The organism is Zhongshania sp., from assembly GCF_041584495.1.
Lineage (GTDB): Bacteria > Pseudomonadota > Gammaproteobacteria > Pseudomonadales > Spongiibacteraceae > Spongiibacter.
Window position 1 is genome coordinate 1 of record NZ_JBFHDY010000002.1, and the last position, 57,671, is coordinate 57,671.

The 57,671-nt window shown below is 50.4% G+C and carries 51 protein-coding genes and 1 tRNA gene (1 of these 52 running past the window's edge); 22 read left to right on the forward strand and 30 right to left on the reverse strand.

Annotated features, from left to right (window positions below; all coding sequences use genetic code 11):
- Positions 1-664, forward strand: a 664-nt coding sequence (locus tag ABYP33_RS00440) for an FAD-binding oxidoreductase (RefSeq protein ID WP_373087015.1), incomplete at its 5' end; no start/stop codon positions are given.
- A gap of 6 nt (positions 665-670) precedes the next feature.
- Here the strand turns inward: ABYP33_RS00440 and ABYP33_RS00445 are convergent.
- The 4 genes from ABYP33_RS00445 to ABYP33_RS00460 form a co-directional block, all read right to left on the reverse strand.
- A complete protein-coding gene (locus tag ABYP33_RS00445; RefSeq protein WP_373087017.1) occupies positions 671-1,120 on the reverse strand; it encodes a gamma-glutamylcyclotransferase family protein in 450 nt (149 codons plus the stop codon).
- Between the two features lie 75 nt (positions 1,121-1,195).
- A complete protein-coding gene (locus ABYP33_RS00450) occupies positions 1,196-3,358 on the reverse strand; it encodes a 3-hydroxyacyl-CoA dehydrogenase NAD-binding domain-containing protein (RefSeq protein WP_373087019.1) in 2,163 nt (720 codons plus the stop codon).
- A gap of 78 nt (positions 3,359-3,436) precedes the next feature.
- Entirely contained in the window at positions 3,437-4,636 is a 1,200-nt protein-coding gene (locus ABYP33_RS00455; RefSeq protein ID WP_373087021.1) for an acetyl-CoA C-acetyltransferase, read from the reverse strand.
- A gap of 167 nt (positions 4,637-4,803) precedes the next feature.
- Complete coding sequence (locus tag ABYP33_RS00460) at positions 4,804-5,859, reverse strand: AraC family transcriptional regulator (RefSeq protein ID WP_373087023.1); 1,056 nt, start codon at positions 5,857-5,859, stop codon at positions 4,804-4,806.
- Between the two features lie 121 nt (positions 5,860-5,980).
- Between ABYP33_RS00460 and ABYP33_RS00465 the strand changes: the two genes are divergently transcribed.
- Positions 5,981-6,604: a hypothetical protein gene (locus ABYP33_RS00465; RefSeq protein ID WP_373087026.1), complete on the forward strand. Its 624-nt coding sequence runs from the start codon at positions 5,981-5,983 to the stop codon at positions 6,602-6,604.
- A 17-nt stretch (positions 6,605-6,621) separates the two neighbouring features.
- Here ABYP33_RS00465 and ABYP33_RS00470 read toward each other — a convergent pair whose 3' ends face one another.
- Both ABYP33_RS00470 and ABYP33_RS00475 read right to left on the reverse strand, forming a co-directional pair.
- A complete protein-coding gene (locus ABYP33_RS00470; RefSeq protein WP_373087028.1) occupies positions 6,622-8,010 on the reverse strand; it encodes an ATP-binding protein in 1,389 nt (462 codons plus the stop codon).
- Entirely contained in the window at positions 7,997-8,674 is a 678-nt protein-coding gene (locus tag ABYP33_RS00475; RefSeq protein ID WP_373087031.1) for a winged helix-turn-helix domain-containing protein, read from the reverse strand. The genes ABYP33_RS00470 and ABYP33_RS00475 overlap by 14 nt, the downstream gene beginning before the upstream one ends.
- Before the next feature lie 173 nt (positions 8,675-8,847).
- Here ABYP33_RS00475 and ABYP33_RS00480 point away from each other — a divergent pair, with 173 nt between their 5' ends.
- Positions 8,848-9,336 carry a hypothetical protein gene (locus ABYP33_RS00480; RefSeq protein WP_373087033.1) on the forward strand — a complete coding sequence of 163 codons (489 nt, stop codon included), beginning with the start codon at positions 8,848-8,850 and terminating at the stop codon, positions 9,334-9,336.
- A 58-nt stretch (positions 9,337-9,394) separates the two neighbouring features.
- Positions 9,395-9,898 (forward strand): RDD family protein, encoded by a 504-nt coding sequence (locus ABYP33_RS00485; RefSeq protein WP_373087035.1) that lies wholly within the window; start codon positions 9,395-9,397, stop codon positions 9,896-9,898.
- Here ABYP33_RS00485 and lptG read toward each other — a convergent pair.
- Both lptG and lptF read right to left on the reverse strand, forming a co-directional pair.
- Complete coding sequence (gene lptG / locus ABYP33_RS00490; RefSeq protein ID WP_373087037.1) at positions 9,882-10,943, reverse strand: LPS export ABC transporter permease LptG; 1,062 nt, start codon at positions 10,941-10,943, stop codon at positions 9,882-9,884. The two genes, ABYP33_RS00485 and lptG, sit on opposite strands and share 17 nt — an antisense overlap.
- Positions 10,936-12,048, reverse strand: a complete 1,113-nt coding sequence (gene lptF, locus ABYP33_RS00495; RefSeq protein ID WP_373087039.1) for an LPS export ABC transporter permease LptF — start codon at positions 12,046-12,048, stop codon at positions 10,936-10,938. The genes lptG and lptF overlap by 8 nt, the downstream gene beginning before the upstream one ends.
- A gap of 212 nt (positions 12,049-12,260) precedes the next feature.
- Between lptF and ABYP33_RS00500 the strand changes: the two genes are divergently transcribed.
- The 5 genes from ABYP33_RS00500 (at position 12,261) to ABYP33_RS00520 (ending at position 18,075) form a co-directional block, all read left to right on the forward strand.
- Entirely contained in the window at positions 12,261-13,739 is a 1,479-nt protein-coding gene (locus ABYP33_RS00500; RefSeq protein ID WP_373087042.1) for a leucyl aminopeptidase, read from the forward strand.
- A gap of 3 nt (positions 13,740-13,742) precedes the next feature.
- Positions 13,743-14,165, forward strand: a complete 423-nt coding sequence (locus tag ABYP33_RS00505) for a DNA polymerase III subunit chi (RefSeq protein WP_373087045.1) — start codon at positions 13,743-13,745, stop codon at positions 14,163-14,165.
- A gap of 11 nt (positions 14,166-14,176) precedes the next feature.
- Positions 14,177-14,554, forward strand: coding sequence for a hypothetical protein (locus ABYP33_RS00510; RefSeq protein WP_373087048.1), 378 nt, complete (start codon positions 14,177-14,179; stop codon positions 14,552-14,554).
- Between the two features lie 156 nt (positions 14,555-14,710).
- On the forward strand, positions 14,711-17,578 hold the full coding sequence (locus tag ABYP33_RS00515) for a valine--tRNA ligase (RefSeq protein WP_373087050.1): 2,868 nt from the start codon (positions 14,711-14,713) through the stop codon (positions 17,576-17,578).
- 287 nt (positions 17,579-17,865) lie between these two features.
- Positions 17,866-18,075, forward strand: a complete 210-nt coding sequence (locus ABYP33_RS00520) for a cold-shock protein (protein ID WP_373087052.1) — start codon at positions 17,866-17,868, stop codon at positions 18,073-18,075.
- 8 nt (positions 18,076-18,083) lie between these two features.
- Here the strand turns inward: ABYP33_RS00520 and ABYP33_RS00525 are convergent, their stop codons facing one another.
- Positions 18,084-20,717: a PAS domain-containing sensor histidine kinase gene (locus tag ABYP33_RS00525; protein ID WP_373087054.1), complete on the reverse strand. Its 2,634-nt coding sequence runs from the start codon at positions 20,715-20,717 to the stop codon at positions 18,084-18,086.
- 436 nt (positions 20,718-21,153) lie between these two features.
- On the opposite strand from ABYP33_RS00525, the gene ABYP33_RS00530 reads away from it, so the two are divergent.
- Complete coding sequence (locus tag ABYP33_RS00530) at positions 21,154-21,411, forward strand: cold-shock protein (RefSeq protein ID WP_373087185.1); 258 nt, start codon at positions 21,154-21,156, stop codon at positions 21,409-21,411.
- Positions 21,412-21,488: 77 nt separating this feature from the next.
- Here ABYP33_RS00530 and ABYP33_RS00535 read toward each other — a convergent pair whose 3' ends face one another.
- Positions 21,489-21,710 (reverse strand): SlyX family protein, encoded by a 222-nt coding sequence (locus ABYP33_RS00535; protein WP_373087056.1) that lies wholly within the window; start codon positions 21,708-21,710, stop codon positions 21,489-21,491.
- A 91-nt stretch (positions 21,711-21,801) separates the two neighbouring features.
- Here ABYP33_RS00535 and ABYP33_RS00540 point away from each other — a divergent pair, with 91 nt between their 5' ends.
- The gene (locus tag ABYP33_RS00540; protein WP_373087058.1) at positions 21,802-22,149 is read left to right on the forward strand and encodes a translation initiation factor Sui1; all 348 of its coding nucleotides are present in this window, start codon (positions 21,802-21,804) and stop codon (positions 22,147-22,149) included.
- A 23-nt stretch (positions 22,150-22,172) separates the two neighbouring features.
- Here ABYP33_RS00540 and ABYP33_RS00545 read toward each other — a convergent pair whose 3' ends face one another.
- On the reverse strand, positions 22,173-23,543 hold the full coding sequence (locus ABYP33_RS00545) for a sigma-54 interaction domain-containing protein (RefSeq protein ID WP_373087061.1): 1,371 nt from the start codon (positions 23,541-23,543) through the stop codon (positions 22,173-22,175).
- A 174-nt stretch (positions 23,544-23,717) separates the two neighbouring features.
- Between ABYP33_RS00545 and gpt the strand changes: the two genes are divergently transcribed.
- Together gpt and ABYP33_RS00555 are read left to right on the forward strand one after the other, a co-directional pair.
- The gene (gene gpt / locus ABYP33_RS00550) at positions 23,718-24,182 is read left to right on the forward strand and encodes a xanthine phosphoribosyltransferase (RefSeq protein ID WP_373087063.1); all 465 of its coding nucleotides are present in this window, start codon (positions 23,718-23,720) and stop codon (positions 24,180-24,182) included.
- A 75-nt stretch (positions 24,183-24,257) separates the two neighbouring features.
- Positions 24,258-24,334: transfer RNA gene (locus ABYP33_RS00555), tRNA-Arg, on the forward strand.
- 244 nt (positions 24,335-24,578) lie between these two features.
- On the opposite strand, the gene ABYP33_RS00560 is transcribed toward ABYP33_RS00555, so the two are convergent.
- Genes ABYP33_RS00560 through ABYP33_RS00570 form a run of 3 tightly spaced genes read right to left on the reverse strand, consistent with a single transcriptional unit; the run spans position 24,579 to position 28,692 of the window.
- A complete protein-coding gene (locus tag ABYP33_RS00560) occupies positions 24,579-26,147 on the reverse strand; it encodes an ATP-binding protein (RefSeq protein WP_373087065.1) in 1,569 nt (522 codons plus the stop codon).
- Between the two features lie 20 nt (positions 26,148-26,167).
- On the reverse strand, positions 26,168-26,686 hold the full coding sequence (locus ABYP33_RS00565) for a YfiR family protein (RefSeq protein WP_373087067.1): 519 nt from the start codon (positions 26,684-26,686) through the stop codon (positions 26,168-26,170).
- 41 nt (positions 26,687-26,727) lie between these two features.
- A complete protein-coding gene (locus ABYP33_RS00570; protein WP_373087069.1) occupies positions 26,728-28,692 on the reverse strand; it encodes a TonB-dependent receptor plug domain-containing protein in 1,965 nt (654 codons plus the stop codon).
- A 237-nt stretch (positions 28,693-28,929) separates the two neighbouring features.
- Between ABYP33_RS00570 and ABYP33_RS00575 the strand changes: the two genes are divergently transcribed.
- Positions 28,930-29,949, forward strand: a complete 1,020-nt coding sequence (locus ABYP33_RS00575) for an AraC family transcriptional regulator (RefSeq protein ID WP_373087071.1) — start codon at positions 28,930-28,932, stop codon at positions 29,947-29,949.
- A 15-nt stretch (positions 29,950-29,964) separates the two neighbouring features.
- Here the strand turns inward: ABYP33_RS00575 and ABYP33_RS00580 are convergent, their stop codons facing one another.
- The 5 genes from ABYP33_RS00580 to ABYP33_RS00600 form a co-directional block, all read right to left on the reverse strand.
- Positions 29,965-31,494, reverse strand: coding sequence for an acetyl-CoA acetyltransferase (locus tag ABYP33_RS00580; protein ID WP_373087073.1), 1,530 nt, complete (start codon positions 31,492-31,494; stop codon positions 29,965-29,967).
- A gap of 104 nt (positions 31,495-31,598) precedes the next feature.
- A complete protein-coding gene (locus ABYP33_RS00585) occupies positions 31,599-32,378 on the reverse strand; it encodes an SDR family NAD(P)-dependent oxidoreductase (RefSeq protein ID WP_373087075.1) in 780 nt (259 codons plus the stop codon).
- A 16-nt stretch (positions 32,379-32,394) separates the two neighbouring features.
- On the reverse strand, positions 32,395-33,423 hold the full coding sequence (locus ABYP33_RS00590; protein ID WP_373087077.1) for a phosphotransferase family protein: 1,029 nt from the start codon (positions 33,421-33,423) through the stop codon (positions 32,395-32,397).
- Between the two features lie 9 nt (positions 33,424-33,432).
- Complete coding sequence (locus ABYP33_RS00595; RefSeq protein WP_373087079.1) at positions 33,433-34,656, reverse strand: acyl-CoA dehydrogenase family protein; 1,224 nt, start codon at positions 34,654-34,656, stop codon at positions 33,433-33,435.
- A 35-nt stretch (positions 34,657-34,691) separates the two neighbouring features.
- Positions 34,692-35,369, reverse strand: coding sequence for a histidine phosphatase family protein (locus tag ABYP33_RS00600; RefSeq protein ID WP_373087081.1), 678 nt, complete (start codon positions 35,367-35,369; stop codon positions 34,692-34,694).
- 110 nt (positions 35,370-35,479) lie between these two features.
- Here ABYP33_RS00600 and ABYP33_RS00605 point away from each other — a divergent pair, with 110 nt between their 5' ends.
- Entirely contained in the window at positions 35,480-36,373 is an 894-nt protein-coding gene (locus ABYP33_RS00605; RefSeq protein WP_373087083.1) for a LysR family transcriptional regulator, read from the forward strand.
- Positions 36,374-36,424: 51 nt separating this feature from the next.
- On the opposite strand, the gene ABYP33_RS00610 is transcribed toward ABYP33_RS00605, so the two are convergent.
- Entirely contained in the window at positions 36,425-37,348 is a 924-nt protein-coding gene (locus tag ABYP33_RS00610) for an AraC family transcriptional regulator ligand-binding domain-containing protein (RefSeq protein ID WP_373087085.1), read from the reverse strand.
- A 491-nt stretch (positions 37,349-37,839) separates the two neighbouring features.
- Between ABYP33_RS00610 and ABYP33_RS00615 the strand changes: the two genes are divergently transcribed.
- Both ABYP33_RS00615 and secD read left to right on the forward strand, forming a co-directional pair.
- Positions 37,840-38,238, forward strand: a complete 399-nt coding sequence (locus tag ABYP33_RS00615; protein ID WP_373087087.1) for a hypothetical protein — start codon at positions 37,840-37,842, stop codon at positions 38,236-38,238.
- Between the two features lie 122 nt (positions 38,239-38,360).
- Positions 38,361-40,889 (forward strand): protein translocase subunit SecD, encoded by a 2,529-nt coding sequence (gene secD, locus ABYP33_RS00620; RefSeq protein ID WP_373087089.1) that lies wholly within the window; start codon positions 38,361-38,363, stop codon positions 40,887-40,889.
- Between the two features lie 143 nt (positions 40,890-41,032).
- On the opposite strand, the gene ABYP33_RS00625 is transcribed toward secD, so the two are convergent.
- Positions 41,033-43,180: a 3-hydroxyacyl-CoA dehydrogenase NAD-binding domain-containing protein gene (locus ABYP33_RS00625; RefSeq protein ID WP_373087091.1), complete on the reverse strand. Its 2,148-nt coding sequence runs from the start codon at positions 43,178-43,180 to the stop codon at positions 41,033-41,035.
- Between the two features lie 108 nt (positions 43,181-43,288).
- Positions 43,289-44,497 carry an acetyl-CoA C-acetyltransferase gene (locus ABYP33_RS00630; RefSeq protein WP_373087093.1) on the reverse strand — a complete coding sequence of 403 codons (1,209 nt, stop codon included), beginning with the start codon at positions 44,495-44,497 and terminating at the stop codon, positions 43,289-43,291.
- A 352-nt stretch (positions 44,498-44,849) separates the two neighbouring features.
- On the opposite strand from ABYP33_RS00630, the gene ABYP33_RS00635 reads away from it, so the two are divergent.
- The gene (locus ABYP33_RS00635) at positions 44,850-46,415 is read left to right on the forward strand and encodes a long-chain-fatty-acid--CoA ligase (RefSeq protein WP_373087095.1); all 1,566 of its coding nucleotides are present in this window, start codon (positions 44,850-44,852) and stop codon (positions 46,413-46,415) included.
- Positions 46,416-46,529: 114 nt separating this feature from the next.
- Here the strand turns inward: ABYP33_RS00635 and ABYP33_RS00640 are convergent, their stop codons facing one another.
- From ABYP33_RS00640 to ABYP33_RS00650, 3 genes are all read right to left on the reverse strand, one after another.
- Complete coding sequence (locus ABYP33_RS00640) at positions 46,530-47,450, reverse strand: alpha/beta hydrolase (RefSeq protein WP_373087097.1); 921 nt, start codon at positions 47,448-47,450, stop codon at positions 46,530-46,532.
- Between the two features lie 70 nt (positions 47,451-47,520).
- Positions 47,521-47,982, reverse strand: coding sequence for a hypothetical protein (locus ABYP33_RS00645; RefSeq protein ID WP_373087099.1), 462 nt, complete (start codon positions 47,980-47,982; stop codon positions 47,521-47,523).
- A 128-nt stretch (positions 47,983-48,110) separates the two neighbouring features.
- A complete protein-coding gene (locus tag ABYP33_RS00650; RefSeq protein ID WP_373087101.1) occupies positions 48,111-48,446 on the reverse strand; it encodes an EthD family reductase in 336 nt (111 codons plus the stop codon).
- Positions 48,447-48,649: 203 nt separating this feature from the next.
- Between ABYP33_RS00650 and ABYP33_RS00655 the strand changes: the two genes are divergently transcribed.
- The 3 genes from ABYP33_RS00655 to ABYP33_RS00665 all read left to right on the forward strand — a co-directional run bounded on the left by ABYP33_RS00655 (position 48,650) and on the right by ABYP33_RS00665 (position 52,558).
- Positions 48,650-49,192 (forward strand): DUF2058 domain-containing protein, encoded by a 543-nt coding sequence (locus tag ABYP33_RS00655; RefSeq protein ID WP_373087103.1) that lies wholly within the window; start codon positions 48,650-48,652, stop codon positions 49,190-49,192.
- A gap of 143 nt (positions 49,193-49,335) precedes the next feature.
- Complete coding sequence (gene recQ, locus ABYP33_RS00660; protein ID WP_373087105.1) at positions 49,336-51,483, forward strand: DNA helicase RecQ; 2,148 nt, start codon at positions 49,336-49,338, stop codon at positions 51,481-51,483.
- Between the two features lie 121 nt (positions 51,484-51,604).
- Positions 51,605-52,558 carry a GAF domain-containing protein gene (locus ABYP33_RS00665; RefSeq protein WP_373087107.1) on the forward strand — a complete coding sequence of 318 codons (954 nt, stop codon included), beginning with the start codon at positions 51,605-51,607 and terminating at the stop codon, positions 52,556-52,558.
- A 64-nt stretch (positions 52,559-52,622) separates the two neighbouring features.
- Here the strand turns inward: ABYP33_RS00665 and ABYP33_RS00670 are convergent, their stop codons facing one another.
- Complete coding sequence (locus ABYP33_RS00670; RefSeq protein WP_373087110.1) at positions 52,623-53,336, reverse strand: YebC/PmpR family DNA-binding transcriptional regulator; 714 nt, start codon at positions 53,334-53,336, stop codon at positions 52,623-52,625.
- An 82-nt stretch (positions 53,337-53,418) separates the two neighbouring features.
- Positions 53,419-53,838 carry a DUF3010 family protein gene (locus ABYP33_RS00675; RefSeq protein WP_373087112.1) on the reverse strand — a complete coding sequence of 140 codons (420 nt, stop codon included), beginning with the start codon at positions 53,836-53,838 and terminating at the stop codon, positions 53,419-53,421.
- A gap of 719 nt (positions 53,839-54,557) precedes the next feature.
- Between ABYP33_RS00675 and ABYP33_RS00680 the strand changes: the two genes are divergently transcribed.
- A complete protein-coding gene (locus ABYP33_RS00680; protein ID WP_373087114.1) occupies positions 54,558-55,478 on the forward strand; it encodes a glutaminase in 921 nt (306 codons plus the stop codon).
- A 48-nt stretch (positions 55,479-55,526) separates the two neighbouring features.
- Here the strand turns inward: ABYP33_RS00680 and efp are convergent, their stop codons facing one another.
- The 3 genes from efp to ABYP33_RS00695 all read right to left on the reverse strand — a co-directional run.
- Positions 55,527-56,099, reverse strand: coding sequence for an elongation factor P (gene efp, locus ABYP33_RS00685; protein WP_373087116.1), 573 nt, complete (start codon positions 56,097-56,099; stop codon positions 55,527-55,529).
- A gap of 50 nt (positions 56,100-56,149) precedes the next feature.
- On the reverse strand, positions 56,150-57,280 hold the full coding sequence (gene earP, locus ABYP33_RS00690) for an elongation factor P maturation arginine rhamnosyltransferase EarP (protein ID WP_373087118.1): 1,131 nt from the start codon (positions 57,278-57,280) through the stop codon (positions 56,150-56,152).
- Positions 57,281-57,366: 86 nt separating this feature from the next.
- Positions 57,367-57,671, reverse strand: the 3' end of a protein-coding gene (locus ABYP33_RS00695; protein ID WP_373087120.1) for an SCO family protein. Its footprint extends 322 nt past the window's final position; the window shows 305 of its 627 coding nt (coding positions 323-627); its start codon lies beyond the right edge, outside the window; its stop codon occupies positions 57,367-57,369.

The window sequence follows — 57,671 nt, forward strand, 5'->3', positions numbered from 1 at the left end:
CGAAAAAATGCAGCTAAATCCAAAAATACTGCGTCTTCGCCTGCACTGCCGTTTGCGTTGGCGGGCTGGGCAATATATTACCCTCTGGCTAAACGACAACACCGCCCGCTGCTATTCTATTGCCAGTGTTGCCAGCCTCGAAGATTTCATTGAACTCCATATTCGAATATATCCAAATGGCGCAGTGAGCCCGCAGTTATTGAATACCGAGAGCGGCGACGAGCTTTTGATTCAAGGCCCTTACGGCGAATGTGTATACGACAACCAGCAAAGCCACCAAAGCATATTATTGATTGCCGCAGGCACCGGGCTTGCCCCCTTGTTCGGCGTTGCTAAGGATGCATTAAATCACGACCATCAAAGCCCTATTCACTTGCTGTTCGCCGTACAGCAGGCCAGCGATTACTACATGCTCAATGCCTTACAACAGCTGCAGGCAGACCATCCTCAGTTCAGTTATTCACTCGCCAGTGCCGATGGCCCACTGCATGAGACTTGGCTGCAACAATTACAGAAAAATTTTACCGAGCTGCGCGGCCGCCGGGTTTATATTTGCGGCGGCAATGACTTTGTAAGCCAAGCCAAACGGCAATGCTTTATGCAGGGTGCGACGAGACGGGATATCATTTGCGAGGAATTTATCAATTTTAGCGCGGCAAGCTAATGGCCTTCATTCGAAACTCGGTAAGTGTTGGAAGCCGAGATAGGCGCTCTCAAACTTTGCTTTCCCTACATTTAGGAAATGCTCAAAACTCCACGGCCAATCGGCTACTAAATGTTGGTAGTCTGCTCGAAAGACATAGGTTTGCGCCCTAATTTGGCGCCCATCCAACAGCGCTACAACAAGCTCGCAACGCTGATAGTAATCCCCTTCGAATACATCTAAACGGCGTTGGGCCTCATCGGAGATATTGCGATAAAGCTGGCCCTGAGTTTCCGCCCCGGCCTCAGCAATCAGCGCGGGATAGTCTTCACCCAGCACGGCGTAGCGGCGGTAATTCCCCAGTAGCGCCGACTCTGACAATGGCTTTACACCACTTACTTTCGCCATAATATCCGCGCACATTAAACTTCCGTAGGTGAAAACATTGACCATGGTCGCCTCGACTTGATTTAGCAAAATGCCACGCAAATCTTAAGCAAAAGCCCCATCAAAACCAATAACAACTCGGATTAACGGGGCATCTCAGCGTACCTACAGGAAAAGCTTGTTGTCGTTGGCACGGTCTAATAACAATTTGGGAACCGCAAAATCACTGCCGTATTTCGCCTCCAACTCTTGCGCCCGTGTTACAAACTCGCGCAATCCGTAGGCATTAATCGCCTGGAAGACGCCACCGGTTTGCGCGGGGAAGCCAATTCCCATTATTGAGCCGATATTGCCGTCGCCGACATTCTCAATAACGCTCTCTTCCATTGCCCGCACTGCTTCTAGCGACTGGCAAAAAGTAAGGCGGGCCTTGATATCCTCGTAGGGGATTTCTTTATAGCCATTTGGCGCAAACGCGTCTTTTAAGCCCGGCCATAAATGTTTTTGACCGCCCTCAGGGTAGGCGTAATAACCACCGCCATGCACCTTGCCGCGCCGACCGAAATCATTAACCATTCGGTCTAACACTCGTGAAACAGCATTGTCTTCCCAAACCTTACCTTGGGCCTCAACATCGGCTTTTGCTTGTTTACCGTTCTTATATGCTGATTCCTGGCTAATTTCGTCTATGGCACCTAGTGGCCCAATCGGTGAGCCATTGTCACGGGCCGCAGACTCAATTAATACCGGGTTAATTCCCTCCTCCAGCATGATACCGCCCTGAGAGATGGTCGTAGCGATAACACGAGTTGTGAAGAAGCCTGCCGCGTCGTTTACCACAATCGGTGTTTTACCCAGCTGCTGCGCCAAATCAAAGGCCTTGGCCAGCGCCTCATCTGAGGTGAGCTTGCCGCGAATAATTTCTACCAGCGGCATTTTTTCGGCCGGCGAAAAGAAATGCATGCCGATAAAGTTCGCAGGCCGCACACTGGCCTCCGCGAGTTTACTAATCGGTAAAGCCGAGGTGTTAGTCGCAAACACACTGCTGGATTCAATCACCGCTTCGGTATCTTTCGTCACTGCTGCTTTTACTTTGCGGTCCTCAAAAACGGCTTCAATAACCATATCGCAGTCACTGAGGTCGGCGTAATCGGCACTGGCTTTAATTAACGCCATGCACTCAGCCTTTTTACTTTCAGTAACCTTACCCTTCGCAATCCCTTTGGTGAAAAAGGCGTCGGCGTAACCCTTGCCGCGATCTGCATTTTCTTGACTGATGTCTTTCAGTACAACACTAATTCCTTTTTGCGCAGCGATAGTCGCGATACCCGCACCCATTTGGCCTGCGCCAATAATGCCAAGTTTTTTACAAACAAAACGCTCAGCAACTGCTGGCCGACTGGCGCCCTTGTTCAAGGCTTCCATTTGCACAAAAAACGCCGTCATCATATTCCGCGCAGTTTGGTCCAGCAGCAGGCTTAAAAAATAGCGGCCTTCAATTTTTTGCGCGGTATCAAAATCAACTCTCGCGGCATCCACCACACAGGCAAATATCGCGTTCTGCGCGGGCATTAAATTCTTAGTCTGCACCATGACATTGGCGGGGCCAAAAAAGTTTAAACCCTGATTCGCCGGTTCATCTGGGCCGCCGCCAGGAATCTGATATGCATCTTGGTCCCAGACCTGCTTCGCATCTGGATTCGCCTTAATCCAAGCTTTAGCCTTAGCGTGCATATCGGCTTCGTCGCTCGCCAATTCGTGGAGCAAGCCTTTTTCAAGGGCTTGAGCCGCTTTAAGGCGTTTACCCTGGCTGATTAGACCAATCGCTTCTTGCATACCCAGTAAGTAAGTCATGCGCACCACACCACCCGCACCCGGCATTAAGCCGATCATGGATTCGGGCAAGCCAACTTGCACACCATTAATCGCCACGCGATGGTGGCAGGCTAGCGCAATCTCAAAACCACCGCCCAAGGCTGGCCCATTCAGACCAACGGCGACAGGAACTCCAAGGGTTTCCAAAGTACGCAACGGCGCCTTTGTCGCCATTATTCCCTCGTACATTTCGGTTTTCTTCGCTTCGCTGGCCTTTAAATCCATCTCCAGCATTTCTTTAATATCGCCACCAGCAAAAAACTGGCCGGGCTTGTCGCTGCGCACATAAACACCCTTTACGCCACCCGCCTCAACCATGGTCTGCAATTCAGTCACCGCCACGCGCATCGCTTCGTCGTAGTCCCGGCCCATAGTGTTAACCGATTTACCGGGCTGATCGAAAATTAGTTCAACAATGCCGTCACTGTCTTTTGCTAAACGAATATATCCCATTAACTTAATCTCTTTTCCCGTGAAGAACTGCCAGCGCTATCGTGCTCGCAGCCTTGCAAATACAATGGTCAGCGCGCTTTACACGCGCTCAATAATAGTTGCGATACCAATCCCGCCACCGGCACAAAGGGTAACCACGCCGCGCTTAAGATTGCGGCGCTCAAGCTCATCGAGTAGCGTGCCAAGAATCATCGCCCCCGTTGCGCCAATTGGATGCCCCATGGCGATGGCACCGCCATTCACATTGATTTTCTCGTCGGGAATACCCAACACACGCTGGTAGCGCAGCACCACGGAGGCAAAGGCTTCGTTTAATTCAAACAGATCGATATCATCAACCGTGAGACCGGCTTTTTGCAGCGCTTTTTGGGTCGCTGGCGCGGGGCCGTTTAACATTACCGTGGGCTCAGTGCCCACCAGCGCACAACTGAGAATACGCGCGCGGGGCTGAAGGTTTTGCTCCTTGCCTGCGCGTTCACTGCCCACGAGAACCAAGCCCGCACCGTCGACAATCCCCGACGAATTTCCAGGTGTATGCACGCACTCGATATTTTCCAACTGCGGGTATTTAAGCCTTGCGACCCCGCCGTGACCATAGTCATTAAACATCTGGAACGCGGGCTTTAGTTTGGCCAATGCCGCCATTGAGGTATCGGCCCGAATAAACTCATCGTGATCCAGAATCGTCACGCCGTTAAAATCTTTTACTGGGATAAGCGATTTAAAATAACCCTGCTCGCGAGCATGGGTAGCGCGCTGCTGCGACATCACCGCATAGCGGTCAACATCGTCACGGCTAAAGCCATTCATGGTTGCGATCAAATCCGCGCCCAAACCCTGGGAAATGAAATAGCTTTTCATCGCCACCCAGGGGTCGCCAGTCGCACCACCGCTGGCACCAATGCCGAGACGAGACATAGACTCAACCCCGCCCGCCGCCACTAAATCTTCGTAGCCAGCGGCAACCTTCGCCGCCGCGAGGTTCACTGCATCTAAACCGCCCGCACAGTAGCGATGTAACTGCGCGCCGGTGGCGCTGTCGTCCCAGCTGGAATAAACCAACGCCGCTTTGGCGATATTCTGACCCTGTTCTTTTACGGGTTCACCACAGGCCAAGATCAAGTCTTCCACCTTGCTGGTGTCCAGATCATGGCGAGACTTGAGGGTTTCGAGAAGGTTGGTCACCAGATCAATGGGTTTTACTTCATAAAGCGCGCCGCCGCGCTTACCTTTGCCGCGCGGGGTGCGAATCGCATCATAAATAAATGCTTCTGCCATGGTTTGTCCTACCGAACTGAGAGTGAATTCACGGTGACACTGCTGTGCACACGGTGGCCACAATGTACTGGGCACTCAGCTAGAGACAATGACATTTTCGGTCAAAGCACTGGCAGATATTTTAAAAATATTTAAATATCAGCACGTTATAAGTTACAGACCAAAAACTAACTGTGGCTTTCACGCTCATTTACGCGGTATTCACCTGGGGTCATCGCCGTCCACTTTTTAAAACAGCGATGAAATGCAGAGGGATCGGTAAAGCCCATTAGTGCCGCTACGGCGTTAATGGAAAGCTCAGAGTTACCGAGATAAGCCATCGCAGCATCGCGGCGACATTCATCCTTTAGTTGCTGGAAGGTGGTGCCCTCCTTCTTCAAGCGTCGGCGCAGCGTCGGCGCAGACATATTAAGTGCCGCCGTAATACGCTCAAAACTCGGCAAGCCCTGGGAAAAGTCATGGCCAATCATGGCTCGCACCCGCGCCACTAAACTGCCATCGTCACGGCTGCCACTCATTACCATCAATGGATACGGCGCTGCCCGCAAAAAATCTTTCAGCGTGCGTTCATTGTGTACCAAGGGATAGCTCAAATAACGTGTATCAAAAACAAACTCATCCCGTAACTGACCGTAGTAAACCGGACAGCCAAATAATTGCTGATATTTCGCGACTCTGGCTTTACCCACCGGCGCCTGACCGGCAAAACGCACTTCTTTCAACTCGATATTGCTGCCCACTAACCAACAGAAAAAGCGGTGCCAGATCGATAAGCCGTAAATGTCGGCGACATCCACCTGCAAGCCAGCAAAGCCTTTTTTAACACTGCCGTAGCCCACAATGGCATTGTCTTTACGGGTATCAAGGTAGATTTGCGCATCGGCATCGTAAAAAGTACGGAAAAAATCGCAGGCGCGCTTAATGGCATTGCCCAAGTTTTCACAGCAGATCAGGCAGTAACACATCATTCGGAAGGCGCCAGGAGTCAGGTTTTTACCCAGCATTAAGCCAAAGGCTTCGTCTTGTAGCAAACTCATGACTTGCTGATAGAGCTTGCTGTATTGCATCGCGGAAATCGTCGTCTGATACCCTGGCGAACGCTTGCTTAACGGATTGAAGGCGATACCGGCAATATTAAGAATACTGTGGTGTTCATAACCGCGCTCCGCCGCTAAATTCAGTAACGAACAAGCGAAGCGCGTTGGCACTGCCTCAAGATCCATTATTCAATGCCCTTATCCTGATTGCCAAAAAAAGCCGCACTCACTGTAACACCCCAGTATAATCTCTGCTAAGTTGAATAAAACCGTACCACAACCGGAAATTGCCTAGGTAATCCACCCCATGACTGCACAGCGTTTTGACCTCATTCTCACCGGAGAACTCGCACCGGGCCACCCGCGTGATATCGCGTTACAGCAGCTGGCAAGCTTGTTTAAACGCCCCGTCGATCAGGTCGAAAAATTACTTGCGGGCAAACCCAATCGCATTCGCAAAGACCTCGACGCCAACGAAATTAAACGCTACCAGCAAGTTTTTGCCAAAATTGGGCTTATCGCTGTCGCCAAGCCCTGCAATACACCAGGCCAAGTAAAGTCCCCAATACCGGCAACGACGCCCGACTCTAGCTTGAGTTTAAGCCCCGAGGGCACCCCGGTTTTACGCGATGACGAACGCCCAGCGAGCACTGCCTTAGCCCCCGACACCAGCCACCTAAGCCTGGCACAAAGCGGCGAAACCCTCGGCGATCAGCACGCTCTCCCCCCTCTCCCGCAGCCAGACACGGAGCACATCAGTCTCGGCGCGACCGGCGACGATCTTCTGCCCCCCAAACCACCCGAGCTTGAAATTGACCTCGACACGCTAACTGCCGACCTTAGCCTCAGTGAAGCCGGTACGCAATTATTGCCCGACAAGCCCGACGTAACACATAAAGTACCCGATACCAGTCACCTAAAACTCAAGTAACGTGCTTATAAATTTTATTAACTAAGCTGCTCTGGCCGGGGGAAACGCAGGATAATCCGCAGCCCCGGTTTATTATCTTTAAGATCTATATAACCGTCGTGCAATTTCACTACCGCTTGCACTAAACTTAGGCCTAGGCCATTGCCGGGGTGCCGACTGCGACTGTGTTCAACCCGGAAAAAACGCTGAAATACTTTCTCACGCTCTTCTTCGGGAATACCAATACCGCTGTCGGCAACGTCGATACGCAAAACATTTTTCTCGACAGCTAAATTCACCTGCACCTTGCCGCCTTCAGGGGTGTATTTAATGGCATTATCCACCAAGTTTGCCACGGCTTGAAACAACAAATTGCGATCACCGTGAAAACTTCCAACCTTCGCTAACCCAGTATGAAATACCTGATTTTTCTCTGCCGACAAGGGCTCATACAATTCGATAACATCCGACACCAGCGTGCACAAATCAACACTGGCAAAGCCTGAGCGCCGATTACCCGACTCCACTTGCGCAATTCGCAATAAGGCACTGAAAGTTCCCAGCAAGCCATCCGCTTCCTCAATCAGCGCTTCAACTTCTTCGCGATTACCTGGGTCTGCGCAATTCTCATGCAAGCTACTTAATTTATTTCGCAAGCGCGTTAGCGGCGTGCGTAAATCGTGGGCAATATTATCGGAAACTTGCTGGACCCCGGTCATTAATGCCTCGATTCGATCCAGCATTTGATTGACGTTTTCCGATAAACGCAGAAAATCACCAGTACTGCTATGAATATCAATCCGCTCGGTGAGATCACCGGTCATAATACGACGCAGGGTAATATTAATGCGGTCAATCCGTTGTAAACTCAGTGCGGCGACAATGGTGCCGCCAATGGTACCGAGCAAAATCGTGGCGACCATGCTGCGGGTCAAGGCACCGGCAACCAGCTTGGTGCTGTTCAGCACATCGGCATAGTGCCTTGCCACCAACACATGCTCACCACCGGGCAATTGCTTTGACCTGGCAATAAATTCGGTGCCGACGGAGTCGGCATCATCGAGCATGGATTCAAAGTTGAAGCCTAGCCAACCGTCCCGGTATTCCTTACTCTCGGGCCACTGATTGAGGTTGCCCGCAATTTTATTGAGATGTTCATCGCCAACAAAATAAAAAAACCGAATCAAGCGGTCGGGGCCACTGTGTATTCTTACAAAGTTCTCAACCGCCTGTTCACCACCGTCTTGATAAGCCTGGCTTAAGGAGCCTAGCTCCTCGGTAACCGAGTGATGTACTTCGGCAAAAAAGTCGTAGGCAATAAAGGCGTAGATAAGCGCCAAAACCATAAAAACGGCCAGACTCAGCCACGCCACATAACTGACCAAAAACCGAAAGGTAAAGCTGGTAAATATTTTACTGAGAATCATCCAACATATATCCAGCACCGCGCACGGTATTCAACAGAGGCTTGTCAAAACCTTTGTCAATTTTCTGACGCAGGCGGCTGACATGAACATCAATGACATTGGTCTGGGGGTCAAAATGGTAGTCCCATACGTTTTCTAGCAGCATGGTGCGCGTCACCACCTGACCAGCATGACGCATTAAATACTCTAGCAACTTGTATTCCCGAGGCTGTAAATTAAAGGCCTGCCCAGCGCGGGAGACCTTATGCGCCAACAAATCCATCTCTAAGTCGGCAACTTTAAGCCGCGTTACCGCCGACCCAGCCTCCTGTCTGCGCAGCATAACTTCAATGCGCGCCAATAATTCAGCGAAGGCAAAAGGCTTGACCAAATAGTCGTCTCCGCCTGCTTTTAAGCCTTTAACTCGATCGTCAACCTCACCGAGGGCGCTTAAGATTAACGCTGGGGTGCTGTCATTGGCTGCGCGCAAGGTTTGAATAATGGTTAAGCCATCAACATAGGGCAGCATTCGGTCGACAATCAGCGCGTCATACTGCTCGGTGGTCGCCTGAACTAGGCCGGTTTTGCCATCGGCGGCATGCTCAACCTGATAGCCGCTCTCGCGTAGGCCCTTCACTATGTACTCAGCCACACTGGCGTCATCTTCTATCAATAAAACCCGCATCTAGCTTACTTCCTTTCCCATTTTATTATTTATCTGTACCCACTAAGCCTCGCCCCTAGGCCTATTGCGACAAGACCCCAGCCAGCAAGGTAGATCTACTTATTCACCCACAGTATGCGGGCGAGTATGCTTTATTCCAACAGTTACAAAACTGGCAATGGAGACTAACAGCAATGAATAATATAAAAAATGGCTGCCAGACGATTAAATACCGCTTAACCCTATGCAAACAGCTTGCCCTGATTACACTTGCCGTAAGTTCTGGCAATTGCCTATCTCAGCACTGGGGCGCGCCGACGCCAAATGATATAACACTTCCCCACGATCAGAAACTCGGATACCAACCTACTCTCCGCTTTTGCGTTGAACGCAACAAGGATACCGGCAATTTTCAGGCATTTAATGCCAATCAAGCGCGATTTAATCAAGTTTGGATGGACCAAGACAACGCCAAGCAGGGCAGCGATGCCATTCATACCCTCGTAAAAATGGGCTTTAAGCGTTTATACAAATCATTTCATGAGCGCAGCAGAGGCGCCAAACGATTCCTACCAAACGAGGAAGGCAGTATTGCCGCACCTAGCTTCAGCCAGTACAAAACTGATTATATTGTGCACCTGCGCAGTGACTCCGTAACCCTCGGCGTTGCCATGGCCTTTTAGCAGGCAAGCCAAGCTTGCTCTGCTACAATACGGCGGTTTCTCACTTGGACTGCCTAGAATGACTGCCGAACTCTCCGCTCCAGGCGTATTTCGCCGCCTCGCCGCCATTGTCTATGACTGCTTTCTGCTGTTTGCGGTGTTATTTGTCGCGACCTTGATCCCTGCCTTGCTTCTTAGCCCAGACATAATGGCAAATGACGCCGCCAATGATAGCGTGGTGCACGAACTTAACTCCCCACTTGGCGGCGGCTTATACCGCGCTTATCTCTTGAGTTTCATTATTGTGTTCTATGGCTGGTTTTGGCGAAAGAATGGCCAAACACTCGGCATGCAAGCTTGGCGAATTAAATTAGAGAGCGCTGATGGCGGCAAGCCCAGCTGGGGGCAATGCCTAATTCGGCTTTGTGTTGCCGTACCCGCATTAGGCCTAGCGGGGCTCGGATACTGGTGGATTTGGCTAGACCGCGACAGCTTAGCCTGGCACGACCGCGCATCTAAAACCCGTCTACGCTCACTCCCTAAAGGCGGGAAAAATAAACCGGTGGCTAAGCCCGCCGAGTAAGCATATACGTACCCGCCAAAAAGCACACAGCAATTGGCAGCAAACTGGCGTAAATGGGGTCGAAGCCATACACCATACTGGACGGTCCCAAAATATCTTGCGCGGTGCGAAATACAATGCCGACCATTACCCCAACAAAGACCCGAAAGCCCATCGTAACATTGCGTAAGGGACCAAAAATAAAGGAGATGGCGACCAATACCATGCCCATGATTGTTAGCGGCTGAAGCAACTTATTCCAAAACGCCAACTCATAATCACCGGCATTCAAACCCTGCTTCTTCAAGTAGCTCGCATAGCGCCACAAGCCACTAATCGATAAATCTTGAGGATCTAGAACCAAAATATTCAGCAATTCAGGCGACAAGCCGGAGTCCCATTCCAATTGACTAAAATGCCGCTGTTGCGCGCCCTTATCACTGAATTTAACGACCTTAGCGTCTTCTAGTGTCCAGTGGCCATCAATGAAATAGGCTCGTTCAGCAAAGGTGTTTTGCTCAAGACGGCGGGCATCGTCAAAACTAAAAATACTCACACCAAACAACACGCCATTGGGCTGCACCGCGTTAAAGTGCATAAATTGCTGCCCTTCGCGATGCCACATGCCGTGCCGAGAATGCATGCTCGCTGTTTTTTGCAGCGCTACCGCGCGCTGACTTTCAGCGATTTGCTGAGACGCTGGTGCCACGAACTCCGCCACACCTAGGCCCAATAGTGTCAGCAAAATAGTAGGTTTAAGCACCGCCAATACCAACTGCCAGGTAGACACCCCAGCCGAGCGCATGACAATCAACTCACTGCTGCTGGCCAAGGTACCCAAACCAGACAGGCAACCAACGAGCGCAGCAAACGGCAGGTAATCATAAAAGCTCCCCGGCGAGATCATGACTACGTATTTCAATACAGAGATAAAGGTGTAATCTCCGCGAATCTCCTTTAGCCCGTCTACCAGCTCAGACAAAAGATCAAGGCCAACGATCACCAGCAATACCAGTATAATAGCCCCAGCTACCGTGCGCCCAATATAACGGTTGAGTTTACGCACGCCGACGCCTCCAGCTCAGCACCCAGTGACGGTGCATACTATCGCGGTAAAGTAATAACAAACCCAAGACCAAAAATGCGCTGTGTACTGCCCACATACCGGGGAAAACCGGCCATTGGCCCTTGGCAATGGCGTCACGCACCGCGTTGAGACAAACCAAATACACCATATAAATTATAAAAGCAGGAAACATTTTACCAAAGCGACCGCGGCGATGATCAGTTTTACTTAAGGACACCGCGATCAACGCGGCAATAGGCACCAGCAAGCCCAGTGAAACTCGCCATTGTATTGCCGCAATATCTTCCAGTGCCGGTGAACCCCAGAGCACCGACGTGTCCTTACCGTCTAACTCTTGGCGATAGGTCTTTTCTTCAGGGTCACGGATTAATTGATCGAGACGACTAAAGCTGGTCACCTGGTAGTCCATATCGCCAGACTGGCCAACATAGCGAACACCGCTATCTAACACCAAATAGCGCTGGGCAGTGGTGTCGTCGACTTGGAAGCGCCCCTGTGCCGCCGTTACTAGCGACACCAACGGCCTGCCCCCTGCCTGCACCGGTTCTGGCTGCGCAATGAACACACCGGACATGGTCTGGTTATCGCGATTGGCCTGCTCGATGTAAGTCACCCTACCCGTTGCCTTGTCGAGTCGAAAGCGTCCTTCTACCGCCGCCTTAACGCCGATTTCAGACTGGCTATCTGCCAGTAAATCGACATAGGCCTGAATGCCAGAGGGTGTCAAAATCAGACTAATATACGCGACGATAGCGGCGGTGAATGCAGCGGGAATCATGGTGTAAATCAACAGGCGGCGACGGCTCATGCCGCAGGCGCTCATCACGGTCATTTCGCTGTCGACGTATAAACGACCGTAAGAGAGCAAAATACCGATAAACAGGCCCAAGGGAAGTACCACTTCTAAAAAATTTGGTAAACGGTAGAGCATGACTAATAAAAGTACATCGGGGGCAAAGTCACCTGAGGCTACTTGACCGAGGTACTTCACAAAACGTCCGCTCATAATAATAACCAGCAAGGTCAGCGTCACGGCAAACACCGTCTTCAGCATTTCGCTGGCAAGGTATCTAAATAATATCAAACAGCCATATCTCCACCACCGTTACCGTCAGTTTACCGCTAATCGCACAAAGCGCGCCCTGTCTTTGTCGCTAAGTATTTCACGCGCAGATGATACCCTTTACACTAAGCCCAGAACACTGCCTTTACACTGTACGGTTGCCAATACCCATAACCGGCCCATAATAATGGCATGCATTTTCAACAATCTGCCCACAGTCTGCGAGAGTATCCATGCAAATTAGCCTTAAGCCCTGTAAAGATCTTACTACCGTCAACACCGATTGCCTGATCCTTATCACCGATGCAGCACTTAGTTCAGAGCTGGCACAGGCGGCGGACTCAGCCAGCGGCGGCGTGATCAGTCACATGCTAAAACGCGGCGACTTCAAGGCAAAGCTTGCAGAAACCCTGTATCTGCCAAACATCACCGGCCTTAAAGCACGGCGCTTATTAGTTGTCGGCAAAGGTGAGAGCGAGCTCAGTGACAGTGATTTCGACAAGATCGTTCAAGCGACGTTTAGCGCCCCGGCGGCAGCGGGTTGCAAAGATAGCTGCTACTTACTCGACAATGTCAGCGTTACCGATCGTAAACCTGGCTGGCAGTATCAGCGCATAGCTCAATTATTAGTCAACTCAAGCTACCGTTACACCGCAACTGTCAGCAAGCCAAAACCGGCGCCATCAATTCGTCGCGTGACGCTGCAAGGCGCAAACACCGCGCCCAACCGCCAAGCCATTCAAGTTGGCAGCAGCATTGGTAAGGGCATTAATACTGCCTGCGAACTCGGCGACCTGCCCGGCAATATCTGCACTCCAGAATACATTGCCAGTGAAGCCCGCAGTCTCGGCAATAAATTTGAGTCCGTTACTATAAGCGTACTCGACGAAAAGAAAATGAAGCAACTCGGCATGGGCGCCCTCCTGTCGGTCAGCGCGGGCAGCGACCAAGCCGCCCGCTTGATTGTCATTGAATACAAGGGCGGCAAAAAAAACGCGCAACCCCATGTATTGGTGGGCAAAGGCGTGACCTTTGATACCGGCGGTATCAGTTTGAAGCCCGGCGCCAAAATGGATGAAATGAAATACGATATGTGTGGCGCCGCAAGTGTCGTCGGCACCATGGCAGCCATCGCCAGTATGGACTTAAAACTCAATGTGATCGGCGTTGTTGCCGCGGCCGAAAACATGCCCAGCGGCGGCGCGACCAAACCAGGTGACGTCGTCACCAGTATGTCGGGGCAAACCATTGAAATACTCAATACTGACGCAGAAGGCCGCTTAGTCCTGTGCGACGCATTGACCTATGTTGAGCGTTTCAAGCCGGCCTCGGTTATTGATATCGCTACCTTGACCGGCGCCTGTGTCGTCGCCTTGGGCAAACACGCCGCCGGCTTGTACAGCAACCAAGACAGCTTCGCCCAAGAACTACTAGAACAAGGGCGACTCGCCCAAGATCGCGCGTGGCACATGCCTCTCTGGGATGATTATCAAAACCAGCTCGACAGTAACTTTGCCGATATGGCCAATATTGGTGGCCCCGAAGCGGGCAGTGTCACCGCCGCGTGCTTTCTGTCGCGCTTCACCAAGGCTTACCGCTGGGCTCACCTCGATATCGCGGGTGCTGCATGGCTTGGCGGCGCAACTAAAGGCGCAACAGGTCGCCCGGTGAGTTTGCTGTGTCACTATTTAATGAGCAAAGTCGGCAGCTAAGCCATGACCAAGGTCGACTTTTACATCCTAAACCAAGGAACCGCTGCAGCGGCAATGCTCTATGCCTGCCGTTTAGCGGAAAAAGCCTATCGAAGTGGTCACGAGGTGTATATACACTGCGACGACAGCGCCGCCGCCGACACCCTCAATCAGCAATTATGGGGGTTTCGCGACGAGAGCTTTGTTCCCCACAGCTGCCACCCCGCTGACAATAATCCAGTGTTAGTGGGCTGCGGTGATTATGCGGGGGATCACTGCGATGTATTGATTAATACCGCGCAGGAAACACCGGCATTTTTCAGCCGCTTTCAGCGCCTCGCTGAGATTGTTAGCAAGGACGAGGCAAGCTTGCAGGCATCGCGACAGCGCTATAGCTTTTACAAAAATCGTGGCTACCCGCTACATTCTCACACTATTGACGGCTAACAAAGATCACTATGGCACAGGATAAAGCGCCCCTACTCGGGGAATTAGAGGCATTGCAAGCAGTGCTACTCGATACAGCAGGCATTGATCCCGCCACTATCCCTCTGTTAGACGACATCATCGAAAGCGCACCACCTCAGCCGCACGGCATACAATCAGAGGAAACCCGCTTTAGCGATGCTGGGGTAGAATACACGACATCGCCATCAAGCCAGCTCATGGACGTGACTCACCAGCAAAGCGACGACGACTTTGCGCGCGAACTGTTTATCCAAGACCTGATCGACTCCATGATGCCGGGGATCGAGTCCGAGCTGCGCAAGCGTCTACTCAATCTCGATCAGGAGATTCTTGAGCGCTGGTATCACCAAGCCCAAGCTAATCGCTAAACTCGGTCGACAATCCCGACCACAGCTTTGGCCAGCAGGCTTAAAACTCAGTATACTTGCTCTCTTTTTAATCACCGCACTCAGTTATTCGGCCATGTTGGTTTTAGCGTGGCAGACGCGGCATCATTTATCGCTACAGCAGACAATAGAGACACAATGGACAAGACATTTCAGCCCGCCGACATCGAAACCAAGTGGTACCAAAACTGGGAAGAAAGCGGTTATTTTTTGCCGCAGGGTAAAGGCGACGCCTACAGCATCATGATTCCGCCGCCAAATGTCACCGGCAGTCTGCACATGGGCCACGCCTTCCAAGACTCCATCATGGACGCCCTCACCCGCTACCACCGCATGCAGGGTAAAAACACGCTCTGGCAAGTGGGTACCGACCACGCAGGTATCGCCACCCAAATGCTGGTTGAGCGCAAACTTGCCGCCGAAACCGGCCAAACTCGCCACGACTTGGGTCGCGACGCTTTTTTAGACAAGGTTTGGGAATGGAAGGAAGAGTCTGGCGGCACCATCACTCGCCAGCTTCGCCGCCTCGGTGCCTCGGTAGATTGGAATCATGAACGCTTCACCATGGACGACGGTTTTTACAAAGCCGTACAAGAAGTTTTTGTTCGCCTCTACGACGACAAACTGATTTATCGCGGCAAACGTCTCGTTAACTGGGACCCCAAACTGCACACCGCCATCTCTGACCTTGAAGTCGAAAACACCGACGAAAAAGGCTTTATGTGGCACTTCCGCTACCCACTTGCCGACGGTGCCACCACTAGCGACGGCAAGAATTATTTAGTCGTTGCCACCACTCGCCCCGAAACCATGCTGGGTGACACCGCTGTGGCGGTGAACCCAAAAGATGAGCGCTACGCCTCACTGATCGGCAAATTTATCGCCCTGCCACTGGTCGGCCGTCAAATTCCCATTGTCGCCGACGACTACGTCGACCGCGAATTCGGTACTGGCTGCGTTAAAATCACCCCAGCCCATGACTTTAATGACTACGCCGTAGGTCAGCGCCACAAACTGCCAATGATTAATATTCTCGACCAAGACGCCGCGGTTCGCACTGAGGCCGAGATATTCAATAGCGATAGCTCAGAGAATACCGACCTCGATAAAGCCCTGCCCGCTAGCTACGCCGGTTTAGACCGCTACGCCGCGCGCAAAGTAATAGTTTCTGATTTAGACAGCGCAGGGCTGCTTGAAAAAGTCGACGACCACGCCCTCAAAGTGCCCCGTGGCGACCGGTCGGGGCTGGTCATTGAACCGATGCTCACCGACCAGTGGTTTGTTGCCACTGCAGCACTGGCCAAACCCGCTATTGAAGCGGTAGAAGACGGTCGTATCGAGTTTGTGCCCAAGCAATACGAGAATATGTACTTCAGCTGGATGCGCGACATTCAAGACTGGTGTATCTCGCGGCAACTGTGGTGGGGCCATCGCATTCCCGCGTGGTACGACAGCGAAGGCAATATTTATGTTGCCCGCAACGAAACCGAGGCCAGAGAAAAATATCAGCTGACCGACAGTCTTGAACTCAAGCAAGACGATGACGTGCTGGACACTTGGTTCAGCTCCGCACTGTGGACCTTCGGCACCCTCGGCTGGCCGGAGCAAACCGAGCGCCTAAAGACCTTCCACCCCACCGATGTCTTGGTTACCGGCTTCGACATTATTTTCTTCTGGGTGGCGCGCATGATCATGATGACCATGCACTTTAATAAAAACGGAAACGGCGAGGCCCAAGTGCCCTTCAAAACCGTTTACGTCACCGGCCTGATCCGTGACGAGCAGGGCCAGAAAATGTCCAAGTCTAAGGGCAACGTCTTAGACCCACTGGACATGATTGATGGCATTGAACTCGACGCCCTGCTCGACAAGCGCTGTGGCAATATGATGCAACCCCAGCTCGCCGATAAAATCGCCAAGGCCACCCGCAACACCTTCCCCGACGGTATCGGCGCCCACGGCACCGACGCCCTGCGTTTCACCCTATTTTCGCTGGCATCAACCGGCCGCGACATAAACTGGGATATGAAACGCCTCGAAGGTTACCGCAATTTCTGCAATAAAATTTGGAATGCCGCCCGCTACGTGCTGATGAACACCGAAGAGCAGGACTGCGGCATTAATGGCGAGGCCGTTGAACTCAGCTTGGCAGATCGCTGGATCATTTCCCGGCTACAGCAAACGGAATTGGTCGTTGCCGACGCCATGACCGCCTACCGTCTGGACCACGCCTCACAAGCCATTTACGAATTCATTTGGAATGAGTACTGCGATTGGTATCTCGAACTGTCCAAACCGGTACTGTGGGACGACAACGCCAGCGTAGAAGCCAAGCGCGGCACCCGCCGCACCTTGATTCGGGTTTTAGAAGCCACGCTGCGTATGACTCACCCCTTTATGCCCTTTATTACTGAGGAAATTTGGCAGCGAGTTGCCCCCATTGCGGGTATTGCGTTGAAGACTGGCGGCGACACAATTATGCTGCAGGACTACCCCATTGCCGCCAATGATGAAATTGACAGCGAGGCGATTGCCGATGCCGAGTGGCTAAAAAGTGTGATTCTGGCCATCCGCAATATTCGTGGCGAAATGAACGTGCCGCCGAGCAAAACCCTTAGCTTGCTGCTTAGAAATGGCAACGACGAGGATTTACGCCGCCTCAATGGCAATCGTCAAGCGCTGAGTAAACTCGCTAAGCTGGGCAACATCCAGTGGCTAACCACCAGCGACAATGTACCGATGTCGGCAACGCAGCTGGTTGGCAGCATGGAAGTGTTGGTGCCAATGTCCGGCCTGATTGATAAAGTGGCTGAAATTGCCCGTCTCGAAAAAGAGATTCAAAAGCTCGACAAAGATATTCAACGCATCCAAGGCAAACTCAGTAACGCAGGCTTCTTAGACAAAGCGCCTGCCGATGTTGTTACCAAAGAGCAGGAAAAACTCGCCGTCCAACAAGCCGCGCAGCACACCCTGTCAGAGCAAATAACAAGCATCCAAGCACTCTAAAAAGCTCGCTAACCCTGCTATAAACGCCGCAGCCGTAGACAATTACGCTGAAGCGGCTATAGTAGGGTTTAACACTGGCCCGATACCCCGCCGTATAGTGATGTTTGCACGTAATTGCCAAGCGCCGCATTTTCCAGCGCACTCTTTCCCTCGCAGTACCTGCAACGCCCCTGTTTTCCCTCAGCATTCAGCACAATTTCAGCTCGCCACGGGCCGCACACAGGTATTAGCCATCGAATTTCTTATTACTTTATTCCCTGCAATGAACATAACTGCGAGGTACAACAATGAGTGAACGCGTTTCAGGCACGGTTAAGTGGTTTAATAACACCAAGGGCTTTGGCTTTATTAGCCATCATGAAGGAAGCGATGTTTTTGTGCACTTCAGATCGATTCGTGGCGAAGGTTATCGCACTTTAGATGAAGGCCAAGCCGTGGAGTTTAATTTAATTAGTGGGCCCAAAGGCTTGCAGGCCGAAGATGTAACCAAGGTCTGAGCATAGCCTTACGCGCCACTAACAACCAAATTTAAGCCTCGCTGCTCGCGCTCAAGTGCACGCACCAAGGCAGAGGGCAATAGCGGGTCTGTATAGACGCGATCTACACTTAAAGCCGCTTTGTCTCTCGGTCGCTCGCTTAGCGCGAGCATTTTCAAATTATGGCTAACACAGTAATCCTGTACGCCCTGATTATTCGCTAGCGCCAACACAACTCCCGGCAAAGCAAGCCCATCTACTTTTGTGCTTAACTCAGCAAGCGACTCAAACCCGTGCACCTCATACCCATTTGCCGCTAGAATCACATCCACAGCATTGCGTAGTAGTACATCAGGAATACAAGGAAGTACCGCAACTCGGCGAGGCTCTTCAACAGCTCCTTGCGCTTCTGGCACCCCAACGACAAGCTCCACAGCAAAGCAGGTGTCCTCCCCTGGGGCACTGCTCAATGCTATTTGACCACCCATTCGCTTCACGATTCTTGCAGAAATGGCCAAACCCAAGCCGGTACCACCAAAGCGACGAGCCCGACTTGTCTCCATTTGCACAAATGGCTCAAAGAGCTGGCTGCGCTGTTCACTGGAAATGCCGATGCCATTATCAATAACCTTAATTTCCAAGCGTTGCTGCCCCAGTGCTACACCAGACTGATCCTCTGCCAAACCTATACGCAGCTGGATAATACCGTGAGGCGCCGTGTACACAGAAAACTTAATCGCATTATCAATTAGGTTGCACAGTACTTTACGTAAGTAAGCAGCATCGACTATAACAATCGCCGGCAAATCAGGCGCAATATGAAGTATAAAGCGCTGTTTATTTTTTGCGACTTGCAAGCCCACGCTATCGACAACGCCTTCAACAAACTCAACAAATTGCAGCGCTGCTGGGCTAACTTCTGCACTTTCCGACTCGAGCGCCACATAATCAAGAATATGATCGAGGGTCGATAGCAAGCTCTGTGACGAGCGGCGAACAGTATCCACCATCATTTTTTGTTCACGATCCAAGGTAGTCTTCGCCAACAAATCCGTCATGCCAATCACGCCATTCATGGGCGTTCTGATCTCGTGCCCCATAACCGCTAAAAAAGCCGCTTTGGCACTGTTCGCTGCCTCCGCGCTGACCAAGGCATTTTCTAATTGCTGGGTACGCAGCCGGACACGGTCTTCCAAATTGCGGTTTAAACGCAACACTTCCCGCTCGACTTCTTTGAATGAGGTCACGTCAGAGTGTACGCCCACCATTCGCAACACTTTTCCGTTACTGTCACGCTGCGCACAAGCCCGGCTCACCACATCGCGGACACTGCCATCACGACAGCGCAATCGATGCTCAGCCCTAAACAAGACGTCCTTGCCACGCAAAAATGCCTCGAGTTGCCGCTTAACACGAGACCGGTCTTCTGGAAATACACAATCTTCAAATACCACCAGCCCATTTAGCGGGTGGCCACCCAAAATCCCCATCATCTCCAGCCACGATGCGCTGAACAAAACCTCATTGGTGTTCAGGTCCCACTCCCATAAGCCATCTCTAGACGCGGTCATAGCCATATCAAAGCGGCGTTGCACCCGCTGGTAACGCTGATACAAGGCGCGCTGCTCTCGGACATCGCGAAAACTGACGACTAATACCTCTCCGTCAGCCGTTTCAAAATCGCCAAAAAATAGCTCCACGGGCAGTTCTTTGCCATCGGCATCGAGGAGCAACAGCTCTCGGCCTTTGACCATTCCGCTTTTTGTCTCAAGATGATTCTGACTATATAGCTGGTACTGCTGCCGAAACCGCTTTGGTAGAATTTTCGCTATCGTTGCGTGTTGATACCACTCCGGCGAATGCCCCAGAAAAGCTGATACCGCCTTACTCGCCCCAATAATTTCTCCAGCGCGGGTAGTTAATAACACTAAACCGGGCAAACTACTGATCAAACGATTAAAATACTCTTGGGTATTCAATAGCTGCTGATGTTCTTTGGCAAAATGCCTCGACGTTACAACACCGCAAAACAAAGGAATAAATCCTAACAAAATCAAAAAAATAACAAGATAGGACTGCGTATAATTTAAATGCCGTGAATCCAGTGCTTGGCTCGCTAAATCATTCACCCACTTCTTTTGTTGTACCCGCAAATTTTGTAAATCACGGATTAATGTTTGGGTATCTACCTGTGGATTAAGGGGAATTAAATTAGACTGCCCCCCTACTCCCGCAGTACGACCATAGCTATCCAATTCAAAGCTAGTATACACACCGAGCAATCGCCAGAGATCCACTCTGGTGTCTTTTGGAAAGCCCAGCATACCCTCACTTAATAACAGCTCGCGGGCGGAGATTAAGCGCGCGCGTACACTGTCAGACACAAACAAATCACCCTCGTTTAAAGCATCCATGAACTCTCTAATGACGAGCCCTCGGTTCGTCAGCGCGTCCAAAGCAAACAAAGAATCTTCTTGTATTTGAATTTGCGCGACGACCGCTGTTGCGTTGTCAACTTTCGCGTCCGCGTCAACAAACCGAATGGTTTCAGTCGCTGTAATCAGTACCATCAATGTAAATAGGACAACAATAGACAAATTTAGAATGACGCGATTCCGTTTTTCGCTATTCAAGCCTTCCTTAGATTTCACCCAATCACGCACAAAATTACCTCAGCTTTAATTAACCTATCAAGAATGCCCGTAAGCCGTAGCAGCCACTATGCGTAATTTCCACTAAACCCCAGTCTATTCAATCGAGAAGGCCTACATTCAGCTTAGTCTAAGCGTACTAAATCCGCCCCCCGTTATGCGCCGACACCCCGTTAAATGTAAACCTAAATGACCTCAGGCCGAGCACCGCGACGTAAAGCCTCAGAAATGCTATGATTCGCGCCGGGTTTATACACAAACAACCCACTAACAGCACTTTACACCATTTCATTTCAGCTATATTTGGATCTATATGTTACTGATAATTAGAATTATTATACTTGCCACCTTAAGTTTCGCCAGCCTTTGGGCGCTTCAACTCATCGGATTAGACGCTTTACAAATCGCACCGGCGGCCATTATTTGTATTACCGTTGCACTCGCCATGATGCTATCTCCCTGCTTGCCCAGCTTAGCAGACAAGTTCAAAAGTCAGCGTGAACGCGGCACGGTTAAGTGGTTTAACGTCAGCAAAGGCTACGGATTTATTACCCGTGATGCTGGCGGTGATGTTTTCGTACACTTCCGCTCAATTCGCGGTCAGGGACGCAGTCGCCGCAGCTTGAACGAAGGGCAATTAGTCGAGTTTGTCTTAAGCGAAGGCGAAAAAGGCCCCCAGGCAGAAGAAGTTTCAGTATTAAAATAAGCAATACCTGTAATATAACCTTGGGGCTCACGCGCCAAGGTTATCCTCCTCTACGACACTAAAACAACACCGAGCTCTTAATAATGAGGCGGCCTATCCATGTCAATTGACTGGCTAGCGCCATCAGCTACAGTGCTATGCTGACGAATTTGCTCACTAAGGCGGGTAATGGCATTACGCATGTTTTGCAATTCACGATCTTGCGCCACAACCCGGTCATTTAAGGCGGTAAGTAAATCCTCTTGAAAGGCAAATTGACTTTGCAGCTCAATTAATTGGGCAGAAACATCGCCGACCATTATCCACACTCCACTGATTGTTTTTACGAAAAACACGCCAAAAGCCGCGTGCTGCCATTATAATCAGCACAGCGTGAAAAAGGAGAAAATCGTGTCTAGACTTGTTTATTCCACCGACCAAGGTCGCCTTTGCCCAGAATGCCAGCAAGCCACCGGTAATTGCCAATGTAAAACCAACAGCATGACCCTACCCGATGGCGACGGTATCGCCCGCATCCGCCGTGAAACCAAAGGCCGCAAAGGGAAAGGAGTCAGCATTGTTAATGGCTTGCAATTAGATAACACTGCGCTAAAAAACCTCGCCAAGGAATTGCGTCAAAAGCTCAGCACTGGCGGCGCCATTAAAGACGGCGAAATGGAGTTTCAAGGCGACCATCGTCAAACATTAAAAGCCTTATTAGAAGCTAAGGGTTTTCAGGTGAAGCTCGCCGGAGGCTAAAGCCAAGCTCTGAAATTAAAACGCTAAACTTGAATAGCCAATTTACGAATTTTTTCAATTAAGGTCGTCCGCCGCAAACTTAAATGCTGGGCGGCTTTACTGACGACTCCGCCATGGGTAGCCAAAGCTTGCTCAATCCAAGCGCGCTCTAAGACTCGCATCTGCGCCTTCATATCAAATCCGTCAGCAGGTAAAGACACTTTAAATTCACATTGTTCAGTGGCGTCTCGACCTAAAGCACTTGGTATTGGCGCAAATTCACGCCAATGCTCTTCGCCATAGCGGTAATTGTCCGGCAAGTCACCGAGCCCCACGACCTTATCTGGGTACATGATGACTAATCTTTCCAATAAATTCGCCAGTTCCCGAATATTACCCGACCAATGATGCGCACATAATGACGCCATCGCAGAGCCAGCCAAACGCAACTCACCCAAGCCTTCGGCACGAAGCTGCTGACATAGTACGCGAACCAAATGCGGCACATCCTCTGCCCGTTCAGCCAGCGGTGGTACCTGCAACGGAAATACATTCAGGCGATAATAAAGATCTTCACGAAACTCGCCAGCGGCAATCATTGCCTCTAAATCTCGGTGAGTGGCTGCAACTATCCGCACATCCGCAAGCCGAGTTTTATCTGAACCGACACGCTGAAACTGGCGATCCTGAATAACTCGTAAAATTTTAACTTGCATATCCAGCGGCATATCGCCAATTTCATCGAGAAATAACGTGCCCCCTTCTGCTAGTTCAAAACGTCCTGCACGGCTGGAAATAGCCCCGGTAAACGCTCCGCGCTCATGACCAAACAACTCACTCTCTAATAACTCTCGAGGAATAGCCCCGCAATTAATAGGTACAAACGGCGCATCCCGCCGTCGAGATTGCTTATGCAGGCTTCGGGCAACCAGCTCCTTTCCCGCACCAGATGGCCCGGTAATGAGAACAGTTACGGCCTTATCGGCAACCTGCCGCGTCAGGCGACGCAGCTCGCTTATCGCGGGACTGACACCCACGACCTCTTCACTCAATGCCATATCACTGAGCAATTCCTTGGGTACGGATAAGCGTGCCCGCACTTGGTAAAGTACTTCCAGTACGTCTAGATAATAACAACGATCCTTCAATACTAAATCCGAAGCGGCGTCGAGATCCGCCGTCACTGATTGCTCAGCAACGACTGAAATAAGCTGCAAATGACTCGCCGCAGCCTGTAACAACCAGCCATTTTGCTCGGCACTTAACCGTCCGCAAAACACCGCATCCCAGTCGCCTGGTGCAGCTGAGCGCCAGTCACTACTGACATGCGACTCCCCAAGGGCGGCTAGGAGTGTGAGCAGCCGACACTCCAACTCTTTCGGCGCGACAACCAATAGCCTTAATTCTGATTGCATTAACAAACCCGGTAAAAGTCATTTTTTTGACTATACTAATAAACCTACTAACAGTCACCCTAAATTGTCAAATAATCGACACCCCTATGCTACCTCACTCCAGCGAGCTCTTGCGGTAACCCTTACCATCCGGCACAATCTGCCACCTTTGCCGACAGCACAAAGGTCACAGCCATGCCGGACTCCAATATCCCCGTCTACTACCTAAGTTGGGATGAACTTCACCGCGACACCCTAAACCTCGCCCGCAAGCTAACTGACCGACCGTGGAAAGGCATTGTCAGTATTGCTCGTGGCGGATTAGTTCCAGGCGCCATTTTGGCAAGGGAATTAAATTTGCGCGTGGTCGACACCCTTTGTATCGCCAGCTACGACCATGACCAACAGGGCAAGATTAATATTTTAAAGACCGTTGAAGGTGATGGTGACGGCTACTTATTAGTCGACGACCTAGTTGATACTGGCGGCACCGCCAAAATTGCCAAAGAACTTCTACCGAAAGCCTGCTTCGTCACCATTTACGCCAAACCCCAAGCCAAAGAGCTAACCCAGCACTACATAAGGGAGTTTTCCCAAGCGACCTGGATTCATTTCCCCTGGGACAGCCAACCGAGCTATAGCGAACCATTAGTAAAATAAGCCTTTTTTTGATTCACAGCGCCAATCACTATAGAATCTGCCGCGCGGTGGTAAACCACACCATTCGCACTTGATGTCCCCGTGGCACAGCTGGATAGCGCGGCCCCCTCCTAAGGGGCAGGTCACAGGTTCGAATCCTGTCGGGGACACCATTTCACACCAGCAGTTATTGGCGGCTCTACACCATCAACCGGGAACGACACTCATCTCACCCTGGGCTCTACCCAATAAACGGGGGATGACACTCATTAAACCCTGTTTATAATCCCCCACCTGCAGTGGACCGGCACTCGTAATCGATAATTCTCAAAGCCCCTAAAACCATACGCTCCCCTTGAGATCCTTTCCATCTTGGACTCAGCCAGTTACTTCACACCATTAAATAGTGCCCAAATATTATTCAAGTAATTTTTTAGGGAAGGTAATTTCAACTATGCTGCCTTTTCCAAGTTCGCTTCTTACCTTGACGCTACCTTTCAATTGCTGGGTAACCAAGTTATAAACAATATGCATCCCGAGACCGCTGCCACCTGAGCCTCGACGAGTGGTGAAAAAGGGGTCAAATATCTTATTAACGACGTCTAGTGGCATGCCTTTCCCGTCATCGCTGTACTGAATACGAATTTGCTCCGGCTGCTCCTCAACGGCAATGCGTAAATGCCCTCTCTCCCCTTCGTTAAAGCCATGCTGCACTGAATTCATGACCAAGTTAGTAATAATCTGTGACATCGCCCCTGGCACGGAATTAATTGCTAAATTGGGGTCGCACTCAATCTCTACCACAAGGTCTGTATTACGCAGCTTTGGCTTGAGACTCAGCATGGTCTCATCAATATAGCGCTTTAGTTCAAACATCCGATATTCACTGCTAGTCTGATCTACCGCGACTTGCTTGAAGCTATGAATGAGGTCTGCGGCGCGCTGCAAATTGCCCAGTATGATCTCGGTAGCCTGCATGCATGTCGCGAAATACCGTTTAAGTGCCGAGTTTGTTAATTCACCGGTTTCATAAAGATCAGTTGTCGCCTTAGTGTCTTCTCTGAGTGTGCTGGCAGCAGTCACGCCGACCCCAACAGGGGTATTTATCTCATGGGCGACCCCGGCAACCAAGCCACCAAGTGATGCCATTTTTTCATTATTCACCAGCTGCTCTTGAGTTTCCTTTAATCGCTTAAGCGCCTGCTCTAGCTCGGCATTGGCCTTATCCGCTTGCTCAATACGGATTTCAAGCTCATCCCTGGTCGTCTCCAAAGTAAGATCACGACTCTGGATTTGAGCCAACATATTGTTAAAGCCCGAGATCAACTCACCGATTTCATCATTCCCTGTCGGTAGGGCGCGCAGCGAATAATCACCCGCCACTGACACCTCCTTCGTTGTCTGCAACAAAGCTAATATTGGGTTTGAAATTAAGCGTTGTAAAAACAGGGATAAAATAGAGGCAATTGCGATGCTCGCTAGCACCATTAAGCCCACCACAAGACTATCTAGTCTTGTCGATTCCCACAGATCGCTCAAGCCTCGCTCAATATACAAACTTCCGATACGTTCACTGCCTAACATCACGGGGCTAACCACCACCAAATGATTATGAGTATAAAAATTTTTATCTGGCGGTACCTCCAAGCACTGCAATGAACTTCCGACATCTCGGTTATAGCGCGCAAACAAATGCTCCCCAGTCGCATCGGATTTGTATACGCAAGCTTGCAAAACATCATGTTTAGCACGCAAAGAAGACAAAATTTCGGTCGCGGCGGGGGCATCATTAAAGCTGAGCGCGGCAGTTGTATTTAAGGTAAAAACTTCGGCAACAGCAGACAGGTTATTGTTCAGCGTGTCGCGAACATTGAACCAGTTATAAACGAGAAAAACGGAAGCAGTAATAAAAAGACAAACAGACGTTGTCCCGACAATGGCTGCCAATAATTTCGATCTGATCGGGACATCAGCACTCCGATTCATAAGCCCTAACTGCGCAGTTATTAATTAACATTTCGAGCCAGCCCCAGTAATTTGGAACTCATTTTTATACTTGAACGATTGGCCGCAGTCTGATTGATATCAAAACGAATTTTTCCATCAATAATAACAAACTGAATCATACCGCCCATTTCAATAAAGCCGCTGTCGTCACTCACGGTCAGAACCGCCGCATCTGACAGCGCACCTACCCAATCGTTCAAGCGCGCTGCGTCCATAAAGCCCAGGAAAACCAGCTGGCAATTCTGCGCCTCACCGGGATGCCGAATACTGCTAAATTTGATCGGCATGCCATTGTTTTCCTTATTACCAATGGTCTCTACCAGCTTGGCGTGCAACTGCGGGCTACCCGCAACGCACATTACAAAATCTGCGTGTTGCCTAGCAGCAGGCCACTCAATAAATTTTGTGAAATTATATAAAAATGCAGATTTCACTCGGTACTCTAATTCCGATGTGTCGGCATAAGCATGAATTGCACTGCAAAAGGGAACCAAGATCACAGTAATAAATAATCGCACTTGCAACCTAACTCTAAGTAACAACTTTACAAAGTCCCCACTTAGAAATGCCATGTGAATTGCCCATGTACACTGCGACCAATTTCATTGCCACCGCTAAATTCCGCGTGTTGCGGATCTAGTAGGTTGGTGCCTATTAGTGACAACTCAACACGCGGACTTAGCCGCCAAATACTGGTAACATCAAACGCGGAGTAGGCCCTAACCCCTACATCATCAAGCGCATCGACCCACCTAGCCCGGGCTTGCACAGACCAGCTGTCCGCTATATCCCAGTCCAGCCTAAGATTGACCTGATTGGTTGGATCATTTTCGTTGTTTTGCGCAATATTAAGATCACGACTACCGAACTTCGCCGCCACGTCCATATCTTGATAGACGTAACTCGCCAAGATTTTCACCGCTGGCAGCGGCTCCCACCGAACAGCGATTTCAAGCCCTTGGGTTCGCCCGGCACCATCATTGACAAAGCGAACCGGAACAGCTTGTGGATTAAGAAAATCATCAGTAAACGAACGCAGTTTGTCGTACTCGTTATAAAAAACAGCAACATCAGCAGAAACTTCAGAATTAAGCAGGGCGCGGTAACCTAACTCGTATGCAATCACCTCTTCAGACGTAAAGTTTTCATCACCAACCAAAACACCGCCAAAGATATCGATGGTATGATCTAAGCGGTTTGGAATCCGAACGGCGCGGGACACCGCACCCCAGACCGTATTATGCTCATTGACAATATAACTAAAGCGCGCACTAGGCTGAAATTCATCACCGGTATAATCGTTGTTCTCGTACTTCGCTCCTAAGGTTAGGTGTAATTTATTTTCGATTAATTCAATTTGATCTTGCACAAAGACATCGACGGTCTCATCTTTTCGCGCACTAGGTTCAAACTTGAGGACAGCCGGATTAAGACTTCCAATATTATCATCTGTTGTATGGTAGCCCCCGCCAAGCACAAAATTCTGACGCGTCCCGACCGTGAAGCGATGTTTTATTTCGACATCATAAATATTGCGATCTTCCGTAAAAGTCTGAGTATCGTCACGGCTACTCTGATCGTAAACAAACTGTACTTCGGTATCGGCCGTGTTGTCGTAACGCCGTTTCCACCTTGCGATTACATTGTAACCACTAGTAGATTCAGCTTTATTGCTCAGCGGGTTATCAATACGCCCCTTATACAAGTCACCCTGCAAGGTCAGTTTATCGCTTTCGCTCAGCTGAAGATCAGTACGAAAGCCAAGTTGATCATGATTTCGGCCATCATTTGCATCGCCTGCACCTGCGCTTTCTTGAGGGGCGTAGTGAGTGGTTTTTGCATACACGCGATAATGACCAAGCGCACCCGCTTTACCACCATAGCGCCAAGCCGCAAAGCCATCAAACTCACCGCCGCCGCCCGCTTGCTGAAAGCCGCCTTGGGTATTCGCCGCCGACTTGGTAACGATATTTACCACGCCATTTACCGCATTAGCCCCCCACAGCGCGGCACCCGGCCCACGAATCACCTCAATGCGCTCAATATCATCCATCAAGGTGTCCTGCGCATCCCAAAAAACACCCGAATACAACGGGGTATACAGACTGCGGCCATCCATGAGCACTTCTAATTTATCAGCAACGGTCGAATTAAAGCCCCGCGCGGTTATGGCATAAGAGTGGGAATCTAAACGCGCTACCTGTAAGCCTGGAATTAGGCGCAAGGCTTCTGGAATACTTTTAACACCAGAGCGAATAATAGTGCTACCGTCTAAGACAAAAACCGCTGCGGGGGATTGCTGAAGTGGTTCGCTACGCTTAGATACCGAAACCACGTCAATATTCATTAAGGACTCAAGGCTAAGGCTGGCTAAATCATCTACGCGGGCAAGTACCGCCGGCTGAGAATTGACCGCATACACGCTAGGCGCAATAAGCATATATAGGATAGAGGCAGGTAACACACCATGGCAAGAGGTGTGCTTAAAATGGGTATTCACCGCCTGCATTTTCATTTTCGGCATATATTACACTCATTTCTTAACGGACTCATTTACCCTAATTCTTATTCATGCCCTGCATAGCCAAGATTCACGGCCCCAACATTCACGGTAATACACAAACTTTCTACCGACTATAGTATATTTTACTTATATAGGCCTTATATCCTTATCCCACTACAAGGGGCCTGTTATGATTAACCACTCCAAGTGTTCGTCTCGGGAAAACAATGTCAACACCCACGCCGTAAGTAGAAGAAAATGAGTAGCACAACGTCAATGCGCAACATTTCTGTTGCCAATTACTTTCTTCACGCCGTTCTCCACAATGCGGTGACCAAGGGCTTAGACCCCAACCAGCTGCTTATGGATGCGGGCATATCCAAAGAATTACTTAAACAACAGAACGCACGTATTCCGGCCGTAAAATTAGGAAAACTGCAAACTATCGTTACTCGTGCAATGAAAGATGAGTTTCTCGGGTATGGGCCAGGCCGTTACACCCTCGGAACATGGAACAATATGTGCTACTCGGTGATTAACTGCGCAACGCTGGGCCACGCCCTAGCGCGCTATTGCCGATTTTATCAGATGTTCGAGTGGGGCTTACAACCCTACTTTGAAATTAATGATGATGAGGCTAGATTAATTATAGCGCAGAGCGACGAGGAGTATGATTACCAAAATTACGCTTATGAGCTCGTCATGTTTAATCTGCACCGGTTTAGCAGTTGGATTACCCAGCAACACCTGCCACTCATTGCTGTAAACCTCCAATACCCTGCCCCCGAGCATGCCGCAGAGTACCGCCATTTATTTCTGGGCCAGCCGGTATATTTTAATCAGCCACGCACCGAGATGATTTTCCACAGTAGCTTGACCGATTTGCCCACCAAACAAAACGAACAGTCTTTACACCGCTTTTTGCGGCACCCAAATCTCGTTTTTCTTATACAACAATATGATGAAAAAAGCTGGACCGCCCAAGTGCGGGTTATTATCAACAAAAGCCTAGTCAATACGCCAGGCATAGAAGATATCGCCTCACAACTGCATTTGCACCCCCAGACGCTGCGACGACGCTTAGCGCAAGAAGGTACAAGCTTTAACGAAGTCAAAACTCAGTGCCGGCAAGACACCGCCTTGTACTATCTCGGCAAATCCAAACTGTCTATTGAGCAAATAGCCCTGCGCACCGGTTTTTCAGAAGCCAGCGGCTTCACCCGCGCCTTTAAAACGTGGACCGGAATGTCACCGCAAAAATACCGACAACACCTCTAAGCCCCCGGCGACCAACTAGTTCAAATTAAAGCTCACAATATTTTTATTTTCTTTGTGACGCACTTGCACCTTACGGCCAATCAATTCGGTATTCCCCGCCATTATTGCCAAGCTAGACTCGTCCTCAGCGTTGGCAAAAAAACGCCTGCCATCATCCAAATGACCAACCACCATACCCAGCGTTGCCACGCCACGGTTATACACCAGCGTATAGGTTTCAATACTGCCGATACCTTTTGCTTGCTCAACTAGCTCTGCGCGCGGCAACGCATTGCACTTGGTCTGCAAATTAGGATCGGCATTGTGGCAAGGCTTGCTTGGTGCTTGCGCCGAGTAAATTCCCACCGATTGCTTAGATAAGAAACCACCATTGGCAATGATCAATCCATAGTTTTGCGGTTTGCTGCGCAAGACATCAGTTAGACTGGCGATAGCGTGGGTGCTATAGCTGTTTCCCGCGCCACCAAAGAATGGCAAACCACCAGTTACCGTAAGCGGCTTATCCGTCGTCCAATCCAACCCCATAGCCTCGCAGGCTGCGAGTACTGCAATAGGAAAACAGCTATAGATGTCCATAATATCAATCTGATCAATCGACTTACCCACGCTTGCTAACACCGCATTTAAACTCAAGCGCATGGTTTCGGAAACGGCCAAATCTGGTCGCTCCGACACCCAGCCATCATCGACGTCAGCATAACTGTGTAAATACACCCATTGTGATTCAGGAATGCCCAATTCAATAGCTTTATCAACCGAACACATTAACAAAGCCGCACCCTGATTCACTGCGTCTTGCGCTACCATCCATTTGGTATAAGGTCTCGCCACCCAATAATTCTCAGCCGAGATCTCATTTAAAAACGCCTCGCTGCGAACAGTCGGGAACTGCGAATAGGGATTACTCGCCGCTACCTCAGAAAATTTAGAGAATAAGCGCGAAGCCAGCTTGCGATGTGCAGCCTCAGACAGGCCGTGCTTAACTCGCCAAGCATTCTCAAACAACGCGTAAACTTGAGTGGGGAAGGTGATGCCATGATTCACCTCGTGGTCGGTAAACAGTAAGTGACAACCACGATCGTCCAGCTGACCGTCCACTTGTTCGCGCCAATCAAGCGGCAGGCCAGCCTTCAAAGCTTGCTTCATAATACAGGTGGCTTCAGCACCCGCAATTAGGCCCAATGACATCTCGCCCGCAGCGATCTTCTCCGCAAATTCGTTCACAAAGCGCTGAGGAGAATGTCCGCCCTCACGGCCGTAAATCGCACTGCGGGGATTGGCACCGATACGTTTCGCCAACGAACGAGGAATATTATTACTCATACCAAAGGGTCCAGCCCCGCTAGGTATTGAATCGACAAAACCGCGAATAAAGGCGATGGTATCAATTTGCTCCGCGAACGGTTCTGTCGCCTGAGCCGACGCCAGCGCTACCTTTACCGCTTCAGCCGCAATATCTACTGGTGCCAGTGCATTTTCAGGTGTAAGCGTATCGCGAAACACATATTGACCAGATGCAACCAGAATGGGTGTTGTATTTGCCACTGAGCTAACCCTCTATCACTATTATTAAGCGATGAAGTGTAGCGCGCTACGGATTATTTTGTATTGACGTTAGCGCGCAGATTCAATGGCAATATAGCCACGCTTTAAAGTGACTGCACCAAATGCCCACCATCTACCGGCAGCGCCACGCCATTTAGAAACGAGCCTGCATCACTAGCCAATAATATTAAAGGCATACTGAGTTCTTCCATTTGACCAAGGCGCCGCGGCTGCATTCGGGTCACGTACTGACGACCTTTTTCTGAGTGGAAAAAGTCGGCATTAATCTCCGTTTCAAAATAGCCCGGGCATAAGGCGTTAACGCGAATATTATGGCGCCATAATTCCTGCGCAGCACTTTTCGTAAGCTGAACGACCCCCGCCTTAGCGGTTGCGTACAAACTATTATTCGCACTTGGCTGCAGACCCAATATCGAGGCAATGTTAATAATACTGCCACTGACTCCCGCCTGTATCATCCGCGCTGAGGCCTCGCGAGAAACCCGCCACACTGCACGTAAATTAGTGTCAACGACAAAGTCCCACTGTTCCTCAGTGCTGTCCACAAAACGACTGGGATCGGCTACACCAGCATTATTCACTAGGATCGCAACGGCGCCTAAGGTCGCCTCCGCCTGATCGAAGGCCGCCACCACGGAAGCCTTATCATTAACGTCCATCGGCACCGCCAAGGCTTTACCGCCTTGCGCTACTATATCTGCAACCAGTGCCTCTAGTTTGTCTACACGCCGGGCGGCAACCACCACCGTCGCGCCAGCCTGCGCCAATACTTTGGCAAAATGGGCGCCTAAGCCGCTAGACGCACCGGTGACCAAAGCCACCCTGCCAGACAAATCAATACTCTTCGCTATTACTTCATTCATTTTAAATAACCCCTTATTACTCGCCTTTTTCGATCAACAGCATGCCTAGCTCAGCAAGCGGTGCCGCCAATGCGCCATAGGCCATAGCCTTCTCGCTCGAGGCATTGCCATCCTGCGCACGCTTGTACACACCCTGCAAAATCGCGCTGAGGCGGAAAAACGCAAAGACCAGGTAAAACACCCAGTGATCAATTCCCTCAATACCGCGCCGTTCACAATATCGTCGTACGTATTCTTGCTCAGAGGGTATGCCCAGTGCCTCGCGGTCGACACTGCCAAGCCCCGGAATGGCCGCATCGCTAGGAATACGCAGTTGCATACACTGGTAAGCTAGGTCGGCGTAGGGGTGCCCCAAGGTCGACAGCTCCCAATCAAACAAAGCCAAAACCTTAGGCTCTTTATTGTCGAACATCATATTGTCGAGCCGGAAATCACCGTGGTTAATACACACCAAACCGTCGTCTGGCGGCAGATTGGCGTTTAACCACTCAATCATCGCTTCCATAGCCGGCACTATTGCAGTTTCACTGGCGCGGTATTGGGTAGTCCAACGGCTAAGCTGGCGCTCAAAGTAATTGCCGGGACGGCCGTAATCACTCAAGCCAATAGCGTCAACATCCACATTATGCAAATCGGCTAAAACTTGATTCATGGCGTCGTAAATAGCGCTGCGCTCGGCGGGGTTTTGCTCTGGCAACGCCGCGTCCCAGAGAACTCGACCATCAATGTAATCCATAACGTAAAACATTGAACCAATAATACTGTCGTCCTCACACAACACTCGCATCTTAGGCACGGGCACATTGGTTTGGGCCAGCGCCTTCATCACGCGATACTCACGGTCTACCGCGTGAGCAGATTTCAGCAACTCACCCGGCGGCTTGCGCCGCAGCACATATTTGCCACTGGCTGCCGCTATTAGGTAGGTCGGATTGGACTGGCCACCGGCAAATTTATCGGCGATCAGCGGCCCCTTAAAGCCCGCTATATTTTTTTCAAGATAGGCGCCTAAAACCACAGTATCTAAAGCAAAAGTAGTTGCCATGCATCCTCCCTAAACAGCGTAGCGATCAATGATTTGTTTGCCCAAGGCCATTTGATGCACTTGATCTGGGCCGTCAGCTTGGCGACACCAACGCGCGTAATTAAACGCCTCAGCCATAAAGTAATCTTCCGTTAAGCCACCTGCGCCGTGCAACTGCATGCAGCGATCTATGACATTCTGCACCAGCAATGGCACGGTTGTTTTGGTGGCTGCAATCATATCGGTGGTTTGCATTGGCCCCTGTTCGTCGATCTGTTTACAGGTTTTTAAAACCAACAAACGCGCCATTTCAATTTCAGAAAAGCTCTTGGAGATCTCCTCGCGCACCGATTGATGCTTGCTCAGAGGCTTACCAAAGGTAGTCCGTGACACCGCGCGCTGGCAGGCCAGCTCTAGGGAGCGCTGCGCCGCGCCAATCAACCGCATGCAGTGGTGCATACGGCCAGGGGCCAAACGTCCTTGGGCAATTTCAAAGCCTCGACCTTCGCCCAGCAAAATATTTTCCAGCGGCACCCGTACATTTTCAAATACAATTTCAGCATGACCAATTGGCGCATCGTCGTAACCCAATGTGCTGAGCGGTCGAATAATCGACAAGCCTGGCGTGCCCTTAGGCACCAACACCTGACTCTGCTGCTTATGACGGTTAGCATTATCTGGATCAGACTTGCCCATTACGATAAAAATGGCAGTGCGCTCATTCATTGCGCCGGTAATAAACCACTTACGCCCGTTCAGCACCCACTCATCGCCATCTTTGACAATGCTGAGTTCAATATTAGTGGCATCGCTGGAGGCAACCTGAGGCTCGGTCATTGCGTAGGAAGAGCGAATATCGCCATTGAGCAAGGGCGTTAACCACTGTTCGCGCTGGGCGTCAGTGGCGTATTTCATAAACACTTCCATATTGCCGGTGTCTGGCGCATTGCAGTTAAACACTTCTGGCGACCAAATAACCCGCCCCATTACCTCGGCGAGCGGGGCGTAGTCAGTAAAGCTTAAACCACCGTGCTCACAGTACTCTGGAAATTCCTCTGGGCAAAATAGATTCCACAAACCTGCCGCCTTGGCTTTCAGTTTAAGCTCATCCATTAACGGTAAAATACCAAAGCGATTCTCTGCGCTGTGCAACTGCTCGGCATAGGCTTTTTCATTGGGATAAATATGCTCTTCCATAAAAGCATTTAATTTTGTCAATAACTGCTGACCCTTGTGACTCTGGCTTAAATCCATTGCGTTGTCCTTTTCCGGTATCGTATTAACAAAAATTAGGTATAAGTAATTAAGTGTTGGTGGCTTGCCGCCGCCAAGTGCGGCACGGCATTAAAGGTATTTAAATGAAACTGCTGACCTTTACTGAAATAGCGAGTTATCCCGGAGTTTTTTGCCTGTAAATTCAAATTCACCATTGTCTCGACATCGAGCTTGAGAGCCTCACGCAGCATCGCGCTAATTGGTCCACCGGACGTCACCACCAGAACCCGACCCTGGGTTTCGGCTAAACAAGTCAAGGTGGAACGCGCCCGATGCTCAAACGCTGCCCAGGTTTCGAGAACATCGCTGAGTTCGCCGCGACTCCACGCGATCAAAGCAAGCCGCAGGGTACGGTAAAAACTGCGTGGCTCGCTGCGATCTATTTCTTCACCAATATTCGCCAAATAAGCGTCTACCAAACTGTGAAAGTCGTATTCATTCAAGTCAGGTAAAGCCAGCGCCTCAGGCATGGCGATGACGGGCGTAAACTGGGCAAAAGCATCGCGAATTCCCGCCAAGGTTTCTCGGTGCCTGCGCATCGTGCCGGTAAACACCGCATCAAAACCCCGCTCAGCCTCGCCAAAGTACTCGCCTAATAGACGCACCTGCTCCCAGCCAATATCCGTGAGACGATCATAGTCGTCACTGGCAAAGGCAGCCTGACCATGTCGAACCACCACTATCTCTACCATTATCCAGCCTCATAACTCAGAAGGCTAAATCATACCCACACACCAATCATTATTGAAATTGATTGTTGTTATATACCATAATAAACAAAGATTATAGTAAGGCGCGCATAATGAGCAATCTCAAGATTGACCTAAACCTGTTTGTCGTATTTGAAGCGATTTACTCCCAGCAAAGCCTCACCCGGGCCGCGGGTGTTTTACACGTGACTCAACCGGCGGTAAGCAGCTCACTAGCAAAACTGCGCACCATCTTCAATGACCCCCTTTTTGTGCGCAGCCCCGGCGGCATGAACCCCACCCCCTTGGCACGGCAATTGATTAGCACGGTGAGGGAGTCCTTAAAAAGTCTCGACAACTGCGTAGTCGCTCGTATTGGTTTTGACCCCGCCACCAGTAAACGAACCTTCCGGCTCCACGCGACCGAAAACGCCGAGCTTATCTTATTGCCAGCATTGCTAAAAAAGCTTGCGCTACTCGCGCCAGAAACCAATCTCGAAGTGGTTTTTATAGATCGGCGAGAAGTTCCTTTTGAACTAGCCAGTGGCAATCTCGACCTCGCGATCGATGCTCCCCTGCTCAGCCACCCGGAGTTAATTAGTCAGCCTATTTTTGCCGACGACTACGCCTGCGTCATGCGCAAGGCACACCCGTTAAGCAAGGGCACGCTCAATTTAGACGCATTTGTCAACAGCCGTCATGTTCATGTGTCCAGCCGATTAAGTGGCTCTGGCTATATTGATCTGGCCTTGCGTTCAATTGGTCAGCAACGGCGCATTGCCCTGCGTTTGCAACACTATGCCGCGCTACCCGCCCTACTGAACCAGTCTGATTTTATCGCGGCGATTCCCAGTAGCATCGCCTCGCACTGGCAGCTCCCCAGCCGGGCACTTCCCTTTGACTCGCCGAAATTAGAGCTACGTTTATTTCGCCATAAAAGTGTTAGTCATGATCCCGCCCTACTCTGGCTAGGCGAGCTACTGACTCAAGCGCAAAACACGCTGTAAGCTAATAACGTTTACTACTAGAAATTCGTCAATGGAATACGTCACCTGCATTCATTGTATTATCTGCTGACCCATCCGGTAGCGCCCCGGCGCTAAACCAAACCAGCGTTTAAAGGCCTTTTGAAACGCGCTTTGATCACTAAAACCCAACTCGATAGAGATATCTAACAAGCCCATTTTACTGGTATCGATTAACGCTTTTGAGCGCTGTTTGCGGGCGTGATCGACCAAACCCTTAAAGTTAGTTTCAGTGCTGTTCAGGCGGCGCTGCAAAGTTCTTGACGCCAAACCAAGCTCGGCAGCCACCTCTTCTAGCTTAGGTGCGCCCTCGGGTAATTGGCGCACAATGCATTCCAAAACCTCTTTAACAATACGGTCTTTCAGTTGCAAATTGGCTAATTCCGCCCGTGCGGCTTGTATCAGAGAGCGATAGATCGCCGGGTGAGGAAAACGGCTCGGCAAGTCTAAAAAGTGACTATCAAAAACGACACAATTCGCGCCACTATTGTAATGAACCGGCGCGTCGATAATTGCCTCGATTTCCGTGCTGCCGGCCGGGCCGCAATGATTAAAGTGGATTTCGCGTTTACTGCAGCAGCGATCAAGCATCGGTTTGTTAACCCGATACCAGCTGCTAAAAAAGAATTCAACCAGCTGCCGAGATGCCTGCTGCCGTGGCGGTACCACCCAGCTCAAACACGCTAAGTCCTCACCCAAGACCGAATACTCAACATCGCCATGGTCTATTAACAATCTTGAAAAATCCACTACGGCATGCACTGCCTCACGTGAGCTTGGCGCACTCATACCAAGAGAGCTGACCATACCCCAGGCCTGCTTTGAGTTATGTGCGCCCGCATGGGCACCCAAATAGGGATCCTTCAGCAACCGGCTACCTGCATCCAATATCATTTCAAACAGCCGCAAAGGGAATCGGCCGTACGCGGTAAGGTGCGCCTCAAGCTTTAAACCCATAATTCCCTGCAATTGGTATGGACACACGTCTTGAGAACTCAGATAAGCAATTAAATTGTCTAAATATTCGACGCATACAGTAGGTAATCGCAAAACTGTACCCTCATTGTTTATATAATTTTTGAGCGAGCAGACGACGAGCAGTTAATTCTAGGTCACGCTGACGGATACCAACATGCAAACGCGGCCAAGGCAAGCTTAACACCATTAATGGCTAAACTTGATTATCATTATTCTCCAGCGCAACGACCCCCGCACGGAATCGTTTCGATTTACGCTAAAACCAAACAGACTTATTTTCTTGTTCGGTAAACACCATAACAACCGTGCCGAGGCGTCATGCCAGCACCTTAATACCCCGCTCATCATAGCGCCGCCGCTAACGGAAATCAGTGCCTAAAGACATAAGTTTGAAATATTAGCAGCCACCCTAGTGACGGCCATCTGCCGCCGTGCTAGTGTGGTAAGCTCGCCGCGGGCTATAGGCTATTTTGCCAAAGGAACTCACCGCCTTGCCTCATATGAATGCCACGACCATCACCCAATCAAAAGCACTAATCAGCTGCGTTGCCGCGCTGCTTAGTCTACTTTTCTTGCTAACTGAAAACGCCAACGCGCCGTCATCTTATTTCTCTACTAGTAACGGCGATAATCCGAGCAATGAATTTGTTCTGACAACTCAAGGCCTCAGTTTTGCGGAGCCACGCCGCCTGATTATCGACGGTGGCAGCCAGCCGGACATCGACAAAGCGGCTGTATTCCTTGAACCGTCCGTTTTTTCAAGCCGATATTTAAACACTGGTCCACTAGATTGCAGAAACACCTTCGATCAACGTCGGCGCCATTTTTGCAAGATCTTAAATCCTCGCGCCCCGCCCTCCCGCTTATAAGCTCAGCTTCACCGCGTCGATCTACGCCGTTATGGGTATTTAGCCGCGTTTAGAAACATAAGCGATTCAATATGATTGTTCGGTGACCACCGCCTGCGGTGGCGCCTTACCGTGAGAGATTTATGCGATATATTAAATTCAAAATTTTTAGTTATATAGCCATCGTCCTGATCGCTATTATTACTGCCTTACCGAGTCTACTACCCAGTACGTGGCTCGCCGACACGCCTAACTGGTATCAGCAGCACAAAGTCACACTCGGTTTAGACCTCCGTGGCGGATCCCACCTTTTACTGCACATTGACGATAAAAAATTGCTCGCCGAAACCAGACTGCAATTTGTCGACATGGTCAGCAGCCAGCTGCGAACCAAGGGGATTCCGGCAGCACCGGCAACGATCTCCGCCGACACCATGACAATAAAACTGCGCAATATCGCGCAATTAGACGCGGGCCAAAACCTGGCCGCAGATCTGCAAAAAGGCCAAAACCCGCGGCAATTCAAAGTGAGTGTTGTCGGCGATGCCCTGCATTTTGAAATGAGCAAAGCATACCGGACACAGCTTTTAGCGGACGCGGTACAGCGCAGTCTCGAGGTGCTAAAACGACGGATTAACGAAACTGGCGTAGTCGAGCCCTTAATTACCAGCCAAGGCAACACCGGCATTTTAGTGCAGCTGCCCGGCGTAAAAGACCCCAGCCGAATTAAAGACTTAATTGGCCGTACGGCGCAAATGAGTTTTCATTTAGTTCATGACGCCAGCCGTGATGGCGACGTCGCCACCCTCGTTTTACCCGGCGCCGAGGCGCAAAAGCAGTACATCCTAAACCGGCAGTCGCTCATAAATGGTGGCGATCTCAGCGATGCCCGGCTGGGCTTCGACCCGAATACCCAAGAGGCTGTCGTTAACTTCCGTTTAAATCAACATGGCGCGGAAGTATTTGCCGACATTACCAAGGCTAATATCGGCCGTGCCTTTGCCATCGTACTCGACAATGTGGTTGTTACCGCCCCGGTTATTCGCAGTATCATCAGCGGTGGCGCAGGGCAAATTAGCGGCAACTTTACGAGCCGTGAGGCTAGTGATCTCTCGCTACTGTTGCGCGCGGGATCCCTACCGGCGTCCTTAAGCATTGTTGAGGAGCGCACAGTAGGTCCAGACCTCGGCAGTGATGCCATTGCCATGGGCGTCAGCACCGGTCTTATAGGCGCAGCATTGGTTCTTGGTTTTATGATGGCCGCCTACGGCCGCTGGGGTCTTATCGCCAACACTGCGCTCATCATCTACGTGGCCTTACTCATTGCCGCCCTCGCGGCCCTGGATGCAACCTTAACCCTACCCGGCATTGCTGGCTTAATTCTCAGTCTCGGCATGGCGGTAGATGCCAACATTCTCATCAATGAGCGAATTAAGGAAGAATGCCGCGTCAACGTAAGCGCTCGCTTTGCTGTACAGCGCGGCTTCGAGCGCGCTTTTAGTACCATTCTCGATTCCAATATCACCACACTAATCGCCGTTGGCTTACTCTTCTTGTTCGGCAGTGGCCCGGTACGGGGGTTTGCTGTAACCATGGCGGTCGGCTTAATACTATCCATGTTTAGCTCTATCGCCGTCACCCGATTAATCCTTGATTGGCGCGTTAATACACTCGGCAGAAAGCCCCTCGTCATAAAGGGCCTAGCCCTGCTAAACGGCTTTGGTAAACACCAAACTATCCCATTTCTTAAAGCCAGTCGCGTCGGCATTATTATGTCGGCAGTGTTATCAGTGGCATCGATTGCCCTGATGTTTCAGCCTGGGCTTCACACCGGTATCGATTTCAATGGCGGCACCGTGCTAGAAGTGCGCAGCCCCGCAAATACCAATATAGAAACCCTGCGGCAAAGCCTTGCCACCCTAAAACTCGACAATGTGGCGATCCAAGAATTTGGCGAACAAGGTAGTTTCCTCGTCCGCCTGCCCAGCCAGCCCCAGACCGAAAATGCAGAGGCGCGGATAAGCGCAATAAAATCAGCGATCTCAAGTGTTGCTGAAGACGTGGCGTTTCCGCGTTTGGAAATGGTTGGCCCAAGTGTAAGCAGCGAATTCATTGCCACCAGTATGATTGCAGTATTATTAGCCTGTAGTGGCATGTTTATTTATTTATGGAGTCGCTATGAACGTTATTTTGCTATCGGCGCCATGGCAACCTTAGCATTGGATATTACAAAGACCCTGGGCTTTTTTGCCCTCACCGGCGTCGAGTTCAACCTGACTGCAATTGCCGCGCTACTCGCTCTTATCGGCTATTCGGTAAACGACAAAGTGGTGGTGTTTGACCGCATACGTGAAAACCTGCGCGCGAATCCGGACAAGCCCCTCGCCGACCTGATTAACGAAAGCCTCACATCAACATTAAACCGAACCGTATTTACCTCGGCCACGACTTTTTTAGCCCTTCTGCCGATGGGTATTGCAGGCGGCAGTGCTGTTGCCAGCTTTGCCTTACCAATGCTATTTGGCATTGTTATCGGCACCAGCTCGTCAATTTTAATCGCTGCGCCAATCGTTCTCATACTGGGCGAGCAGGCAATGGAAAAACTAAAATTACACGCGGGTGCGTCCCTGCACCACGACTCAAATCTGTTTTTACGCGAAGATCGACCGTAAACAACGCAATATGCGACCTTAGCCATCATAAACCGGCTAAGGTCGCATTTTCATTTATCGCACGTGTCCTATACGGCCCTTAAGCACCGGAAACGGCGGCGACGTTAAGACTGCCCGCCGTTGCGCCCTACCAAGCGGTAAATTTAGGCAAACAGCTCACCTTTTTCTGCCTTATCCAGCAGCACTTGCGGGGGTTCAAAACGTTCCCCATATTTAGCGGCTAACTCGGCCAGCCGAGTGGCGAATTTCTCCACGCCGTAGGTATTAACATACTGCAAAACACCGCCGGTATAGGGCGGAAAGCCAATTCCCATGATCGAACCAATATTGGCATCGGCCACATTATTCATGACCCCTTCTTGGTAGCAACGCAGAGACTCAACAATTTGCCTAAACAGTAGACGATCTTTAATATCATCATTTGGCAGACTAACGGCTTTGTTGTAGTGCCAATTGTAGATTTCTGGCCACAGGAACTTTTCCCCGTCAGCCGGATACTCGTAGTAACCGCCACCATGAGCACGACCGCCACGACCAAACTCGTTGAGCATTTTACTGGCCAGACGATATGCTGCAGTATCTGCTGCGTAGTTATCGCCATTACGCTTATCTAATTCGCGGTTGGTGTCGGTGGCCTTAACGGCAAGCTGCTGACTTACTTCATCTTGCACCGCTAATGGCCCTACTGGCATACCAATAGCTTTGCCTATGTTTTCAATTACTACCGGATCAACCCCCTCTTCGAGCAATAAGGCGCCTTCATCGATATAGGTAGCGAACACGCGAGAGGTAAAGAAACCACGCGAGTCATTAACAACAATCGGCGTTTTCTTAATCTGCTGACTAAAATCGAAAGCCCGCGCCAAGGTTTCATCGGAGGTTTTGTCACCAACAATGATTTCGACCAAGGGCATTCTGTCGACCGGTGAAAAGAAGTGAATACCAATAAAATTCTCTGGCTTCAGCGATGGCTCGGCAAGTAAAGTGATCGGCAATGTTGAGGTGTTAGAGCCCCAGACTCCGTCCTCAGCCAACATTGGCTCGAGCTCCTTGGTTATCTTGTGCTTGAGCTCGACATTCTCAAATACCGCTTCAATGATCAAGTCGCAGCCACGTAAAGCATCAGCCTCGGCAGAGGGCGTGATTAAATGGAGCGTGGCTAACTTTTGCTCTTCGCTCATGCGTCCTTTGGCAACGCGCTTGCTCAGCAATTTATCGGTATAGGCCTTACCTTTGTCAGCAGCGTCCTGGCTAATATCTTTTAATACCACCTCAATACCGGCCATGGCCGAAACATAGGCAATACCCTGCCCCATCATGCCTGCGCCTAAAATGCCGACTTTCTTGACCTTGGTCTTAGGCACTGACTTCGGTCGACTGCCGCCGCCATTCACCTGATTCATCTGCAAAAAGAAGGTCATCAGGTTCTTGGCGCTTGGCTCGGTTAACAAACTAATAAACGTCCGTGTTTCGACCAGCTGAGCGGTATCGAAATCCATTTTCAGCGTGCCAGCAATCACGTCCAAAATTTTAATCGGCGCAGGCACAAGACCTTTACTCTTCTGGAAAATCATCGGGTTTGCACCCTGAATCATTTGCGCGATAGCCGGCTTACGTAGATCACCACCCGGAATCTTAAAGCCTTTTACATCCCAAGGATTTTGCGCGGTTGGATTCGCGCTAATCCAGACCTTGGCCTTGGCCATCATGTCGTCAACATCACTCGCCAATTCGTCGACAAAACCATTCGCCAAGGCTTTTTGCGCGTTAAATCGCGTTCCTTCTAGCAGCGGCATAATCGCCCGCTCAACACCAAATTTACTTACTAAACGGACGACACCACCGCCGCCAGGTAGCAGACCTAAACTCACCTCAGGCAAGCCGACCTGCACCGCTTTACTGTCTATGGCCACGCGATAATGGCAGGCTAAACAGATTTCATAACCACCGCCGAGTGCGGCGCCATTTATTGCCGCAACCACTGGCTTGCCCAGTTTTTCTATACGACGCAGCTGATCCTTAACCTTTAAGTTGGTCTCAAACATGGCGACTTCATCGTCGCCCGGCTGGATGGTCAACATTCCTTTAATATCACCACCCGCAAAAAACGTGCTTTTTGCCGAGGTAATAATCACACCAGCAATACTATCGCGCTCGGCCTCAAGACGATCTACTGTCTCAGCCATTAACGTCAAGTATTCATCATTCATCGCATTTACCGGACCATTCATATCCATGGTTACGGTAACGATATTGTCGCTGTCTTTTTGGTAATTAAATGTGCCAGTCATTGTTATTTCATCCTGTCTAATTTTGCTGAACGCGTAGTGGCAAATACAAAACCCTGCCCCAAGCTCCTATTTTTTGCGGGCCTTGGCTTAATTATTTACGCGATCCGGTTAAAGCCGTTCAATAATGGTTGCGATACCCATGCCACCACCAACACAAAGGGTGATAAGGCCAAAGCGTTTGTCGCGACGTTCTAATTCATCGAGAACCGTACCCACCAACATACCGCCCGTTGCGCCCAGCGGATGTCCCATGGCAATAGCGCCACCGTTTACATTGATCTTATCCCAAGGAATATTGGTGTCCTGCTGGAAACGCATAGCAACAGAGGCAAAAGCTTCGTTAATTTCGACCAGATCGATGTCTTCGATCTTCATGCCCGCCTTTTGCAAAACTTTCCAGGTAGCGGGTGCCGGACCGGTTAACATAATAGTCGGCTCAGTGCCGGTTACTGCCGTTGCAACTACCCGCCCCCGGGCTTTAAGACCCATTTTTTCGCCTGCGGCTGCGCTACCGATCAACAGGGCCGAAGCACCGTCAACAATGCCTGATGAATTGCCAGCGTGGTGAACGTGATTTATTTTGGCAACTTGGGGGTATTTGCTAATAGCAATATCGTCAAAGCCGATGCTACCCATCATTTCAAAGGACGGACGCAAACCGGCTAAACCTTCAACTGTTGTTCCCGGCTTAATGAAGTCGTCACGCTGCAAAATCGTCATGCCGTTGACATCTTTAACCGGTATTACCGAACGATCAAAGAAACCTGCTTCCCGCGCGGCTGCAGCCTTAGCCTGAGAACCTACCGCAAACTCATCAAGCATAGCTCGACTAAAACCCGCGAGCGTCGCAATTAAATCCGCGCCTATGCCCTGGGGTACAAAGGCCGTATCAGTGGCAATTTGCGGATCTTCTGCCCACGCACCGCCGCTACTTCCCATGGCGACACGAGACATACATTCAATACCACCAGCGACAACCAAGTCCTCCCAGCCTGACGCTATCTTCATTGCCGCCAAGTTCACTGCCTCAAGACCCGACGCGCAGAAGCGATCTAACTGCACGCCAGCCACAGACTCCGCCCAACCGGCCTTAAGTACGGCGGTTTTTGCCACACAAGCACCCTGCTCACCTACCGGTGTAACACAACCCATAACCACGTCGTCGACAAGGCCGGTGTCCAAATCATGGCGGTCGCGCAAGCCATTTAGTAAGCCCGCCAATAAATCCACCGGTTTCACCTGACTCAAAGGCGATCCCATTTTTCCTTTTGTCCTTGGCGTGCGAACGGCGTCGTATATATAAGCTGTGTTACTCATTTTAGCGTCCCAGTTTATTTTGTTGGTGTTTGCGTGATGTACCTTCATGCAAGATTGCCCCGCATCGACGCGAATCTCAATGATAAGCGATGACAGGTGATAGACATTTTATTACAAATTCGATGATTTTAACGACCCAGGTAAATCTCCTGCCACGCCCAGCTATATCACGGTAACCGTGGAATAAGCAATGACGGCTTTCGCTAGAACAAAATAGCCAGGGGTATTTATTGTCTTTAGCCGCCACTATTACCATTGACGCCTTCAGTTTTCAGGTCTAAGGCTGGGCATAAGCCCCATTGCGTTTTACAGTAGGCAACAATAAAAGTAAAACCGCTTGACGGAGAAAGACATGCTGATACACCAATTTTTCGACTACCACACCCAACGCAATCCAGCGCAAGACTGCCTAATATTCCAAGGCGAAGTTTTTAGCTACACTCAGATTGCAGAAGAGTCACACCGTATCGCCAATGGCTTACAGAAACACGGCATTGTGAGTAATGACCGAGTTGCGATTCTCTGCGAGAACTGCCCAGCAGTATTATCTATTGTCATTGCATGTAGCCGCATTGCCGCGGTGGCCGTACCGCTAAACTACCGTTTGGCAGCGCCGGAAGTTGCCTACGTCCTGAATGATGCCGAGGCGAAAATCTTATTCGCACCCGACATGGCGTTAATCGACTTACTCGGCAAATTACGACCACTCGCCGACGCAAGTCTGGCCATTATCGCCGCAAATAGCGAGGGGAGTGCCGTAAACTGGCAACACTGGCTTAGTCAATGCGTGAGTACGCCAGTCAAAAGCGACGATATCCGCGCCGATGCCGGAATACTGCAGCTTTACACCAGTGGCACGACAGGTAAACCCAAAGGCGTGGTCACCAGCCAGCGCAATATTTTTGCCCTGTACACGTCAGCCGCCACCTCATTGGCAAACAAGGCAGGACCGGGAAGCCGCGACTTAGTTTGCGCACCGAATTTTCATATTGGTGGCATCGGCACCCTGCTATTACCCATTCTCGCCGGAGCCAGCGTAGTATTGCACAGCAACTTTAACCCAATGGCCGTAGCAGATGATTTAGAAAACTATAAAATCGACAATATGTTTGTTGTGCCCGCCATGATCATGGCCATACTCGACTACGTACCCAACATCGAGCTACGCGATTTTAGCGCTTTACGCCAATTGCTTTACGGCGCCTCGCCAATAAGCACAGGGCTGCTAGAACGAGCATTAAACGTATTTAAATGCGATTTTTATCAATGCTATGGCATGACTGAGACCACCGGCACCATTGTGTCTTTATCGCCCGAAGATCACCGCCGGGCCTTGCTCGACCAACCTGAGTTACTGCAGTCCTGTGGCCGACCCCAAGCCGGCGTAGAGGTTAAAGTGATCGACAGCAACGGCAACACCCTCGCTTGTCGCGAAACAGGAGAGCTGTTAATTCGTTCAGAAGCCAATATGCTTGGCTATTACAATCGCGACGCCGCCACCGCAGAAACACTTCAAGGGGGCTGGATACACACCGGTGACTCAGCAATTATCGATGAGCAAGGTTACATTTTCCTGCGTGACCGCATTAAAGATATGATCGTCAGCGGCGCTGAAAACATCTACCCGATTGAAATTGAAAACGTCCTAAGCCAGCATCCTGCCGTGGGCGATGTTGCAGTGGTCGGCATACCATGTCCAAAATTCGGCGAAGCACCGCTAGCTTGTGTGGTGCTAAAACCGGGGCAAAGTTTGACTGAAGAAGAAATGGTAACATTTTGCCGCGAGCAATTGGCCGGTTACAAAATACCTCGGCAACTTAAAATATTTGATGTATTGCCCCGCAATCCCTCAGGAAAATTATTGAAGAAAGATTTACGCGCACCATTCTGGCAGGGAGATGAGCGGGGAATAAACTAAAAGTAAAACTAGCGAGACCACACCACCCATTACAAAGCCGTATGGCCATATGATTATTAAGATACGCGCAGCCAACCCCGCTACGCGAGCGGCTTATTATTTGTCGCTCGCACATTAAACTTCAATCGGCGGCTCAGCCTGCCGACCAAACAACGCGGCTAGCCACGCACAAATTTCCATCATGCCCTCTTTGTGGCGACGAGTCGGACCCTGCAAACCAATAAAGCCATGACTCGCACCGTGATAGAGGCTCTGAGTCACTCTAACGCCCTGCTCCTCCAAACGGCTCGCATAGGCAATACCTTCGTCTCGCAGCGGGTCGCGCTCGGCGGTAATCACTAACGCCGGCGGTAACAAACTTAAGTCGTCAACCGTTAAAGGCGTCGCTAAGGGATGCCGATGCTCGCCAGCCTTAAGTGTTGAGCTGTTGGCTAAATAACTGTCCCAAAACCACTTCATTATTGGCCGTGTCAGCACGGGACCTTTTGCGTTTTCAATATAGGAGTCGGTACCGGGCTCATAATGATCGGTAACGGGGTAAATCAACACCTGACCTTTGACGAGCCCCGGTAGCTGCGCACGCGCTTGAATAGCGGTTACCGCAGCAAGATTGCCACCCGCACTATCACCGGCAAGGACAATCGAGTCGGCGCGACCACCATACAAGCCAATGTGCTCGGCAACCCAAGTCAGTGCTGCCAGACAATCTTCTGGCGCTGCAGGAAATGGGTGTTCCGGTGCCCGCCGGTAGTCCACGGCCACCACAATAGTGTCGCTGCGGTCACATAGATCTCGACACATTGGGTCATATGTCGCTAAATCGCCAACAACCCAACCACCGCCATGGAAATACACCACTACCGGAAACGGGCCATCACCCGGCGGCAAATACAGCCGCAGCGGGATTCTGTGCTGTTTCTGTTCGGCAACGAGATCAAGGCTGGTGATATGCTGTGCAACCTGACCAAGCCAAGCGAGTCGTGCCGAGCCCCTTATATAACTGCGAAATACTGCTGTTTTTATTGTGTTTATCATCAGCCCACCATGGCGCGTCTAAGTTAATTCTAAATAGTACTTTGTTATAAATAGGTTTAGCGCGGACACATTAAGGGGCGCCGGCACTTAGGTCACGGCCATTACCGCCCTCGCGCAGATACAGTTTGCTACACACCCAGCCACTTGGCGTGTAAAAGCCCCACCTACGAATTTTGGGGCCGGTAATAAAGAGCGTTAAACTGTCGGGTGATTGCAACAATAAGCGGTGTGGTGCACGTCCCAAACGGGCGGTCAATGTGCCCGTGGGTAAGACACGTTCGCCGTCGGGCATCTCTTCTAAAATTTCACCACGCAATACTATTGAGTAATTAAACAACCACGGATGGTCGTGGAGATTAATATCGGGGTCGTTACCGGTGACATGGTGGAGATATACATTAAACAGCCAGTTGCGCGGCAATACGTGCCACCGCCGCAGGTAATCGGTGCCGATTACCTTGGTCGGCAGTCCTTGCGTAATGTGCTCTGCTTTAGTCTGTAGGCGAGTAAGTAAAAAAGCCGGTACGCGCATAAACCCCTGTCTCTATTGTAAAAACTGCCCGCATAGTACCACCACAAACGCCTTGCTGAAAAACCTCGGTTGAGCTATAGAAACAAATACCCCGCAGACTGACTCATGGCTCAATCCAGTAAGACCGGCTACACAGCCAGCATTGCATCAAAATGCGGGACAACTTCACTTATTTGGATCTGTGGGACTTGATCGGTGTAATTTGGCAAATCCGCCATTATTTTACCAACATGAGGCGAGAAACCCGCCTGAAACTCATCAATGGACACACAGTACAGATGGCCCATGGCAATATACAACGGTGGGATTCCGGCATCCTCACCGACTAAGCCCCGATCGATGGTATAGGACAAACAGTAATCCCCCATCAGCGCTTTGACCATCGGAAAATGCTGATCGCGGTAATAGGCATGATCAAACCGGGCGCCCGGCGAATTGGGGTACATCACACTGACTTTAATCATTTACTCACTCCTTGTTAGTATTCGTCCAACGCTAAGCTCAACTGCGGCATAACCGCCGGGCAGACTAATGAACCACTTGGCATTACCCGCTGTTTTTAGCAGCAAGCGGGGGCCTTCAGCAAGTGCTTTTAATCAGTTTTTCCAAGCTCTGGCGGCAATAATCCCTTAGAATGGACGTATCCTCAACACTCAAGAGGCCTGGCATGGCATCCTTACAAGAACAACTACTCAAAGCGGGTATGATCGACGAGAAAAAGGTCAAGAAACTCAAACAAGAAAAGCGCAAACAAGCCAAGCAGCCCAAAGGCACCGTGGTCGTTAACGAAAGTAAGGAGGCCGCACAACGGGCACTAGCAGAAAAGGCTGAGCGCGACCGCGAACTCAATCGCTTACGTCAGGCTGAAGTCGAGAAAAAGGCCATTCAAGCACAAATCATTCAGCTGATCAGCCTAAATCGTATCGACCGCAAAAAAGGTGAAATTGCCTATCAGTTCACCGACGGCAAAAAGATTAAAAAGATCTTTGTCGACAGCCTTCTGCAAACCCAATTGGTTAAAGGCATTATAGCGCTGGTTAAGCTCAAAGACGGCTATGAACTGGTGCCCGCCACTATTGCTGACAAAATCGCCCAGCGCGACCCGTCCGTCATCTTGGTACTCAATACCAAATCAGCCAGTACTGTTGCGGCAGTCGAGGAAGATGACCCCTATGCGGCTTATCAAATTCCAGACGATTTAATGTGGTAAGGAAAAATCATTACACCTGGCACCTAGGTAAGCATCCACAAGCTGTACAGCCACTAGGCAATTGATCCCGTTTTCCGTGTTAACAAAAGCACAACCGCCACTGCCCGTGGTGTATTTCAGAGGTCGACATCCAAAACACCGACATGAACACAGCTAATCACGCCGATATCAGCCCCAGTAAAAGTAGCGCGCTGCAGATCCTGCAAAGTGTTTACGGCTATGAGTCTTTCCGCAATCAACAGGCCGATATTGTCGACCACGTAATTCAAGGTGGCGACGCCCTGGTGCTGATGCCCACCGGCGGTGGTAAGTCCCTGTGCTTCCAAGTGCCCGCGCTGGTACGCGAAGGCACCGCTATTGTGATTTCGCCCTTAATCGCCCTGATGCAAGATCAGGTTATGGCCCTGCGCCAAAATGGTATAAAAGCGGCCTTTTTAAACTCTAGCCTCAACGGCATGGAAGTGCATGAAGTCGAAAATCAATTGATGAACGGCGAGCTGGAGCTACTCTATATTGCCCCAGAGCGGCTGATGATGCCGCGCATGTTGCAGCTACTCGACAATGCGCCGCTCTCCTTGTTCGCTATTGACGAGGCCCACTGCGTATCCCAGTGGGGTCATGATTTCCGCCCAGAATACATCAAGCTAACCATACTTCACGAGCGTTTCCCCAATACGCCGCGTGTCGCGCTAACCGCCACCGCCGACGGCCCTACCCAGCGAGAAATTATTAAACGTTTGTCGCTGCACAATGCGCAAGTTTTTAACGACGGCTTCGACCGCCCCAATATTCGCTACCGCATCACTGAAAATCAGGGCGCTGCGCGAGAGAATTTACTGCGATTCATTCTCAATGAACATGAGGGCGAGGCTGGAATCGTCTATTGCCTGTCGCGCAAAAAGGTCGACGAAATCGCGCTTTGGCTCAACGGCAAAGGCATGACCGCCCTGCCCTACCACGCTGGCATGAGCAATGAGCAGCGCCAGCAACATCAGGAGCGCTTTCTGCGCGAAGACGGCGTGATTATTGTTGCCACCATCGCCTTTGGTATGGGCATAGACAAACCCGATGTCCGCTTTGTTGCCCACCTAAACCTACCCAAAAGTATAGAGGCCTATTATCAGGAAACCGGCCGCGCCGGCCGTGACGGTCAGCCTGCTGATGCGTGGATGGCCTACGGCCTCCAAGACGTGATCACCCTGCGCCAAATGCAGGGCAATTCCGGCGCCGAAGAGAGCCGCAAACGGCTTGAACAGCACAAACTTGACGCCATGCTCGGCCTCTGCGAACTCACCACCTGCCGTCGGCAAGCGCTGCTGCGCTATTTTGACGACGACTACGACCACGCCTGTGGCAACTGCGACAACTGCCTGGCGCCCCCCGAAACGTGGGACGCGACGGTGGCCGCCCAAAAAGCCCTGTCTTGTGTTTATCGCACCGGTCAGCGCTTCGGGGTCAGCTATTTAGTAGACGTGCTACTGGGTAAAGTAAACGAACGCATCAGCCAGTTTGGTCACGATAAAATTTCGACCTTCGGCATCGGCTGCGAATTGAATAACACCGAGTGGCGCACGCTGTACCGACAAATTATTGCCCGGGGCTTACTGCGGGTCGACGTTGAGGGGCACGGCAGTGTTCAGCTCACCGATACCGCAAGACCAATCCTGAAAGGCGAAAGCCAATTAACCCTGCGCAAAATGGTTAAAGTCAGCAAGAGCGAACGTCGCAAAGCCAAGGCTTACACCGGCACCGAAAATGCTGTGCTATGGGCAGCCTTGCGCGAACACCGCAAGACGCTGGCCACCGAGCAAGAGATTCCCGCTTATATGATTTTTCATGACGCCAGCCTTGCCGAAATGGCCGAGCGCCAACCCCAAACCCTCGAACAGCTGAGTCGCGTGTCCGGGGTTGGCGAGAGCAAACTCGCTAAGTACGGCGCAGGCTTTCTGGAAGTCATTCTCGCCAACCTTAATGCGCAAACCGCCGAGGGTATCAACGACACCGCCGCCACTAGTATCGCCATGCTCAAGCGCGGCAATGACCCAGAGGCGATTGCCGGAGAACGCAGCCTCGCCCTCACCACTATTTACGGTCACCTCTGCCAAGGTATTGCGAGCGGTGAACTCAATATCAGCGATGTTGTCCGATTAAGCGATGCACAGCTCAAAGAAATCCAATTTGCCTTTGAACACAGTGAAGACGGCAAAATAAAGCCGATCTATGAACTATTGGACGGCGAGTACGACTACAACATACTTAAATGCGTGAAGGCCACCTTACACGCGCTATGAGTAATTGCCCGCAGTTTTCAATCAGAATTGGGGTAATCCTCAGCGACAAATACAGGCAAAACCTTATAAAGTCTGCTTAACTTACTCTAAATTCAGCTATTACCAAGCTTAAGGATACGTAGTGAAATCGCCAGATCTGCCCCAAAATGAAAAATCACGGCTGGCCGCCCTCAGTGCCCTTAATATTCTGGATACGCCACCAGAAGAGCGCTTTGACCGCCTCACTCAAATGACCAAACAAATTCTCAATGTGCCCGTAGCCGTTATCAGCTTAGTAGATGAAAATCGCCAGTGGTTTAAATCATGTATTGGCTTAGACGCCAGCGAAACACCTCGCGACATCTCGTTCTGTGGTCACGCCATTAACGGTGACGACCTTTTTATTATTCCCGACGCGAGTCAAGACGAGCGCTTTGCCGATAATCCTTTAGTAGAAAACGACCCCAAAATCCGCTTTTACGCAGGCTGCCCTCTCAAGGCATTAGACGGCAGCAAGCTCGGCACGCTGTGTATTATCGACCAACAACCTCGCCAACTGAGCGCAGAGCAGCAGCACACCCTCAAGAATTTTGGCGCCATCGTCGAACGAGAGCTATATGCGATTCACTATGCGACCCGCGACGTACTCACCAATATAAACAACCGCGACGGTTTCACTTTACTTGGCCAACAGCAAATTCGCGTCGCAGAACGTCAAAAAACGCCCATGACAGCCATATTCCTGGAGCTGAGGACGTCATTTTTTGACGGGGATTTAAATATCAATTTGGACAATGTCATTCGCATATTTAGCGATAATGTTACGGTAACACTACGCGACGCTGATTTATTTGCCCGTCTCAACGAGCGTCGCTTTGTGATCTTGCTGAACAACGCCAGCGCCACTCAAGCACCAGAGTTTATCGAGCGCCTAAAAAAAATATGCCAGCAAGCCCACAGCAACGGTGATAAGGCCGCGCCGTTCACGGCGGTGAATCTGGAAATAAACATCTTCACCCACGTCACGGTTGAAGCCCTAATCGCGGAAGGTGAACAATTATTAAACGATAAGATTAAACAGCGGGGCCTGAAATAATGGCCCCAGACACCCTGTTTAGCATCAGGGCTGTTTGATGTAGCACAGGCCGACGGGCGCGGCCTTACAACGCGACGTTGTGAAAAACGTTTTGCACGTCATCCAAGTCATTTAGCATGTCCATAAACTTCTCAAACATCGGCATGTCTTCATCGTCGATGCTTGTGCTGTTTTGAGGCAAAAACTGGATTTCGGCCACGTCAAAATCACTTACACCAAATTCAATTAGAGCCTGCTGAGCTTTGAAGTAATCAGTATTAGGTGCAAATACCGAAATCTTGCCATCTTCATTCTCAATATCGCTAACATCCACGTCTGCTTCCATTAGTGCTTCCAGCACACCCTCTTCATCGTCGCCAGAAAACACAAAGATTGCCGAGTGGTCGAACATATGACTAACACTGCCTGGCGTGCCAATTTTGCTCTTAGTTTTAGTGAAGCACAGCCGCACATCGCCAAAAGTACGGTTCGCGTTATCCGTTAGACAGTCGATAATCACCATGCAATTACCTGGGCCATAGCCCTCGTAGCGCGACAGTGCAAAATCTTCGCCGCCACCACCTTTCGCTTTATCGATAGCTTTTTCAATAACATGGGTGGGTACTTGATCTTTTTTCGCGCGCTCAATCATCCCGCGCAGAGCCAGATTACCTGCGGGGTCTAGCCCCCCAGCCTTGGCACATACATAAATTTCGCGTCCGTACTTACTATAGACTTTGGCCTTGGCGTCTGAGGTCTTGGCCATGGAATCTTTGCGGTTTTGGTAGGCTCTGCCCATTGCGCTGCTCCGCGTTATTAACAAAGAAGCTGATTTTACAGACCGGGGTTTAGATAGGGAATCTTTTCATGGAATTAAAGCCCTACATATGCGCCGCATAGGCAACGGTAAATGCCGCTTGTTGGAAGGCCTTTAAGCCAGTATCGGCAAAGGATATCACCAAGGGGTTAACCGCCAGCGTTGCTTTAATCTCGCTAGGTGTCAGTAAGCGCACCTCGAGATTGGGCATAAGCTGCAAAGCTGCCTCCAATTTAAAACTTATCGCACCACCGGCAAACTTACCTTTGGGCATCCGCCCTCTAATCGCCACCGAATCCACCTTATAATCGGCCATGAGCTGCGCAAAAGCATGTTGAAACTGCAATAGATCGTGACGCGTGTGGTCCTTCGGTAAACTTAGCTTGCGGACCCGACACTCAGGCAGATTAAACTGCTGTTTGTCATAGTTCAGTAAACAGACAACGGCGTCATTACCGGTCAATTCAACACCACAAATTTTCATTAATATTCCTTGGCTCAGCGGCTGTGAGCACGCTTTTCGAGGCAGATATGTCAGGTTCAGTCAGCACCATGCATATAGCAATAGCGCTTTTTAGCAAAGCGAGCGCAGTCAACGCAAATCAATGTTGACGAGAATATCATTAAATACCGGCGAGCACTGACAAATACCAATAAAGATACGTGCAGACCGAATTGAAGAGCGGTTCTTAAGCGCTTAGCCTGGAAACAATAAACTGCATGATTGGTATAAGCATTAGAATAGCAACGGGGTGCCAGGACTGGAGCATACGGCTAGGCGACGAGATTTTTTCGCGGCCCGCATTTTCTAAATAGCGACTAAACATCATATCGAAATATACCTCCGACGAAGTAAGCACCTTACTCACCGAGAAAACTGTATAGTACGCCCACGACAATTCATGAACATATTGGTATTCTGCCGCCTTATCGTCTTGCCAAACATAGTGGATAGTAACTTTTGTGAGTTGAGTCACAGGATTTAAAGTAAAACTAAGTTTGCTCGTTATATAACTGCCACCAAATGCCTAGTTTGCCCCCAAGACGCGTTAATATGCATAGCAATATTCAGCGTAGAAATAGCTGCCGCAAGCTCTGAACAGCGAATATAATACCCCTATCAACTGCTGTGGGTGGCGCGCTCGGCAGGTGTTCACCTCCATCTAAGACTTTCTCTGATTCCGGGAACAAAAATACAAGACCATGCAAGATATTCTCGACAACATCTGCGCTACCATGAAAGATCGCAGCGAACGCGGTCAGGTGGCAAATTATATCCCCCAACTCGCCTGCGTAAATCCAGAGCAATTTGGCATTAGCGTAGCCCTAGCGGACGGGCAGGTATTCAGCGCGGGTGACGCCACCACCTTATTTTCCATCCAGAGTATTTCTAAGCTTTTTACCCTCACTATTGCCTTGGGCAAGCTCGGCGATGCTGTGTGGTCAAGAGTCGGCAGGGAGCCCTCCGGCGATCCCTTTAACTCAATTGTGCAGTTAGAACACGAGAGCGGCAAACCACGTAACCCCTTCATAAATGCTGGTGCGATCGCCATTGTTGACGCCATTATGATGGGACACCAACCCAAAGAAACCCTCGCCGAAATACTGCAATTTGTGCGCTTTATCGCCAATGACAATAGTATTGGCATCGACGAGAAAGTAGCCCAGTCTGAACTTTTGACTGGCGACCGCAATGCGTCGTTGGCGCATTTTATGGCCTCGTTTGGTCGCTTTAAAAACCCCGTTGATTGTGTTTTGGGCACCTACTTCCATCATTGTTCCATCAGCATGAGTTGTCAGCAGCTGGCGCAAGCAGGCTTGTTCTTGGTGTCTGATGGTATTAATTCAAACACTGGCGTCAGAGTTGTCTCTGCCCAGCGGGCGCGGCGCATTAACTCGCTGATGATGATGTGCGGGCATTACGACGGCTCAGGTGAGTTTGCCTATCGCGTCGGTTTGCCCGGTAAAAGTGGCGTCGGCGGCGGTATTCTCGCCATCGCGCCAGGTAAAGCCTCTATTGCGGTGTGGTCACCAGGCCTGGACAGTATCGGCAACAGCAAACTCGGCACTGAAGCACTTGAAATGCTCGTGCAAGCCACTGGCTGGTCGGTTTTCGGCAATTAGCAGGCATAAAAAAACCGGAACTCAGGCCGGTTTTTTTATGCTTTCAGACTAAACAGGCGCTTTAGCGCGACACTTATACTCACCGTTACGAGTATCAATCTCGATCCAGTCGTCAATTTCACAGAAATCGGCCACTTTAACCACCGTGCCATTGCTCAATTGCGCAGATTTCATCACTTTGCCAGAAGTATCGCCACGGGCAGAACCTTCGGTATAAACTATTTGACGAACAATAGTGGTCGGCAAATCAACTGAGATCACTTTACCTTCAAAGAATACCGCCTCACATTCGTCAGTCATGCCATCGACGATATACGGTAAAACGCTTTCAATATCCTCAGCACTCAATTCATATTGGTTGAAGTCTTCGTCCATGAACACATAGACGCCATCGCTAACATAGGAGTAGCTCACGGTAATTCTGTCTAGAATAACCGGCTCAACCTTGTCTTCTGACTTAAATACTGTCTCAGTAGAAGAACCGCTCAACAAGTTTTTGAGCTTCATCTTAACGATGGCGCTATTGCGACCCGACTTAGTAAACTCGGCTTTTTGAACTAACCAGGGCTGGCCCTCGATCAGCATCACGCTATTGGGCTTCATTTCTTGTGCGGTTTTCATACTTGCATCCGAAAAGGGATTAATGGAATGCCATCAATTGCGGCCGCGTATCATAACCAGTTTTGCTGAAATAGCACTAGTGAATCTGCAAGATTTTCTAGTGCCATCTGGCGACCGCACCAACGCTCTGCATGGCCCGCCAGCACTGGCGCTGCGCCAATCAGACTGAAACAGCTCGCGGGGCAGTTTTGACCCTGATTCCACGCTAACCAACAAGCCTTCAAGGCCACCCGCAAGTCAGGGGATAAGCCCTCGCAATAGCGCTGCAAAAAGGCATCCAACTTAATTAAATGAGCACCTTCCTGAGGGTAAATATGCCAAAGAAAGGGCCGCCCAGCCCATTGCGCGCGAACAAAAGAGTCCTCGCCTCGCACAATATTAAAGTCGCAAGCCCATAGTAGTCGGTCGTAATTGTCCTGACTCAGGAAAGGAAGCACCTGAATGCTCAAGGCGCCGTGCCGGTATGGGCGACCTAGGTGAATTCTCGCTACGCCCAAGTAATTTGCCAGATCAGCAAGGATTCGACCTTCGGGAACAAGAAGGTGAGAAGACCTTTCGGCATTAGCCAAGCTCGCCAGCCACGTCGATAAGCCGGCATTCTCATAAGAAAACAGCGAGATTAATTGACTAGCTGTCGACCACTGAACACCAAGATCCTGTAAAAAGCGAGCCTTGTGCTCCTCGCACGATTGAAAGTCCTTACGCCGCTGGATAAGACTCGATTCCCGCAACAGCCCTCCAGTTTTCGAGGTAAATCCTGGAAAGAAGAAATACTTCGCTAAGGAATTCGCCTGCAAAGACGGCAGGCCATGGCAGCCCTCAACCCACGCCTCCGCGCTTAAATATTCTAAATTCAACCACAGTGGCGGCCGTTCGCGCGCCGTCATGGCTGCAATATACTGTGTTGGCAACTCGCAGCCAAACGCCTCAATGACCACATCAGCCGCCTCAACCCCTGAACAATCTTCAGACCAGCAGTGAATCGCAACGCCGCAATGATGTTGAACACAAAGATTGGGGTCAGCCGCAGGGTAAATTCGGCAAAAGGCCACGACATCATCTAGCCATAGCCGCACGTCGAGCCCGTGTTCGACAACCAATTGACGTGCCAAACGCCAGCTCACGCCAATGTCACCGTAATTATCGATAACTCTACAGAACAGATCCCAGCGATTGGGCATAACAACCTGCGACAGTCAAATGAAGCGCTCCGGTAGGCCCCCATCCGCTTATTATGCCTAAGGCAGGGCGACAGGCAATATAATTATCACTGTTTGGCAAACCACTGACGAAGCGCGAGATAATCCTTTAACAAAGCCTCGGCCTCATAGTATTTGCTGCCATCCCGCATTGAAATGGGTGCAAAGGAAGCGCGCAAGCGCGCTCGCTCATCCAACAAATATAAGCGAAAGCCGTGTGCTATTTCGGGGCCAGTTACCTTGGCCGCCACGTTCCCGCTCGCCAGCTCAGCGTCGTCCATGCGGTAACTCTGTAAACCCATGCTCCGCTCAAAAATCGCGGCTTGCGCTAGGTCATCAGCCCTCAAACCGATAAAGCGGCCATCGAACCACG

Coding starts and splice junctions, on each gene's coding strand:
- ABYP33_RS00450 (WP_373087019.1), bottom strand. CDS start 3,358: ATGGGATATATTCGTTTAGCAAAAGACAGTGACGGCATTGTTGAACTA.
- ABYP33_RS00455 (WP_373087021.1), bottom strand. CDS start 4,636: ATGGCAGAAGCATTTATTTATGATGCGATTCGCACCCCGCGCGGCAAA.
- ABYP33_RS00460 (WP_373087023.1), bottom strand. CDS start 5,859: ATGGATCTTGAGGCAGTGCCAACGCGCTTCGCTTGTTCGTTACTGAAT.
- ABYP33_RS00465 (WP_373087026.1), top strand. CDS start 5,981: ATGACTGCACAGCGTTTTGACCTCATTCTCACCGGAGAACTCGCACCG.
- ABYP33_RS00470 (WP_373087028.1), bottom strand. CDS start 8,010: ATGATTCTCAGTAAAATATTTACCAGCTTTACCTTTCGGTTTTTGGTC.
- ABYP33_RS00475 (WP_373087031.1), bottom strand. CDS start 8,674: ATGCGGGTTTTATTGATAGAAGATGACGCCAGTGTGGCTGAGTACATA.
- ABYP33_RS00480 (WP_373087033.1), top strand. CDS start 8,848: ATGAATAATATAAAAAATGGCTGCCAGACGATTAAATACCGCTTAACC.
- ABYP33_RS00485 (WP_373087035.1), top strand. CDS start 9,395: ATGACTGCCGAACTCTCCGCTCCAGGCGTATTTCGCCGCCTCGCCGCC.
- ABYP33_RS00500 (WP_373087042.1), top strand. CDS start 12,261: ATGCAAATTAGCCTTAAGCCCTGTAAAGATCTTACTACCGTCAACACC.
- ABYP33_RS00505 (WP_373087045.1), top strand. CDS start 13,743: ATGACCAAGGTCGACTTTTACATCCTAAACCAAGGAACCGCTGCAGCG.
- ABYP33_RS00510 (WP_373087048.1), top strand. CDS start 14,177: ATGGCACAGGATAAAGCGCCCCTACTCGGGGAATTAGAGGCATTGCAA.
- ABYP33_RS00515 (WP_373087050.1), top strand. CDS start 14,711: ATGGACAAGACATTTCAGCCCGCCGACATCGAAACCAAGTGGTACCAA.
- ABYP33_RS00520 (WP_373087052.1), top strand. CDS start 17,866: ATGAGTGAACGCGTTTCAGGCACGGTTAAGTGGTTTAATAACACCAAG.
- ABYP33_RS00530 (WP_373087185.1), top strand. CDS start 21,154: ATGCTATCTCCCTGCTTGCCCAGCTTAGCAGACAAGTTCAAAAGTCAG.
- ABYP33_RS00535 (WP_373087056.1), bottom strand. CDS start 21,710: ATGGTCGGCGATGTTTCTGCCCAATTAATTGAGCTGCAAAGTCAATTT.
- ABYP33_RS00545 (WP_373087061.1), bottom strand. CDS start 23,543: ATGCAATCAGAATTAAGGCTATTGGTTGTCGCGCCGAAAGAGTTGGAG.
- gpt (WP_373087063.1), top strand. CDS start 23,718: ATGCCGGACTCCAATATCCCCGTCTACTACCTAAGTTGGGATGAACTT.
- ABYP33_RS00560 (WP_373087065.1), bottom strand. CDS start 26,147: ATGAATCGGAGTGCTGATGTCCCGATCAGATCGAAATTATTGGCAGCC.
- ABYP33_RS00570 (WP_373087069.1), bottom strand. CDS start 28,692: ATGCCGAAAATGAAAATGCAGGCGGTGAATACCCATTTTAAGCACACC.
- ABYP33_RS00575 (WP_373087071.1), top strand. CDS start 28,930: ATGAGTAGCACAACGTCAATGCGCAACATTTCTGTTGCCAATTACTTT.
- ABYP33_RS00585 (WP_373087075.1), bottom strand. CDS start 32,378: ATGAATGAAGTAATAGCGAAGAGTATTGATTTGTCTGGCAGGGTGGCT.
- ABYP33_RS00590 (WP_373087077.1), bottom strand. CDS start 33,423: ATGGCAACTACTTTTGCTTTAGATACTGTGGTTTTAGGCGCCTATCTT.
- ABYP33_RS00595 (WP_373087079.1), bottom strand. CDS start 34,656: ATGGATTTAAGCCAGAGTCACAAGGGTCAGCAGTTATTGACAAAATTA.
- ABYP33_RS00600 (WP_373087081.1), bottom strand. CDS start 35,369: ATGGTAGAGATAGTGGTGGTTCGACATGGTCAGGCTGCCTTTGCCAGT.
- ABYP33_RS00605 (WP_373087083.1), top strand. CDS start 35,480: ATGAGCAATCTCAAGATTGACCTAAACCTGTTTGTCGTATTTGAAGCG.
- ABYP33_RS00610 (WP_373087085.1), bottom strand. CDS start 37,348: ATGGGTTTAAAGCTTGAGGCGCACCTTACCGCGTACGGCCGATTCCCT.
- secD (WP_373087089.1), top strand. CDS start 38,361: ATGCGATATATTAAATTCAAAATTTTTAGTTATATAGCCATCGTCCTG.
- ABYP33_RS00625 (WP_373087091.1), bottom strand. CDS start 43,180: ATGACTGGCACATTTAATTACCAAAAAGACAGCGACAATATCGTTACC.
- ABYP33_RS00630 (WP_373087093.1), bottom strand. CDS start 44,497: ATGAGTAACACAGCTTATATATACGACGCCGTTCGCACGCCAAGGACA.
- ABYP33_RS00635 (WP_373087095.1), top strand. CDS start 44,850: ATGCTGATACACCAATTTTTCGACTACCACACCCAACGCAATCCAGCG.
- ABYP33_RS00640 (WP_373087097.1), bottom strand. CDS start 47,450: ATGATAAACACAATAAAAACAGCAGTATTTCGCAGTTATATAAGGGGC.
- ABYP33_RS00645 (WP_373087099.1), bottom strand. CDS start 47,982: ATGCGCGTACCGGCTTTTTTACTTACTCGCCTACAGACTAAAGCAGAG.
- ABYP33_RS00650 (WP_373087101.1), bottom strand. CDS start 48,446: ATGATTAAAGTCAGTGTGATGTACCCCAATTCGCCGGGCGCCCGGTTT.
- ABYP33_RS00655 (WP_373087103.1), top strand. CDS start 48,650: ATGGCATCCTTACAAGAACAACTACTCAAAGCGGGTATGATCGACGAG.
- recQ (WP_373087105.1), top strand. CDS start 49,336: ATGAACACAGCTAATCACGCCGATATCAGCCCCAGTAAAAGTAGCGCG.
- ABYP33_RS00670 (WP_373087110.1), bottom strand. CDS start 53,336: ATGGGCAGAGCCTACCAAAACCGCAAAGATTCCATGGCCAAGACCTCA.
- ABYP33_RS00675 (WP_373087112.1), bottom strand. CDS start 53,838: ATGAAAATTTGTGGTGTTGAATTGACCGGTAATGACGCCGTTGTCTGT.
- ABYP33_RS00680 (WP_373087114.1), top strand. CDS start 54,558: ATGCAAGATATTCTCGACAACATCTGCGCTACCATGAAAGATCGCAGC.
- efp (WP_373087116.1), bottom strand. CDS start 56,099: ATGAAAACCGCACAAGAAATGAAGCCCAATAGCGTGATGCTGATCGAG.
- earP (WP_373087118.1), bottom strand. CDS start 57,280: ATGCCCAATCGCTGGGATCTGTTCTGTAGAGTTATCGATAATTACGGT.